Annotated in this window: 51 protein-coding genes and 2 pseudogenes (1 of these 53 only partly in view); 27 read left to right on the top strand and 26 right to left on the bottom strand. The window is 68.3% G+C overall.

Translation table 11 applies throughout. The features are described from left to right. The 4 genes from ASE75_RS09240 to ASE75_RS09225 all read left to right on the top strand — a co-directional run. Nucleotides 1–429, top strand: partial view of a GNAT family N-acetyltransferase gene (locus tag ASE75_RS09240; RefSeq protein WP_055933270.1) — the 3' end only. 663 nt of this gene lie to the left of the window's left edge; 429 of the gene's 1,092 nt are visible here — the last part of the coding sequence; its start codon lies off the left edge, out of view; its stop codon occupies nt 427–429. Nucleotides 430–500: 71 nt separating this feature from the next. After that, nucleotides 501–1,691 (top strand): amino acid aminotransferase, encoded by a 1,191-nt coding sequence (locus tag ASE75_RS09235; RefSeq protein ID WP_055932412.1) that lies wholly within the window; start codon nt 501–503, stop codon nt 1,689–1,691. Nucleotides 1,692–1,812: 121 nt separating this feature from the next. Next, nucleotides 1,813–3,318: a DHA2 family efflux MFS transporter permease subunit gene (locus ASE75_RS09230; protein WP_200922340.1), complete on the top strand. Its 1,506-nt coding sequence runs from the start codon at nt 1,813–1,815 to the stop codon at nt 3,316–3,318. After that, nucleotides 3,315–4,145 carry an exonuclease domain-containing protein gene (locus ASE75_RS09225; RefSeq protein WP_235512605.1) on the top strand — a complete coding sequence of 277 codons (831 nt, stop codon included), beginning with the start codon at nt 3,315–3,317 and terminating at the stop codon, nt 4,143–4,145. Before ASE75_RS09230 ends, ASE75_RS09225 begins: the two co-directional genes overlap by 4 nt. On the opposite strand, the gene ASE75_RS09220 is transcribed toward ASE75_RS09225, so the two are convergent. The 11 genes from ASE75_RS09220 to ASE75_RS09170 form a co-directional block, all read right to left on the bottom strand. After that, nucleotides 4,138–4,467: a hypothetical protein gene (locus tag ASE75_RS09220; RefSeq protein WP_200922339.1), complete on the bottom strand. Its 330-nt coding sequence runs from the start codon at nt 4,465–4,467 to the stop codon at nt 4,138–4,140. The genes ASE75_RS09225 and ASE75_RS09220 overlap by 8 nt on opposite strands. 3 nt (nt 4,468–4,470) lie before the next feature. Beyond that, on the bottom strand, nt 4,471–4,950 hold the full coding sequence (locus ASE75_RS09215) for a hypothetical protein (protein WP_055932403.1): 480 nt from the start codon (nt 4,948–4,950) through the stop codon (nt 4,471–4,473). Between the two features lie 62 nt (nt 4,951–5,012). After that, complete coding sequence (trmB, locus tag ASE75_RS09210) at nt 5,013–5,693, bottom strand: tRNA (guanine(46)-N(7))-methyltransferase TrmB (RefSeq protein WP_055932400.1); 681 nt, start codon at nt 5,691–5,693, stop codon at nt 5,013–5,015. An 88-nt stretch (nt 5,694–5,781) separates the two neighbouring features. Next, the gene (locus tag ASE75_RS09205; protein WP_055932397.1) at nt 5,782–7,029 is read right to left on the bottom strand and encodes a putative DNA modification/repair radical SAM protein; all 1,248 of its coding nucleotides are present in this window, start codon (nt 7,027–7,029) and stop codon (nt 5,782–5,784) included. 117 nt (nt 7,030–7,146) lie between these two features. Beyond that, entirely contained in the window at nt 7,147–7,416 is a 270-nt protein-coding gene (locus ASE75_RS09200; protein ID WP_055932394.1) for a hypothetical protein, read from the bottom strand. 70 nt (nt 7,417–7,486) lie between these two features. Then, nucleotides 7,487–7,672 carry a hypothetical protein gene (locus ASE75_RS09195; RefSeq protein WP_055932391.1) on the bottom strand — a complete coding sequence of 62 codons (186 nt, stop codon included), beginning with the start codon at nt 7,670–7,672 and terminating at the stop codon, nt 7,487–7,489. A 281-nt stretch (nt 7,673–7,953) separates the two neighbouring features. Beyond that, a complete protein-coding gene (locus ASE75_RS09190) occupies nt 7,954–8,556 on the bottom strand; it encodes a hypothetical protein (protein ID WP_156340358.1) in 603 nt (200 codons plus the stop codon). A 273-nt stretch (nt 8,557–8,829) separates the two neighbouring features. After that, the gene (locus tag ASE75_RS09185) at nt 8,830–12,213 is read right to left on the bottom strand and encodes a chromosome segregation SMC family protein (protein WP_055932385.1); all 3,384 of its coding nucleotides are present in this window, start codon (nt 12,211–12,213) and stop codon (nt 8,830–8,832) included. A 51-nt stretch (nt 12,214–12,264) separates the two neighbouring features. Continuing rightward, nucleotides 12,265–12,999, bottom strand: coding sequence for a DsbA family protein (locus ASE75_RS09180; protein WP_055932382.1), 735 nt, complete (start codon nt 12,997–12,999; stop codon nt 12,265–12,267). Between the two features lie 33 nt (nt 13,000–13,032). Then, nucleotides 13,033–13,698 carry a thioredoxin domain-containing protein gene (locus ASE75_RS09175; protein ID WP_055932379.1) on the bottom strand — a complete coding sequence of 222 codons (666 nt, stop codon included), beginning with the start codon at nt 13,696–13,698 and terminating at the stop codon, nt 13,033–13,035. A gap of 163 nt (nt 13,699–13,861) precedes the next feature. Continuing rightward, nucleotides 13,862–14,395, bottom strand: a complete 534-nt coding sequence (locus ASE75_RS09170; protein ID WP_055932378.1) for a DUF721 domain-containing protein — start codon at nt 14,393–14,395, stop codon at nt 13,862–13,864. Nucleotides 14,396–14,409: 14 nt separating this feature from the next. On the opposite strand from ASE75_RS09170, the gene ASE75_RS09165 reads away from it, so the two are divergent. From ASE75_RS09165 to nudC, 3 genes are read left to right on the top strand one after another with little or no spacing between them, the layout of a single operon-like run. Beyond that, nucleotides 14,410–15,453, top strand: coding sequence for an A/G-specific adenine glycosylase (locus ASE75_RS09165; protein ID WP_055932375.1), 1,044 nt, complete (start codon nt 14,410–14,412; stop codon nt 15,451–15,453). After that, nucleotides 15,450–16,796: a serine hydrolase domain-containing protein gene (locus ASE75_RS09160; protein ID WP_055932372.1), complete on the top strand. Its 1,347-nt coding sequence runs from the start codon at nt 15,450–15,452 to the stop codon at nt 16,794–16,796. Before ASE75_RS09165 ends, ASE75_RS09160 begins: the two co-directional genes overlap by 4 nt. Beyond that, nucleotides 16,796–17,668, top strand: a complete 873-nt coding sequence (nudC, locus tag ASE75_RS09155; protein ID WP_443025315.1) for an NAD(+) diphosphatase — start codon at nt 16,796–16,798, stop codon at nt 17,666–17,668. The genes ASE75_RS09160 and nudC overlap by 1 nt, the downstream gene beginning before the upstream one ends. On the opposite strand, the gene ASE75_RS09150 is transcribed toward nudC, so the two are convergent. Then, complete coding sequence (locus ASE75_RS09150) at nt 17,665–18,555, bottom strand: prephenate dehydratase (protein WP_055932369.1); 891 nt, start codon at nt 18,553–18,555, stop codon at nt 17,665–17,667. The genes nudC and ASE75_RS09150 overlap by 4 nt on opposite strands. 131 nt (nt 18,556–18,686) lie before the next feature. On the opposite strand from ASE75_RS09150, the gene ASE75_RS09145 reads away from it, so the two are divergent. After that, on the top strand, nt 18,687–19,376 hold the full coding sequence (locus ASE75_RS09145; RefSeq protein ID WP_055932366.1) for a c-type cytochrome: 690 nt from the start codon (nt 18,687–18,689) through the stop codon (nt 19,374–19,376). 239 nt (nt 19,377–19,615) lie between these two features. Here ASE75_RS09145 and ASE75_RS09140 read toward each other — a convergent pair whose 3' ends face one another. Together ASE75_RS09140 and ASE75_RS09135 are read right to left on the bottom strand one after the other, a co-directional pair. Next, the gene (locus tag ASE75_RS09140) at nt 19,616–20,494 is read right to left on the bottom strand and encodes a TIGR00730 family Rossman fold protein (RefSeq protein ID WP_055932363.1); all 879 of its coding nucleotides are present in this window, start codon (nt 20,492–20,494) and stop codon (nt 19,616–19,618) included. A gap of 43 nt (nt 20,495–20,537) precedes the next feature. Next, a complete protein-coding gene (locus ASE75_RS09135; protein WP_055932360.1) occupies nt 20,538–21,185 on the bottom strand; it encodes an extensin family protein in 648 nt (215 codons plus the stop codon). 187 nt (nt 21,186–21,372) lie between these two features. On the opposite strand from ASE75_RS09135, the gene ASE75_RS09130 reads away from it, so the two are divergent. Together ASE75_RS09130 and serA are read left to right on the top strand one after the other, a co-directional pair. After that, nucleotides 21,373–22,527, top strand: coding sequence for a phosphoserine transaminase (locus ASE75_RS09130; RefSeq protein ID WP_055932357.1), 1,155 nt, complete (start codon nt 21,373–21,375; stop codon nt 22,525–22,527). Between the two features lie 124 nt (nt 22,528–22,651). Then, nucleotides 22,652–24,229, top strand: a complete 1,578-nt coding sequence (gene serA, locus ASE75_RS09125; RefSeq protein WP_055932354.1) for a phosphoglycerate dehydrogenase — start codon at nt 22,652–22,654, stop codon at nt 24,227–24,229. 134 nt (nt 24,230–24,363) lie between these two features. On the opposite strand, the gene ASE75_RS09120 is transcribed toward serA, so the two are convergent. Then, entirely contained in the window at nt 24,364–25,608 is a 1,245-nt protein-coding gene (locus tag ASE75_RS09120; RefSeq protein ID WP_055932351.1) for an N-acetylmuramoyl-L-alanine amidase, read from the bottom strand. Between the two features lie 457 nt (nt 25,609–26,065). Between ASE75_RS09120 and ASE75_RS09115 the strand changes: the two genes are divergently transcribed. Further along, the gene (locus ASE75_RS09115) at nt 26,066–28,852 is read left to right on the top strand and encodes an Rne/Rng family ribonuclease (RefSeq protein WP_235512596.1); all 2,787 of its coding nucleotides are present in this window, start codon (nt 26,066–26,068) and stop codon (nt 28,850–28,852) included. Nucleotides 28,853–29,026: 174 nt separating this feature from the next. On the opposite strand, the gene ASE75_RS09110 is transcribed toward ASE75_RS09115, so the two are convergent. Continuing rightward, nucleotides 29,027–29,794 carry a hypothetical protein gene (locus tag ASE75_RS09110; RefSeq protein ID WP_156340356.1) on the bottom strand — a complete coding sequence of 256 codons (768 nt, stop codon included), beginning with the start codon at nt 29,792–29,794 and terminating at the stop codon, nt 29,027–29,029. A gap of 241 nt (nt 29,795–30,035) precedes the next feature. Between ASE75_RS09110 and ASE75_RS09105 the strand changes: the two genes are divergently transcribed. The 5 genes from ASE75_RS09105 (at nt 30,036) to ASE75_RS09085 (ending at nt 35,223) form a co-directional block, all read left to right on the top strand. After that, nucleotides 30,036–31,379: a M48 family metalloprotease gene (locus ASE75_RS09105; RefSeq protein WP_055933259.1), complete on the top strand. Its 1,344-nt coding sequence runs from the start codon at nt 30,036–30,038 to the stop codon at nt 31,377–31,379. Beyond that, nucleotides 31,376–32,074, top strand: coding sequence for a DsbA family protein (locus tag ASE75_RS09100; protein WP_055932345.1), 699 nt, complete (start codon nt 31,376–31,378; stop codon nt 32,072–32,074). Before ASE75_RS09105 ends, ASE75_RS09100 begins: the two co-directional genes overlap by 4 nt. A 267-nt stretch (nt 32,075–32,341) precedes the next feature. Then, complete coding sequence (locus tag ASE75_RS09095; protein WP_055932343.1) at nt 32,342–33,439, top strand: ATP phosphoribosyltransferase regulatory subunit; 1,098 nt, start codon at nt 32,342–32,344, stop codon at nt 33,437–33,439. A gap of 30 nt (nt 33,440–33,469) precedes the next feature. Beyond that, nucleotides 33,470–34,759: an adenylosuccinate synthase gene (locus tag ASE75_RS09090; RefSeq protein ID WP_055932340.1), complete on the top strand. Its 1,290-nt coding sequence runs from the start codon at nt 33,470–33,472 to the stop codon at nt 34,757–34,759. Nucleotides 34,760–34,860: 101 nt separating this feature from the next. Next, nucleotides 34,861–35,223, top strand: coding sequence for a hypothetical protein (locus tag ASE75_RS09085; RefSeq protein WP_055932335.1), 363 nt, complete (start codon nt 34,861–34,863; stop codon nt 35,221–35,223). Between the two features lie 37 nt (nt 35,224–35,260). Here the strand turns inward: ASE75_RS09085 and aroC are convergent, their stop codons facing one another. The 5 genes from aroC to ASE75_RS09065 form a co-directional block, all read right to left on the bottom strand. Continuing rightward, a complete protein-coding gene (gene aroC, locus ASE75_RS09080) occupies nt 35,261–36,328 on the bottom strand; it encodes a chorismate synthase (RefSeq protein ID WP_055932332.1) in 1,068 nt (355 codons plus the stop codon). Continuing rightward, nucleotides 36,325–36,747 carry an endonuclease domain-containing protein gene (locus tag ASE75_RS15140; RefSeq protein WP_082463892.1) on the bottom strand — a complete coding sequence of 141 codons (423 nt, stop codon included), beginning with the start codon at nt 36,745–36,747 and terminating at the stop codon, nt 36,325–36,327. The genes aroC and ASE75_RS15140 overlap by 4 nt, the downstream gene beginning before the upstream one ends. Before the next feature lie 66 nt (nt 36,748–36,813). Next, entirely contained in the window at nt 36,814–37,617 is an 804-nt protein-coding gene (fabI, locus tag ASE75_RS09075) for an enoyl-ACP reductase FabI (protein WP_156340354.1), read from the bottom strand. A 20-nt stretch (nt 37,618–37,637) separates the two neighbouring features. Beyond that, nucleotides 37,638–38,585, bottom strand: coding sequence for a YihY/virulence factor BrkB family protein (locus ASE75_RS09070; protein ID WP_055932325.1), 948 nt, complete (start codon nt 38,583–38,585; stop codon nt 37,638–37,640). Between the two features lie 6 nt (nt 38,586–38,591). After that, on the bottom strand, nt 38,592–39,533 hold the full coding sequence (locus tag ASE75_RS09065; protein ID WP_055932323.1) for a DnaJ C-terminal domain-containing protein: 942 nt from the start codon (nt 39,531–39,533) through the stop codon (nt 38,592–38,594). A gap of 118 nt (nt 39,534–39,651) precedes the next feature. Here ASE75_RS09065 and ASE75_RS15470 point away from each other — a divergent pair, with 118 nt between their 5' ends. Then, the gene (locus ASE75_RS15470) at nt 39,652–39,813 is read left to right on the top strand and encodes a hypothetical protein (protein WP_156340353.1); all 162 of its coding nucleotides are present in this window, start codon (nt 39,652–39,654) and stop codon (nt 39,811–39,813) included. Nucleotides 39,814–39,816: 3 nt separating this feature from the next. On the opposite strand, the gene ASE75_RS09060 is transcribed toward ASE75_RS15470, so the two are convergent. Both ASE75_RS09060 and sppA read right to left on the bottom strand, forming a co-directional pair. Continuing rightward, nucleotides 39,817–40,737, bottom strand: coding sequence for a transglutaminase family protein (locus ASE75_RS09060; protein ID WP_055932320.1), 921 nt, complete (start codon nt 40,735–40,737; stop codon nt 39,817–39,819). Between the two features lie 235 nt (nt 40,738–40,972). Beyond that, nucleotides 40,973–42,850, bottom strand: coding sequence for a signal peptide peptidase SppA (gene sppA, locus ASE75_RS09055; protein WP_055932318.1), 1,878 nt, complete (start codon nt 42,848–42,850; stop codon nt 40,973–40,975). 216 nt (nt 42,851–43,066) lie between these two features. On the opposite strand from sppA, the gene groES reads away from it, so the two are divergent. The 4 genes from groES to ASE75_RS09035 all read left to right on the top strand — a co-directional run bounded on the left by groES (nt 43,067) and on the right by ASE75_RS09035 (nt 46,534). Beyond that, nucleotides 43,067–43,354 (top strand): co-chaperone GroES, encoded by a 288-nt coding sequence (gene groES, locus ASE75_RS09050; RefSeq protein WP_055932315.1) that lies wholly within the window; start codon nt 43,067–43,069, stop codon nt 43,352–43,354. 87 nt (nt 43,355–43,441) lie between these two features. Beyond that, entirely contained in the window at nt 43,442–45,088 is a 1,647-nt protein-coding gene (groL, locus tag ASE75_RS09045; protein ID WP_055932312.1) for a chaperonin GroEL, read from the top strand. Nucleotides 45,089–45,344: 256 nt separating this feature from the next. Beyond that, a complete protein-coding gene (locus ASE75_RS09040) occupies nt 45,345–45,899 on the top strand; it encodes a Uma2 family endonuclease (protein WP_055932309.1) in 555 nt (184 codons plus the stop codon). 50 nt (nt 45,900–45,949) lie between these two features. After that, nucleotides 45,950–46,534, top strand: a complete 585-nt coding sequence (locus ASE75_RS09035; protein WP_055932306.1) for a glutathione S-transferase N-terminal domain-containing protein — start codon at nt 45,950–45,952, stop codon at nt 46,532–46,534. A 39-nt stretch (nt 46,535–46,573) separates the two neighbouring features. Here the strand turns inward: ASE75_RS09035 and ASE75_RS09030 are convergent, their stop codons facing one another. After that, nucleotides 46,574–47,623: a mannose-1-phosphate guanylyltransferase/mannose-6-phosphate isomerase gene (locus tag ASE75_RS09030; RefSeq protein ID WP_443025313.1), complete on the bottom strand. Its 1,050-nt coding sequence runs from the start codon at nt 47,621–47,623 to the stop codon at nt 46,574–46,576. A 176-nt stretch (nt 47,624–47,799) separates the two neighbouring features. Here ASE75_RS09030 and ASE75_RS09025 point away from each other — a divergent pair, with 176 nt between their 5' ends. The 6 genes from ASE75_RS09025 (at nt 47,800) to fliQ (ending at nt 55,998) form a co-directional block, all read left to right on the top strand. Further along, nucleotides 47,800–49,188 (top strand): TIGR03013 family XrtA/PEP-CTERM system glycosyltransferase, encoded by a 1,389-nt coding sequence (locus ASE75_RS09025; RefSeq protein WP_055932300.1) that lies wholly within the window; start codon nt 47,800–47,802, stop codon nt 49,186–49,188. Between the two features lies 1 nt (nt 49,189). Then, the gene (prsK, locus tag ASE75_RS09020; protein ID WP_055932298.1) at nt 49,190–51,334 is read left to right on the top strand and encodes an XrtA/PEP-CTERM system histidine kinase PrsK; all 2,145 of its coding nucleotides are present in this window, start codon (nt 49,190–49,192) and stop codon (nt 51,332–51,334) included. Further along, nucleotides 51,331–52,692 (top strand): PEP-CTERM-box response regulator transcription factor, encoded by a 1,362-nt coding sequence (gene prsR, locus ASE75_RS09015; protein WP_055932295.1) that lies wholly within the window; start codon nt 51,331–51,333, stop codon nt 52,690–52,692. Before prsK ends, prsR begins: the two co-directional genes overlap by 4 nt. Beyond that, nucleotides 52,685–54,697: a tetratricopeptide repeat protein gene (locus ASE75_RS09010; protein WP_055932292.1), complete on the top strand. Its 2,013-nt coding sequence runs from the start codon at nt 52,685–52,687 to the stop codon at nt 54,695–54,697. Before prsR ends, ASE75_RS09010 begins: the two co-directional genes overlap by 8 nt. Before the next feature lie 33 nt (nt 54,698–54,730). After that, nucleotides 54,731–55,531, top strand: a complete 801-nt coding sequence (locus ASE75_RS09005; protein WP_055932289.1) for an ATP-binding protein — start codon at nt 54,731–54,733, stop codon at nt 55,529–55,531. A 197-nt stretch (nt 55,532–55,728) separates the two neighbouring features. Beyond that, nucleotides 55,729–55,998, top strand: coding sequence for a flagellar biosynthesis protein FliQ (fliQ, locus tag ASE75_RS09000; RefSeq protein WP_055932285.1), 270 nt, complete (start codon nt 55,729–55,731; stop codon nt 55,996–55,998). Nucleotides 55,999–56,069: 71 nt separating this feature from the next. Here the strand turns inward: fliQ and ASE75_RS15135 are convergent. Then, nucleotides 56,070–56,788 (bottom strand): annotated as a pseudogene (locus ASE75_RS15135) (IS5 family transposase). 275 nt (nt 56,789–57,063) lie between these two features. Further along, a pseudogene (locus ASE75_RS15465) lies at nt 57,064–57,153 on the bottom strand (IS5 family transposase); the annotation flags it as partial.

Raw genomic sequence — 57,153 nt, 5'->3', positions numbered from 1 at the left:
CGGACCGACGGGCGCGATGCGAAGTTCACCGACACCGGGCACGGCCGGTTCTGGCGGATGGCGGCGGAGGATCCGGTGCTGGCCGCAATGTTCAACGCCGCAATCCTGCGGGTCGATGGCGCACCGGCGGCGTTTTCGTTCGACATCGACGCGGGCACGACGCGGTACGCGATCGCCAACAGCTATGATCCCGCCTTCGCCAAACATTCGCCGGGCAAACTGCTCTATTACCGCAACCTGACAGCGGGACTCGCGCGCGGAATCGCGGTGGTCGACTGGGGTGCGGGCGACAGCGGTTACAAACAGGTGCTGGGGGCGGTGCAGGGGCCGGCGATGCGCGACTGGCTGTTGCTGCGGCCGGGACTGCCGGCGCTGGCGGGGCGGCTGCTGAGTGGGGTCTGGCGACGGAGTGGCAACGCGGCCCCCTGATGCCCGCCACGCGCGACTTGGGGCCGGTTCGTCGCTATCAGGCCTCTCAGGACAGACCAGAGGACTTCGCCATGCCGTTTCGCTCGCTCATCGCCCAGCCCGCCGACTCGCTGCTGAAACTGATCGGCGCATTCCGCGCCGATCCGCGCAGCGACAAGATCGACCTTGGCGTCGGCGTGTTCCGCGACGATGACGGGCGGACGCCGGTGATGGCGGCGATCAAGGCGGCGGAAGCCCGTCTGCTCGAAACGCAGGACAGCAAGAGCTATCTGGGGCCGGAGGGCGACACCGGCTTCCTCGCCGCGCTGGCGCCGCTGGTGTTCGGCGATGCGGTGCCGGCCGACCGGCTGAGCGGTGTCCAGACGCCGGGCGGGACGGGGGCGTTGCGGCTGGGTGCCGAACTGCTCGCTAAGGCGGGCGTTCGCCGGATCTGGGTCGGCACGCCGAGCTGGGCCAATCACGCGCCGGTCTTTGCCGCCGCCGGGCTGGATGTGCGCGGTCACGCCGCATTCGACATGAATGCGCAGCGGCTGGACCTGGACGCGATGGCGGCGGCGCTGGCGGATGCAGTCGCGGGTGACGCGATCCTGCTGCACGGCTGCTGTCACAATCCGACGGGGATCGACCCGGACGCGGCGGACTGGGCGGCGATCACGACGCTGGTGACGGGGCGCGGGCTGATCCCGTTCGTCGACCTTGCCTATCAGGGGCTTGGCGACGGGATGGAGGCGGATGCGGCCGGCGCGCGGGGCGTGCTGGCGGCGGCACCGTTCGGGCTGCTCGCCTATTCTTGCGACAAGAACTTCGGCCTGTACCGCGAGCGGACGGGCGCGTTCTGGGCGACCACGCCCGACCGCGACGCCTGCGCCATCGTGATGTCCAACATCCTGTCGCTGGCTCGTGCCAACTGGTCGATGCCGCCCGATCATGGTGCGGCGGCGGTGCGGATCGTGCTGGAGGACGCCGGGCTTGCCGCCGACTGGCGCGCCGAACTGGATGCGCTGCGGACCCGGTTGCAGGGGTTGCGCAGCGGTCTTGCCGCGCTGGGCCGCGTCGGCGGGATCGACCTTGCGCCGTTCGCCGCCGGCAAGGGCATGTTCGCCACCCTGCCGCTGTCGCCGGCACAGATCGAATGGCTGCGCGCCGAGCGGGCGATCTACATGGCGGGGTCGGGCCGGATCAACATCGCGGGCTTCGGCCCCGGAGCCATTCCCCGTTTCGGCGCGGCGCTGGCGGCGATGGAACAGGCCAACATACGATAGGGAGAGCGGTGTTGCAGCGCCGCATTTTGCGGCGCAGTAGGGGGGGGCAAGCGGTCGTCTGCGCCGGCCGCGCCCCTATACTGGACGTTCTGCATGAGATTGCCCGTTTGAGAATATCCGCGTGAGATTGCGGCGGCGAGGTCTGGCCTCGATCAACAGCGAGGTGCGCGACGGTATCCTGCCCGCCGCCGATACGATCGCGCAGGTTCCAAAGGATCCCGGCGCGGCCGCACACATGCCGCGCGGCTACCGTGTCACCGCGCTCATCATCGCCTGCGCGTTGTTCATGGAGCAGATGGACGCGACGATCCTCGCCACCGCGCTGCCGACGATGGCGCGCGATTTCGGCGTACCCGCCACCAGCATGAGTTCGGCGCTGACGTCCTACCTGCTGGCGCTGGCGATCTTCATTCCGGCCAGCGGACGGCTGGCCGACCGGTTCGGGTCGCGGACGATCTTTCGCGCCGCCATCCTGATCTTCGTCGGCGGGTCGGCGCTGTGCGGCATCGCACCCAGCCTGCCGTTCATGATGGCCGCGCGCTTCGTGCAAGGTCTTGGCGGGGCGATGATGATCCCGATCGGCCGCCTCGTCCTGCTGCGCAGCGTGGCCAAGGAGGACATGGTGCAGGCGATGTCGTGGCTCATCATGCCCGCGCTGATCGGTCCCATCCTGGGGCCACCGGTGGGCGGTGCGATCGTCACCTATCTCGACTGGCGGTGGATCTTCTATCTCAACCTGCCGATCGGCCTGCTCGGCGTGGTGCTGGTCACCCGCTATATCGGCGACGTGCGGGAGGATCGGCCGGCGCGGTTCGACAAACGCGGCTTCGTGCTGTCCGGCATCGCGCTCGGGTGCCTGCTGTTCGGGTTCGAGATGTCGAGCCGGACCGGCGAACTGCCCCACGCGCTGGGCCTGATCGCGATCGGGCTGGTCGCGGGCGCGCTGTACATCCGCCATGCCGGGCGGCGGTCGGACCCGATCCTCGACCTTACCCTCATGCGCATTGCGACGTTCCGGCTGTCGGTGATTGGCGGGTCGTTGACGCGGATCACGCAGGGCGCGCAGCCGTTCCTGCTGCCGATGATGCTTCAGCTGGGTTTCGGCATGACCGCGGCGGCCAGCGGCGCGATCACCGTGGCCGGCGCGATCGGGTCGCTGGCGATGAAGGGGCTGGCCCCGCGCATCCTGCGCCGGTTCGGGTTTCGCCGCAGCCTGATCGTCGGCGGGCTGGGCGCGAGTGCCGGCTATGCCGTGTGCGGCTTGTTCCGCCCCGACTGGCCGGTGCCGGTGATCTTTGGCGTCCTGATGACGTCGGGCTTCTTCATGTCGTTCCAGTTCTCGGCCTATAACACGATCGCCTATGACGAGATTCCGAGCGAGCGGATGAGTTTGGCGACCAGCTTTTACGCGACGTTCCAGCAATTGATGCTGTCGCTGGGCATCTGCGTCGGCGCGGCGTCCTTGCATATCGGCATGCTGGGGTCGGGCAGCACGCGGCCCGACCTGTCGGCGTTCACGCTGGCGTTTCTGGTGGTGACGGCGGTGTCGGCGACGGCGACGATCTGGAACCGGCGGTTTGCGCCCGATGCCGGCGCGGACCTGAGCGGGCAACGGCGGGCATCGTGAGCGTGGCGCCCGACTTCGTCGTCATCGACGTGGAAACCGCCTGTTCGCGGGTCAGCAGCATCTGCCAGGTCGGCATCGTCGGGTTTCGCGACGGACAGGAGGTGTTCGCCTATGAATCGCTCGTCGATCCGCTTGATACGTTCAATCCGTTCAACACCCGTATCCACGGGATCGAGGCGAATCACGTCGTCGGCCAGCCGACCTTTGCCGATGTCTACGGCGTCATCCACGGCCACCTGACCAACCGCACCACGGTCGCCCATTCGCATTTCGACAAGGGCGCGCTGGCCGCCGCCTGCCGCCTCCACGGCCTGCCGCCGATCGAGACGCGGTGGCTGGACAGTGTGCGGGTGGCGCAGCGGACCTGGCCCGACCTGCCCAGCCACAAGCTGGGCGAACTGGCGAAATATCTCGGGATCGCGCACCGGCATCACGACGCGCTGAGCGACGCGCGGGCCGCCGGCTGGGTCATCGTCCGGGCGATCGCGCACAGCGGCCTGACGCTGGCGGACTGGCTGGCCCCGCTGCGCCCACCCGGCCCCGCGCCCCGTCCCGCTCCGGAGGGGCCGCTGTCGGGGCAGCGGATCGCCATCCTCGGCCAGCCGCGCGATGGACCGCTCGCGCACCGGCTGGCGGCGGCGGGTGGCCGGGTGATGACCGCGATCAGCGCGGGGACGACCATTCTGGTGGTGTCTGGCGGCGATCCGATCGGCCCGGCGGCGCGCAACAGCGCGGCGTTCGTGAAGGCCGACCGTGTGCGCCGGCGGGGCGGGGCGATCCGCATCCTGTCCGAACAGGCGCTGATCGCCGCGTTCGACCTCAGGTGACGGCCCCTAGGCCCGCGAACCACGCCGCGTAGGGCGTGGTGCGGGCCATGTGCCGGTTCAGGTCGGGCGATCCATCGTCCCACCAGACCGGCCCGCGCTCACCCAGCGCGACTTTGGCCCGGTCGACCGCCTGCCGCGCCGTCGCACGGGCGTCGGGATCGTTGGCCTGATTGGCGGCGGCGACCGCGCGACGGGCGTCCATCAGCGCATCGACGGTCGCCTGCCGCACATCGTCCGCAAGCGCCGGGTTCGCCCGCCGCCACAACCGCCCGCGCACGACGATGTAGCGACCGTCCGGCGTCACCGGCGGAGCGGCTGGCATGGCTCAGGCCGGCAGAACGGTCGGCGTCGCGTTCAGCGCCATCGCGGTCTTGTGGCAATCGTCGATATGCGCGTTGCCGACCAGCTTCATCGCGCCGAAGCTGAGCGAGGCGGCCACGGCCGATCCGATGAACGGCACATATTTCGCCGCCGACGCGGTCGCCACCCGCACCCCGATCCGCCGCAGCAACGCGGTCACCAGCCGTTTCGTCACCATCCGGCCGATCAGCGTGTTACCCATGCTCGACGCCATCACCAGCACCTGCTGCGCCATCAGCGGTTCCATCTTCTGCACCTGATCGTGGTCCAGTTCGAACCGCTTGCTGATCTCGGGCAGCAGTGTCGTCAACAGGCCGATGTCGGCGACGATGTCGAGGCCGGGTACCGGCACCACCGCCGCACCCGCCGACATCAGCGATTTTCTGGTTACCATCCGGCGGCATTCGTCGCGGATCCGGTCCAGTTCGGTGGCAGAGGTAATCATGGGGCGCTGTTCCAATGCTCGGTCGATCTACCGCTGCAACGCGCGGCGACGACAATCGGCCATCACACCCGGGTATAGCGGAAATACCAGACCTCATGCCCCTGCCGCCGGGCCTTGCGTTCGTAGCGCGTCTCGGGCCAGTCGTCGGGGCGGGTCAGGAAATCGGCGGCACCCTGTGCCTGCCATACGAAGTCGCGGCGCTGGTTCATCACCATCATCGACCAGCGGCAATAGGTCGGGTCGTCGGTGCCCAGCCGGAACTCCGCCCCCGGTTTCAGCTTGGCGGCGATCGCGTCGAGCGGCCCGTGGTTCAGCATCCGCCGCTTGGCGTGGCGGGCTTTGCGCCACGGATCGGGGTGCAGCAGGTACAGCCGGTCGAGGCTTTCGTCCGGCAAGCGTTCGATCACGGTCAGCGCGTCGCCCATGTACAGCCGGACATTGTCCAACTCGCGCTCGCGGATGTGCGTCAGCGCGCCGACCACGCCGTTCAGGAACGGTTCGCAGCCGATGAAGCCGGTGCCGGGCGCGGCCTGCGCCTGACCCGCCAGATGCTCGCCCGCGCCGAAACCGATTTCCAGCTGCAACGGCCGGTCGTCGCCGAACAACCCTCGCGCAGTCACCGGGCCGTCCTCCGGCACGCTGACTTCGGGCAGCAGCTCCTCGACCAGCGCGGACTGGCCCAGACGCAGCTTGTGGCCCTGACGACGACCGTACAGGCGGCGGATGGTGGCGGGATCGTTCATGGCGGTGGGCCTTAGAGCGTCGGCGCGGGGATTTGAACCGTCATCGTTTCTGCGGGCTTGGTTTCCCCGTGCCGGTGCGGAGGAATTGCTACGCCGCGAACAGTTCCAGCTGCTGCTTCCTGGGCGTCACCATCGTCTTCAGGTCGTCCCGGTCGGTCAGCGCGACCGGTCGCCAGTCGTCGGCGATCAGGAACGGGCGCAGCTTGGCGATCGAGACGGTCAGGCGCGCGACATCCTCCAGCCGCAACCGCCGCCGGCGCCGGCTGGTCAGGATCGCGTTCACCGCCTTCACGCCAAGCCCCGGCACGCGCAGCAGCAGTTCGCGCGGCGCGCGGTTGACGTCGACCGGAAACGACCCGCGAAACTTCAGCGCCCAGGCAAGTTTCGGGTCGATGTCGAGCGGCAGCATGCCGGTCGCGTCGTCGGCCGCCGCGACGACCTCGGCCGGGGAATAGTCGTAGAAGCGCATCAGCCAGTCGGACTGGTACAGCCGGTGTTCGCGCATCAGCGGCGGGCGTTGCAGCGGCAGGACCGCGCTGGCGTCGGGAATCGGGCTGAACGCGGAATAATAGACACGGCGCATCCCGAACCGATCGTACAGCGACGAGGCTTTCCGCACGATGTCGCCATCGGTCGCGGCGTCCGCGCCGACGATCATCTGCGTCGACTGGCCGGCGGGGGCGAAGCGGGGCGCGGACTTGTAATGCTTGCGCGCGTCCTTGTTGTCGGCGAGCGATTCCCTGATCCCGCCCATTGCGCCCTCGATCCGGTCATTGTCCTTTTCGGGCGCGAGCCGCTTCAGCCCGGCGACGGTCGGCAGTTCGACGTTGATCGAGACGCGGTCGGCGTACAGCCCGGCCTGATGGATGAGTTCGGGGTCGGCGTCGGGAATGGTCTTCAGGTGGATGTAGCCGCGGAAATGATGATCCTCGCGCAAGGACCGCGCGACCTCGACCAGCTGCTCCATCGTGTAGTTGGACGAGGCGATGATGCCCGATGAGAGGAACAGCCCCTCGATATAATTGCGTTTGTAGAAGGCGATGGTCAGGTCGACCACCTCCTTGGCGGTAAAGCGCGCGCGGCGGACGTTCGACGACTTGCGGTTGATGCAATAATGACAGTCGAAGATGCAGCTGTTGGTCAGCAGGATCTTGAGCAGACTGATGCAGCGGCCGTCCGGGGCATAGGCGTGGCAGATGCCCATCCCCTCGGTCGACCCCAGCCCCTTGCCGTCGCGGCTGTTGCGTTTGGCGGTGCCCGACGACGCGCAGGACGCATCGTATTTCGCGGCATCCGCCAGAATTTCGAGCTTCTCACGGGTGTCGAGTTGCGCCATCCGTTCGGCTTACGTTCCGCAGATCCCGCTGTCGAGTGATGGAGGTTAGGACCTGGCGCGCGAACACGAAGTGGAGGATGTTGGTGTTCGTGGAGACTGCCACCCGGTCCCCGCCGATCACTGAACCCGGCGATGCTTTCCACCGTACCGCTGGCCGATATAACTGCCGAGTTGCGCCATTTCGGTGGCGGCGGCGGTGGCCGCGCTGCCGCGGCAGGGCAGCGGATCATGGTCGTGGTTCGCGGCGCGGGCCTGCACCGTGGCGCAAAGCTGTTCGATGTCGGCGCGGCTGAGCAGGTTCTTCTCGCGCAACAGGCACAACAGACTTTGCAGGATCACGAGGTTCTTGTCCTCAGGTCCATGGTCTGCGGGTTCGAAGATGCTCATCGACTCTCTCCTGCCATTCTTGTTTTCAGGAGAGGCTATGCCTTTGCGCGGCAAACGCAAGAGGTCTGTTTCAACCCAGCAAAGCAACCAGATAGCGGATCGCGTCGACCATCCCGCCAAGGCTGACCGGCATCAGCAGCAAGAGGAATGCATAGCAGAGCAGCACGCGCGCGATGGCTCGTTCCTTCGGGTGACGCGGGCGGGGCGGCGGCTGCGGATCCTCGCGCGGCCAGATATGGGTTTCGTCGAGGAACATGGGCGACGTCCTTTGCGGTCGACGCATATGTAGGACGGGGGGCGATAAATCCAATGGCGGGCTGATGCTGGACATCGGTATTGCTCGACGGCCGATTTCGCCCAATCTCAGCCGTTCAGGCGATCTGTCGTCGATTCCAAAAGCGGCCGTTTATTTACGCGACCGCAAAGTCTGAGACTGGGACCTACCGGCCGTTCAAGCCGACCGCAGCCAACGACTGCTGTTGGCAGGAGCGGTCGTAAACGGTTTGTCGGAGTACGCTTCCTTGTCCCGATGCGCCTTCAGTCCAGCATTCGAATATGGCCCATCGAACTGTAACGGTCGATCGCGAACCCTAATTCGTCTTTCAACTCGACGATTGCGCTGTATGCGGCAGTCGCCTCATCGTTCATCGAGATGTCGCCCTTCTGCTTTGGGTGCCGTATTTTCATCAGTATGTCGTTGCGGCGTTTCAGCTGCTCACCTATCTTCATAACCAGGCTCTGCACGTCTTCGCCGAAGAACACCTTCGCTTTATTCTCGACCTTCCAGAGCGCGTAGAGTGCTTCGGGCTTATGGTCGCCATATGGATCGCCCAGGAAAGTAATTTCGTCCTCGCGTGCTTTGATCGCGGCGAACAGTTCCTCCTTAAGTGCAGTTCGGTCTTTTAGAAGGTTCATCGCTTGGGTCTGACGATTAATCTCTACCTGCCCACGAGCTATCTCTATTTGCTGCTCGGTCATTAAGCGCGACAATTCGGCAATCATTTCCGAGCTTTCTCGACTCAGTCGTCCAATGTAGGTTGTTACGAACCAGCCAATTGTCGTTAAAATAATTCCGCCTAATAGCGTTATGGAAGTGCCAACTACGGCAGCTTGAACGGGCGCTTGGGAAAAATCTACCATGCGCGGGATTATATATCGGCGCTGAGTTATTGAGAAGCAGGCTTACTTGCGGGTTGATGAGGGCGGCTTAAGGAACCCAGATAGTAGTGCTTTCAGCAAGAGCAGCGCTCTGGCGTCGGACTGCAACGACTGGCTTTGGTTGCAAGTTGCCTCGCCGACGCCCCTCAAGAAACGGCAGCTTTCGCGCCTGCCGTCCCCGAAAGCGGACGGGCAGGAAACCACCATAATCCGACGAATCTCGCGCGACGCAGAACTTACCCAGGCCGGCAGTCGCTACTCCGCCAGCAACCCCTCCGCCGCCCGAAGATCCACCGACACCAGCCGGCTCACCCCCCGTTCGATCATCGTCACGCCGAACAGGCGGTGCATGCGGCTCATCGTCACGGCGTTGTGCGTGACGACCAGATAGCGGGTGGCGGTGTCGCGGGCCATGCGGTCGAGCAGGTCGCAGAAGCGTTCGATATTGGCGTCGTCCAGCGGCGCGTCGACCTCGTCCAGCACGCAGATCGGTGCGGGGTTGGTCAGGAACAGGCCGAAGATCAGCGCGACCGCGGTCAGCGCCTGCTCGCCGCCCGACAACAGGGTCAGCGATTGCAGACGCTTGCCCGGCGGCTGGACCATGATCTCCAGCCCGGCCTCCAGCGGATCGTCCGAATCGATCAGCGCCAGATGTGCCTGTCCGCCGTCGAACAGGGTGGTGAACAGGGTCCGGAAATGCCCGTCGACCGCCTCGAACGCCGCCAGCAGCCGCTGACGCCCTTCGCGGTTCAGCGTGCCGATCGACCCGCGCAGGCGGTTGACGGCATGGCCCAGTTCGGTGCGCTCGGCGATATTGGCGGCGGCCACCCCCTCCAGCTCGGCGAGTTCGCGCGCGGCGATCAGGTTGACCGGGCCGATCCGCTCGCGCTCCAGCGTCAGGCGTTCGTGCGCGGCCGACTCGCCCTGCGGGCTGTCGATGGCGTCGGCGTCGAAGCCGAGCCTCTCGGGCAGGACCGGGGCGGGGCACTCGAAGCGTTCGCCCGATAGCCTACCCATCTCGACCCGGCGCAATTCCTGATTTTCGTGGCGGGCGGTGGCCCCGGCGCGGGTTTCGCGCGCGGCGGCGAGGGCTTCGGCGGCATTGGCTTGCGCGGTGGTGGCGGCCCGGACGGCGGCGTCGGCGGCGATTTCCTGGGCCGCGAGCGTATCGGCGGCGGTGCGGGCGACGCCGTGCGCGCTGTGGGTGATGGCGATCTCGGCATCCAGCGCGGCCGGACGATCGGCGATGGCGGCGGTTTCGCGCGCGACCTCGGCGGCGCGGGCGTCCATGTCGGCGATGCGGCGCGCGGCGTCCCCGGCGCGCGCGCGCCAGCTGCGCGCCTCCGCCCCGACGGCGGCGAGCCGTTCGCGGTCGGCGGCGGCGGCACGGTCGAGCGCGGTCCGATGGTCGCGCGCGGCGGTGACGGCGGCGCGGGCGCGGTCGGCCTCGTGTGCCAGCGTGGCAACGCGGGCGGCGGCGGCGCTGCCATCGGGCAGGGCGGCGCGGGTGGCGGCCGCGCGGTCGCGCTCGGCGGTCGCCTCGGCCACGTCGCCGGCGATGCGCGCGGCGCGGGCGTCGAGGTCGGCACGCTGCCCCGCCAGCCGCTCGATCTGCGCCAGCGCGCGATCCTCGGCCTGAATCGCTGCACGGATCGCCTGATCGGCGCGGGTCAGCGCGGCGCGCGCGTCGGTGGCGGTCCGGCGCGCGGCGGCGATGGCGGTGTCGATCCGCGCGCGCGCCGCCTCGGCCGTGACCAGCGCGGCGGCGGCGGCGGGGCGGGCGTCGGACAACTGCCGCAAGCGGTTCAGCCGTTCCAGCCGCTGCGCGGTGGCCGCCCCGGTATCGCGGCTGGTGAAGCCGTCCCATCGGCGCAGATACCCGTCGCGCGTGACGATCCGCTGGCCGGTCGCCAGCGGCCGTGAATCGTCTGTTTCAACGACGAAACATTGCGAGAGCCGGCGGGCGAGGGCAGGCGGGGCGACGGTGTGGGTCGTGAGGGGCACCGCGCCGGCGGGCGGTGGCGGGTCGCCGGGCTGGGTGGCCGCGCCGGTCCAGGCACCTGGCGCGGTTTCCAGATCGTCGCCAAGCGCGGCGGCCAGTGCGCGCTCGAAGGCGGGGGCGACGCTGACGCTGTCCAGCAGCCGCGCCTTGCCGGTCGCCTGCGTGGCGCGGCGCAGCGCGGCGATGTCGCTGTCGATCGCGGCAAGGTCTGCGCGGGCGGTGGCGCGGGTGGTTTCGGCCGCATCGCGGTCGGCCTGCCCGTTGCGTTCGGTGCGCTCGGCGGTGGCCAGTGTCTCGCGGGCCGTGGTGGCGGCGTCCGTCGCGGTGTCACGGTCGGCCAGCGCCTGCGTCCGCGCGGCATCCAGCGGGGCGGGCGCGCCAAGGCTGGCCAGCGCGGCGGCGACCTGCGCGGCGTCGCGGGTGGCGCGGTCGTGGCGGGCGTGGGCGGCGGCCAGCGCGGCGGTGGCGACGCGGGTTTCGGCGGCCTCGCTGGCCTGTGCCGCCAGCGCCTGCGCCAAGGCGACTTCCGCATCGCGCGCGGTGCGCTCGGCCGCCGCCAACGCGGCGTCGGCGGCGGGGATGGCGGCGGCGGTGTCGGCGGCGCGGGCGTTCAGTGTCGTCGTTTCGGTCGCCAGCTTTGCCAGCGCATCGACCGCGTCGGCGGCCAGACTGCCCTCCCGCGCGCGTTCGGCGACGATCCGCGCGGCGGCGGCGGACAGGTCGGCGACGCGCGCCGCGGCCGACGCACGCCGGGCGCGCAGCGTGTCGAGCGCATGGGCGGCGTCGTTCGCCCGCTCGCGCGCGGCCTGTGCCGCGCCCCGGGTCCGCGCGAGGGCGGCGGTCGCGTCGAGCAGCGCCTTGGCCCGGTCGCGTTCGGCGGCGGTGGCGGTGGTCACGGCCGCGTCGGCGACGGCGGCCTCGCGTTTCGCGGCGTCGGCGGCGGTCGCGGCCTCGCGCCAGCGGGCGAAGATCATGCGACCCTCGGCGACGCGGATCCGGTCGGACAGCTCTCGATAGCGGTCGGCGGCGCGCGCCTGTCGCCGCAGGCCGGCGGCGCGCGCGTCCTGATCGGCGATGACCTCGTCCAGCCGGGCCAGATTGCCTTCCGTCGCGCGCAACCGGTTCTCGGCATCGCGGCGGCGGACGTGGAGGCCGGAAATGCCGGCCGCTTCCTCCAGCATCGCGCGGCGATCGGCCGGTCTGGCGGCGATGACCGCGCTGATCCGGCCCTGGCTGACCAAAGCGGGGGAGTGCGCGCCGGTCGCGGCGTCGGCGAATAACAGCCCGACGTCGCGCGCGCGCACGTCCCGCCCGTCGATCCGGTAGGCGGAGCCGGCGCCGCGTTCGATCCGGCGGACGACTTCGGTCTCCTGCCCGTCCACTTCGGCGAGGATCGAGACTTCGGCGAAGGCGCGCGGCGGGCGGGTCGCGGTGCCGGCGAAGATCACGTCGTCCATGCCGGCGCCGCGCAGCGACTTCGCGCTGTTCTCGCCCATCGTCCAGCGCAGGGCTTCGAGCAGATTCGACTTGCCGCAGCCGTTCGGCCCGACGACGCCGGTCAGGCCGGGCGCGATCACCAGATCGGCGGGTTCGACGAAGCTCTTGAACCCGGCGATGCGGAGGCGTTTGATCTGCATGGTCACGCTTTCGTCATCCCCGCTTCGAGCGGGGATGACGGGAGAGGCGGTTTACGCCCCGGCGGCCTTCAGCGCCTTTTCGACGTCGGCCCAGGTGACCGTGTTGGTCAGCGTGTTGCCGTTCAGGATAAACGTCGGCGTGCCGGTGACCGTGCCGGCCTTCATCGTGTCCTCGGTGATCTTGGCGATCGCCTCCAGCTTGGCGTTGTCGTTCAGGCAGGCGCGGACCTTCGCTTCCGGAAGGCCGCGCTGCTTGGCGAAGTCGATCAGGCCCATCTGCTCGGCCAGCGTCGTCATCACCTTGGTCGGGGGGGCGTTGGTCAGGCTGGCCTGCACGGCGGGCGAGATCTTCTGGATCCGGTCGAGATAGTCGTTCTGGATCATGTACATCTGTTCCAGCATCGGGAAGAACGGCTCCGCGCCGCCGCACTGGCCGACCAGCGCCGCCGCCAGATCGCCCGCGCCGTGGACCAGGAAGTCGCGGAACTCGAAGCTGACCTTGCCGGTCGCGACATAGTTGGCGAGCAGCGGGGCATAGGCTTCGCGTCCGAACGCGCCGCAGGTGGGGCAGGTGCGCGCGCCATATTCGACCAGCTTGATCGGTGCGTCCGGGTTGCCGACGCGGAAGCCCTGATCGGTCTGCACGACGGTTTCGGTCCATGGCTTGCTGGCCGGCGCAGCGACGGCCGCGACCGGGGCGGCCGCCGTGCCGTTGCCGCCGTCACCACCCTGCGAACAGGCGGCCAGGGCGAGGGGCAGGACGGCGAGGATATAGCGCAGCTTCATGGACGTGCTCCGAGGGAAAGGCAGGTAAGGGGTTTAGCGCGCGCCGGCGGTGCGCAACAGGGGTTGCAGCGTTGCCCAGTCATGCGCGGGCGTGACGCGGCCGTTGATGTAGAAGGTCGGCGTGCCGGTGACCTCTGGCGGGATCGACGAGGATGCGTCGACCAGCGCGTCGACCGCGGCCTGATCGACAAAGCACGCGTCGATCGCCTTCGGGGTCAATCCGTTCGCCGTTCCGATCGCGGTCAGCCCGGCCCCGTCGGCATAGGCGCGCAGCTGGGCCAGCATCGGATAGAGCGCGATCCGCTCCTGATTGGCCTGTTCAAACGCTGCGCCGCGCGCGAGCCACTGGTCCTGTGCGGTGAAGATCGCCAGCGACCGCACCGGATAACGGTTCACGTCGCCGCAGCGTGCGACAATGGCGGCGGCAAGGTCCAGTCGGTCGCGGACAAGGTTGCGGACTTCGAGACTGGTCGATCCGCGCGCGATCATCTGCGCTTTCAGGATGGGCGCGGATTGCACCGCGAAATGGCCGCAATGCGGGCAGGTGAAGCTGGAATATTCGATCACCTTCACGCGGGCGGCGGAGTTGCCGGTCAGATACGCGCCGGTTGCGGTGCGGGTCGTGGTCTTCGACCAGTCGCGCGCCGGGGTGGCGGCGGTCAGCGCGACGAGGGCGGTGAGGGCGAAAATCAGGCGCATGGTTGGGGGCGGGGTCCTTGCAGGATTACCTTGGGAAAAAGCGTGTTCTCCCGCGCAGGCGGGAGTCCAGGGCCACGAGCACCGCAGCCTGTTGTCCTGTTTGGCCCTAGGCTCCCGCCTGCGCGGGAGGACAGGAAGGAGGCCGTAGCGGTCATCCCCATCATCACGAAACGCGCGGCGGTCCGCTGGAGGCGGCGACGCCGGCGGCCAGCGCCTCCAGCACGGCCTTCAGCTCGGGGTCGGCGATCGACTTCAGCGTGTGGCCCATGTCGACCGGCACGACCTTCAGCGAGGGTGGCGCGCGGCGCAGGGGCGGCTTGGCGACCTCGCCCTGGTGGATCACCACGCGGGCGACCGCGCTGTAGCCGAAGAAGCGGTTCACCCGCTCGATGATCTCGGGAATGATGTGCTGCATCATCGGCGCGAACGCCCCGCGCACGACGAGGGTCAGCGTGCCGCCTTCTTTCTTGCCCATCGGAAAGCGGATCGATTCGGGCTGGCTGGCGGCGGCATAGCGTTCGCCGACGATGTCGGGCCAGCGGCTGACGACCGAGGACTGGATGAAGCCGAACCGGCGGAACGCCGCGCGGCCGACATCGGGCAGCAGTTCGCTGACCTGCCGCGACCGGTTGGCGCGCTGGGGTTCGTCTTTCGGTGGTCTGGGGGCGCCGATGCGCTTGCTCATGGGCGAACCCATGCCATAGCGCGGGCATGGACGCCAAGCGCTTCTCGCATGCTCATGCCTTGCTGCACTGGTACGACCAGCATCGCCGCACCCTGCCGTGGCGCAGCGCACCGGGCGAGACGCCGGATCCGTACCGCGTCTGGCTGTCGGAGGTTATGCTGCAACAGACGACGGTGGCGGCGGTCACTCCGCGATTCGCGGCGTGGGTCGCGCGCTGGCCGAGCTTTGCCGATCTGGCGCGGGCCGAGGATGCCGACGTGATGGCGGCGTGGGCGGGGCTTGGCTATTACGCCCGCGCGCGCAATCTGGTCGCCTGCGCCAAGGTGGTGATGGCCGAGCATGGCGGCGCGTTTCCCCGGACCGAGGCGACCTTGCGGACATTGCCGGGGCTGGGGGCCTATACCGCCGCTGCCGTCGCCGCGATCGCGTTCGGCGAGCGCGCGGTGGTGGTCGACGCCAATGTCGAGCGCGTCGTCGCGCGGCTAGTCGCGATTTCCGTGCCGCTGCCCGCCGCGCGAAAAGCGATCCGCGCTGCCGCCGACACGATCACGCCGGATGTGCGGGCCGGCGACTTCGCGCAGGCCATGATGGACCTGGGGTCGAGCCTGTGTACCGTCCGCGCGCCGAAATGCCTGCTGTGCCCGTTGCGTGAGGGGTGCGAAGGCTTTGCCGGCGGCGCGCCGGAGACGTTGCCGGTCAAGGCGAAGAAGGCGGCCAAGCCACAGCGGTTCGGCACGATCTTCTGGTTGCAGCGCGGCGACGACGTCCTGCTGGTGACGCGGCCCGACACGGGATTGCTCGGCGGGATGCGGGCGCTTCCGACCGGCGTATGGGGTGACGCGCCGCCGGGGCTTGCGGACGCGCCGGCGCAAGCGGACTGGCGACTGCTGGACGCGACCGTTGCCCACGGCTTCACCCATTTCGATCTGCAACTCGGTCTTGCGATTGCAACGATCGACGCGCATCACCCGCGGATCGACGGCCAGTGGTGGCCGGTCGCAGACCTGCACAACGCGGGCTTGCCGACCGTCTTCGCCAAGGCGGCCAGCAAGATACGGAGCCTGTCATGAAGCGCCTGATCGCCACCACCTGCCTGATCGCTGTCTCCGCCGCCGCCTGGGGGCAGGCGCAGCGCAAGCCCGCCGTCGCAACACCGGCCATGATCGAACCGATGACCGCGCGTCCGCAGGCGCGGCTCCTGCCGACCACGCAGGCGTTGTTCGATGCCTACGTTCGCGACGGCAAGATGCCGGGCATCGTGGGAGCGTTCGGCGTCGGCGACCGGCCGACGATGTTCGTTTCCGCCGGGCGGATCGCGGACGATGCGCTGGCCGCGCCCGCCGGTCCCGATTCGCTCTGGCGGGTGTATTCGATGACCAAGCCGATCACCGGCATGGCGGCGATGATCCTGGTCGAGGAGGGCAAATTGCGCCTCGACCAGCCGATCAGCGATTTCTTTCCGGGCTTCAGGACGATGACGGTCGCGTCGTCGCCCGAGACGAGCCTGGCGGGCGTGCCGGCCAAGGCACCGATCACCGTCCGCAACCTGCTGACGCATACCGCGGGCCTCAGCTACAACATCAACGCCAAGGGCGCGATGTTGAAGGAATATGAGCGGCTTGGCCTGCTGCCCGCCGCCGTCAACAGCCAGATGGAGGCGCAGATGCGCGCCGTCCGTCCAAGCACGCTGGCCGAGTTTGCCGAACGCGTCGCCAAGGCTCCGCTCATCGCCGAGCCGGGGACGAAGTGGAGCTATTCGATCGGCCTCGACGTGATGGGCGCGGTGATCGAGAAGGCGAGCGGCATGCCGTTCGACACCTTCGTCCAGACGCGGATCTTCGCGCCGCTCAAGATGACGTCGAGCTACTGGACGGTGCCGGCCAGCGCGGCCAACCGGCTGGCCACCAACTATGCATTCGTCGGCGAAACCCTGACCCCGGTCGATCCCGGCGCGACCTCGGTCTGGTTGCAGAAGCCGAGCTTCCCGTATGGCGGTGCGGGGCTGGTCATGTCGGCGCGCGATTACGACCGGTTCCTGCACATGTTGCAGAATTACGGGTCGCTCGACGGGGTGACGATCATGAAGCCGGAAACGGCGCGTCTGGCGATGTCGAACCTGCTGCCGAACGGCGTGACCTTCGGCGGCGTCGCGGCAGGCACCGGCGGCACCAATGCGGCGGTGCCGATGGGCTTCGGGGCCGGCGGGTCGGTCTATCTGGCGGACAAGCCGAACGGTCCGGGCAAGGGCACCTATGGCTGGGGCGGCGCTGCCGGCACCATCGCCTTCGTCGATCCGGGCCGCCAGACGCGCGGCACGATCATGGTCAATTACTTCCCGGCCGAGAAATGGCCGACCCGCGCCGAAATCCCCGCCGCGCTGGCGCAGGATGTCGCGCGGATGCGGGCGCGGTGATGGCACCCGGCTTTACCGGCGGGATGCTCGACCGGGCCGATGCGATGCGCCACGATCCGGACGGGCTGGCGGCGGCGATGGGCGACTGGCGGTCGCGGCTGCTGGTGCTGGATGGCTATACGCCGACGGTCGATGGTGACGGGCGACTGATGTGGACCACGCTTGCCGATTTGCCCGACGGCGCGGAACTGGTCCTGCTGGGGCTGGAGGGGACGCGCGCGCATTTCGCAGCGCTGCTGCCCGGCATGGTTGAGGGATCGGTGCTGCCGATGCGCTCGCCGGCGCTGATGGCGGTGCTGGCGTCGCTGCGTGAGGGCGAGGCGGCGACCTATGCGGCGGCGCGCAGCGTGCTCGACTGGCATGCGCGGCATGGCTTCTGTGCGAAGTGCGGCCACGAAACCACGCTGTTCCGCGCCGGCTGGGGCCGCAAATGCGGGTCTTGCGCGACCGAACATTTCCCGCGCACCGATCCGGTTGTCATCATGATCGCCGAGCATGACGGCCGCGCGCTGCTGGGGCGTCAGCCAAGCTGGCCGGCGGGTCGCTATTCGGCGCTGGCCGGATTTCTGGAACCGGGCGAGTCGATCGAAGAGGCGGTCGCGCGCGAGATCCACGAGGAGGCCGGGGTGCGGGTGTCCGACGTGCGCTATGTCGCCAGCCAGCCCTGGCCGTTCCCGTCGCAACTGATGATCGCCTGTATCGGCACCGCCGAGGACGACGCGCTGACGATCGACACGCACGAGCTGGAGGACGCGATCTGGGTATCGCGCGACGTCGTGCGGCAGGTGCTGGCGGGTGGCGAGGGGCCGTTCATCGCGCCGCCGCCCTATGCGATCGCGCATACCCTGCTGGAGACGTGGGCGGCGGGTTAACCCCGCGCCCGCGCCTGCGTGTAGGTGCCCAGCAGGCGCACCCATTTCGAGTGGAACCCCAGTTCCTCGACCGCGCGGTCGAACCCGATGTCGCCGGGCTTGCCTTCGACATCGGCGTAGAATTCGGTCGCGGCAAAGGTGCCGCCGCGCTGATAGCTTTCCAGCTTGGTCATGTTGACGCCGTTAGTCGCAAAGCCGCCCATCGCCTTGTACAGCGCGGCGGGCACGTTCTTCACCTCGAAGATCAGCGTCGTCATCCATGGCCCCGGTCCCACCGCCGGCTTGCCGCCGCGCGCCAGCGTGACGAAGCGGGTCATGTTGTGGTCGGCATCCGCGATATCGGTTGCGAGCAACTCCAGCCCATAGATCGCCGCCGCGCCGGGGGGCGCGAGCGCGGCGATGGCCGGGTCGCCGATCTCGGCCACCCGCGCCGCCGCGCCGGCGGTGTCGGGATAGGCCACCGCCTGGATGCCGTGCGCGCGCAGCCAGTGGCGGCACTGACCTAGCGCCTGCGGGTGGCTCATCGCCTGGCGCACGTCGTCGCGCGTGCCGGTGCCCATCAGCGCATGGCGGATGGGCAGGAAATGTTCGCCGGTGATGACCAGCCCCGATTCGGGCAGCAGGAAATGCATGTCGGCGACGCGGCCGTGCAGCGAGTTTTCGATCGGGATGGTCGCGCAGTCGGCACGGCCCTGCTTCACCGCGTCGATCGCGTCGGCGAAGTCGAAGCACGGCAGCGGCAGGCCGTCGGGGAACGCCTCGGTCGCCGCGACATGGCTGTTGGCCCCCGGCGCGCCCTGAAACGCGACGGTGCGTTCGGGCGCGGCGGCGGCGGCCATGGTCATGGCGGCGACGATGGGTCGGGCGGGTGCGGCGAAATCGGTCATGGCCGCGAGGCGTTACGAACCGGCGCGGGCATGAGCAAGTGGGGAGCACGTGGGCAAGCAAGCGCGGCTTGCGATGGGGGCCTCGCGAATCTATGACTGGCGAAATAATTTACGACGGGGCGGATGGCGGCATGGACAATCGGACCAACACGATCGCGGGCTGGGTGCTGGCGGGCTGCGGCGCGGCGCTGGGGCTGGCGATCGTCGGCGGGATGGCGTTTCACGGCGAACGGCCCGAAAAGATGGGCTACCCGATCGAGGGCGTCGAGGAGGCCGGCGGTGACGGCGCGGCCCCGGCCGTGGCGATCGCCAGCCTGCTGCCGACCGCCGATGCCGCCAAGGGGGCGGAGGTCTTCAAGAAATGCGCCGCCTGCCACACCATCACGCAGGGCGGGGCCAACGGCGTCGGCCCGAACCTGTACGCGACGATGGGTGAGGGCATCGCGCAGGGGAAGGGCGGCTTCGCCTTCTCCGAGGCGCTGAAGGCGGTCGGCGGCACCTGGGACTTCGACAAGATGAATGCGTGGCTGACGTCCCCGCGCAAGTTCGCCAACGGCACGAAGATGACGTTTGCCGGCCTGTCCAGCGCCGAGGATCGCGCCAACGTGATCCTGTACCTGAACCAGCAGGGATCGAACCTGCCGCTGCCGGCGGCACCCGCCGCCGGGGCGGAGGCAAAGCCCGCCGACCCCGCCGCCGCCAAGGTGGAGGGCGACGTGCGCAGCGAAACCGGCGACATCGCCAACACCGGTACGCCGGCATCGGGTGCGCCCTCGGTCGATCCGGCGGCCGCGATCGAAGGGGCGAAGGCGGGGAAGTAAGCGGATTGGATGTCGCTCCAGCGCTTCGTTCCAGGAAGAGCGCTTGGTGCCCGTTATCGCGTACCCGTCGTTCCCCGGCGGAGGCCGGGGGCCAGCCGGGTCAGCGTTGTGATATAGATTGCTGTCCGTCACCCAACTCGGCCCCGGCCTCCGCCGGGGAACGGGTGATTTTAAACGACGGGCGATATGGGTCGAGCGGCCCCGAATTGACCGCTCGGCAATCTTCAATGGCCCCGGGCCTACATCTTCTCCGGCTCGCCGTTCCTGGCGTAGAACGCCTGCACCACGTCCCACGCCTCCTGCGCGGTCTCGACGAAGGTGAAGATCCCGAGATCCTTCTCGCTGACCACGCCTTCCTCGACCAGAGCCTCGAAATTGACGACCCGGTTCCAGAAGGCGCGACCGAACAGCAGGACCGGAATCGGCTGGATCTTGCCCGTCTGGATCAGCGTCAGCAGTTCGAACAGCTCGTCGAACGTACCGAACCCGCCCGGGAACGCCGCCAGCGCGCGGGCGTGGAGCAGGAAGTGCATCTTGCGCAGCGCGAAATAGTGGAACTGCATCGACAGCGCCGGCGTGACATAGGGGTTCGGGGCCTGCTCGTGCGGCAGGACGATGTTCAGGCCGATCGATTCCGCGCCGACATCCGCCGCGCCGCGATTGGCCGCCTCCATGATCGACGGGCCGCCGCCCGAACACACGACGTAATGGCGCATCCCCTGCGCGTCCGGCGGACACTGCGACACCATCTGCGCCAGTTCGCGCGCGACGTCGTAATATTTCGATTTGTCGACCAGGCTCTGTGCGATGCGGCGGGCCTTGTCGTCGGTTGCCATGTCCAGCATCGCCTTCGCCTTGGCCGGCTCGGGGATGCGGGCCGAGCCGTACATCACGAAGGTGGAGGCGATGTTCGCCTCGGCCAGCAGCAGTTCGGGCTTCAGCAATTCCAGCTGGAAGCGAACCGGGCGCAGATCCTCGCGCAGCAGGAAGTCCATGTCCTGGAAGGCGAGGCGGTAGGCCGGGTTCTCGGTCTGCGGCGTCGAAATGGCGGTGCGGGCGCTTTCGGCGTCCTGTTTGGCGCGCGGGAAAACGCGCGTCTGCTTGCTCGTGTCAGTCATCGGCCGCGTTTATCGGAAAGGCCCGGGCGTCGCAATCGGCGCGCTATCGGCAGAAGCGCGCGCCATCGTCCTCCAGATGCAGGTGGTTGCGGTGCGCCGCGTTATAATCCGGGCTGAGCACCGTGCCGAAGCGCTTGCAGGCGGACGCGCGGATCGTCTGGAGGAAGCCGCGGACCTGCGGATCGGGCGAGGCCCAGTCGCGCAGGATGCTGATCCGCCGCCCGTCCTTCAGTACGAACCCGCCGACGTCGACCGCATTGGCGATGGCGTGGCCCGACCGCCGCCCGGCGGCCCGCGTCGACCCGACGACGTTGCGGCACGCGTAACTCCCCATCCCCTCGACCCGCGCCAGTTCGGATCCGAGCATCTGGTACGCGGCGGGTGCGACCGCGTTGCGCGCCCAGCCGACGAACGCGCGCGCCTCGCCGCAGCGGACCGCGGTGATGTTGGTCACCGGCACGCCGATATCGACCAGCTGCACCGCGCCGGCGATGCCGCAGCCCGGCCCCGTCTCCCGGTCGGGCAATACCTGAAACGACACGCCCAGCTTCGACAGGTCGGCTAGGCACTGGTTGGTGACGCGGGCCGGCGGTTTCGACAGGTCTGGCCGCGCCTGCACGACCGGGCGTTCGGCACGACCGCAGGCGGTGAGGGCAAGGGCGGCGAGCAGGAGGATTTGGTGGCGCACCACGCCTTCATCGCGGGTCGCGGCGCGTTTGTCAGCCCGAACGCGACGAGCGGTCGGTCGCAATCGGGCCGGTATACGGATCGAACGGACCGGCGACGGGTTCGGGTTGACTTGGGGGCGCGCATCGTTAGGGCGGTCGACGGGCCACGCGGTCCCAACGCCGCGCGCGCTCTCTGTGAGGAGAGATACATTGACGGATTCTGTTACCGCACCCGCATCGGTTGCGCCTGCCAAGCCTGCCACCAAACCGGCACGGCCGTTTTTCTCGTCCGGCCCCTGCGCGAAGCCGCCGGGCTGGGATGCCAGCAAACTCGATACCCAGTCGCTCGGCCGGTCGCATCGGTCGAAGATCGGCAAGACGCGCCTGCAATATTGCATCGACCTGATGCGCGAGATGCTGAAGCTGCCCGACACGCACCGTATCGGCATCGTCCCCGGATCCGACACCGGCGCGTATGAAATGGCGATGTGGACGATGCTGGGCGCGCGCGGCGTGACGGCGATGGCATGGGAGAGCTTCGGCGAGGGCTGGGTCACCGACGCGGTCAAGCAGTTGAAGATCGACCCCGTCGTCGTGCGCGCCGATTATGGCCAGCTGCCCGACCTGCAGGCGGTCGACTGGTCGACCGATGTGCTGTTCACCTGGAACGGCACCACCAGCGGCGTGCGCGTGCCGAACGCGGACTGGATCCCCGAGACCCGCGAGGGCCTGTCCTTCACCGACGCGACCAGCGGCGTGTTCGCCTATGACATCGACTGGGCGAAGATCGATGTCGCGACGTTCAGCTGGCAGAAGGTGCTGGGCGGCGAGGGCGCGCACGGCGTGCTGATCCTGGGGCCGCGCGCGGTCGAGCGGCTCGAAAGCTATACGCCCGCCTGGCCGCTGCCGAAGGTCTTCCGTTTGGTGTCCAAGGGCAAGCTGGCTGAGGGCGTATTCAAGGGCGAGACGATCAACACGCCGTCGATGCTGGCGGTCGAGGATGCGATCCTGAGCCTGGAATGGGCCAAGTCGCTGGGTGAGGGTGGCCTGATCGCCCGGTCCGACGCCAATGCCGCCGCGCTCGATGCGATCGTGGCCGAACGCGACTGGCTCGGCCATCTCGCGGTCGATCCGGCGACCCGGTCAAAGACCAGCGTCTGCCTGACCGTCGAGGGTGCCGACGAGGCGCTTATCAAGGCGATGGCGTCGCTGCTGGAGAAGGAAGGCGCGGCGTTCGACGTCGCCGGCTACCGTGACGCGCCGGCTGGCCTGCGCATCTGGTGCGGCGCGACCGTCGACACCGCCGATATCGTGGCGCTCGGGCCGTGGCTCGACTGGGCCTACGCGACCGCGAAGGCGGCCTGACCTTCCTGTTCCCCGGCGAAGGCCGGGGTCCGGTTTCGGGGCACTCGTGACGACGCGAGACGCCCTATCACCCCTTCCTTTCCAACTGGACCCCGGCCTTCGCCGGGGAACGGAGTATTGACCAATGCCCAAGGTACTGATTTCCGACAAGATGGACCCCAAGGCCGCGCAGATCTTCCGCGAGCGTGGCGTCGAGGTCGACGAGATCACCGGCAAGACGCCGGCCGAACTGATGGCGATCATCGGCGAGTATGACGGTCTGGCGATCCGCAGCTCGACCAAGGTGACGAAGGAAATTCTCGAACACGCGACCAATCTGAAGGTCGTCGGCCGCGCCGGGATCGGCGTCGACAATGTCGACATCCCCAGCGCATCGGCCAAGGGCGTGGTCGTGATGAACACGCCGTTCGGCAATTCGATCACCACCGCCGAACACGCCATCGCGCTGATGTTCGCGCTCGCCCGCCAGCTGCCCGAGGCCGATGCGTCGACCCAGGCCGGCAAGTGGGAGAAGAACCGCTTCATGGGCGTCGAACTGACGTCCAAGACACTGGGGCTGATCGGCGCGGGCAATATCGGTTCGATCGTCGCCGACCGCGCGCGCGGGCTGAAGATGAAGGTCGTCGCGTTCGACCCGTTCCTGACGCCCGAGCGCGCGGTGGAACTGGGCATCGAGAAGGTGACGCTGGACGAACTGCTGGCGCGCGCCGACTTCATCACGCTGCACACGCCGCTGACCGATTCGACGCGCAACATCCTGTCGGCCGAAAATCTGGCCAAGACGAAGAAGGGCGTGCGGATCATCAACTGCGCGCGTGGCGGGCTGGTCGATGAGGTCGCGCTGAAGGCGGGACTCGATTCCGGCCATATCGGCGGTGCGGCGCTCGACGTGTTCGTCGAGGAGCCGGCCAAGACGTCGCCGCTGTTCGGCACGCCGAACTTCGTGTCGACCCCGCATCTGGGCGCGTCGACCACCGAGGCGCAGGTCAACGTCGCGATCCAGGTCGCCGAGCAGATGGCCGATTTCCTCGTCAACGGCGGCGTCACCAACGCGCTGAACATGCCGAGCCTGTCGGCCGAGGAAGCGCCGAAGCTGAAGCCCTATATGGCGTTGGCGGAGAAGCTCGGTTCGCTGGTCGGCCAGCTGACGCATGGCGCGATCGGCCGGATCTCGATCCATACGGAGGGTGCCGCCGCCGAGCTGAACCAGAAGCCGCTGGTCAGCGCGGTGCTGGCCGGGTTCCTGCGGACCCAGACCGACACGGTCAACATGGTCAACGCCCCCGTCCTGGCGCGCGAGCGCGGCATGGAAGTGCGCGAAGTGCGGACCGAGCGCGAGGGCGACTACCACACGCTGCTGCGCGTGTCGGTGAAGACCGATGCCGGCGAGCGGTCGGTCGCGGGCACGCTGTTCGGCGATGCCGCACCGCGTGTGGTCGAACTGTTCGGGATCAAGGTCGAGGCCGATCTTGACGGTCCGATGCTGTACGTCGTCAACGAGGACGCGCCGGGCTTCATCGGTCGCCTCGGCACCACGCTTGGCGAGGCGGGCGTCAACATCGGCACCTTCCACCTCGGTCGCCGCTCGGCTGGCGGCGAGGCGGTGCTGCTGCTGTCGGTCGACGAGACGGTGACCCAGGCACTGCTCGACAAGGTCCGCGCGCTGCCCGGCGTGAAGACCGCGATGGGCCTGACGTTCTGACCGGGGTGGCCCCGCCGGTGTGATGCCGGCGGGGCCATTCTGAGCCTCAATCCGTCATTGCGAGCGTGGCGAAGCAACCCAGTGATGCCCGCTACGTCGTGGATTGCTTCGCTTCGCTCGCAATGACGGGGGCGTTACCGCGACGCCATCCGCCGCGCGAAATGGACTTCGACGGCGCGGCGGACGGTTTCGGCGATGCGTTCGCGACCCTCGCGGCTGTCGAGGAACGCCTCGTCGGTCGGGTTCGAGATATAGCCGGTTTCCAGCAGCACCGACGGCATGTCGGGGGCCTTCAGCACCATCAGCGATGCCATCCGGTGGAAGACCGCCTTGGTCGGGATCAGCGGTTTCGCCTCGCGCCCCAGCACGCGGGCGAAACTGGCCGAGACGTTCATCGTCTCGCGCTGGGTCAGGTCGATCAGGATCGACGAGACGTCCGACGTCGTGTCGGCCAGATTGACGCCGGCGATGATGTCCGCCTTGTTCTCGCGCGCGGCCAGCCGGGCCGCCTGCTTGTCCGACGCGATTTCGGACAGGGTGTAGACCGAGGCCCCGGTCGCCTCGCCCGTGCTGACGCTGTCGCAGTGGATCGAGATGAACAGGTCGCCGTGCAGCCGGCGGGCGATGCCATAGCGTTCGCTGAGCACCAGATAGCGGTCGTCGTCGCGGGTCAGCGCCACCCGCACCCGCCCGCTGGCGAGCAGGGTGTCGCGGATCTGCCTGGCGATCTTCAGCGTGACGTCCTTTTCGCGCAGGCCCGTCGCCGGGCTGATCGCGCCGGGATCGACCCCGCCGTGCCCGGCGTCGATGACCACCAGCGGCCGGCTGTCGTCACCGCGGATACGGGGCAGGGCGGCGGCCTTGCGTGCCGGCGGTACGGGGATCGACACCTTGTACTTCGCGCGTACCGGCTCGCTGCCCCAGACCGATGGCAGGAAGCTCAACGGGCCGGCGATGCTGGCGGCGGCGAATTTGCGCGTATCGACGTTGCGCAGGGTCAGGGTCAGCGTGCGTCCCGACGGGTCGAAATCGCCCTTGGCGACGATCGCCGGGCTGGCGAGGTCGAACACGATGCGCGTGCCATTGTCGCCGCGCCGCCCCTGGCGCACCGCCACGACCGGGCCGGAAACGACCGCGTTCGTGCCGGGTGTGGCCCCGGTGACGTCGACCGCGATCCGGCGCGGCCCGTCGAGCACGAACGAGGCGGCGGTTTCGACCGACTCGTCGAACCGGATGACGATCCGGTCGTCCTCGATCGCGACTCGTTCGACCGTGGCCGCCCGCGCCGGACTGGCCAGCCAGCCGGCAAACATCGCAAGCAGGAACAACATCGGCCGGTCATGCCGCGCCGACCCGCGGCCGGTCCAGCAAAAAGCCATGGTGGCAAACCCCTTTACTATCTGTGGCCGGTGTACGGGGTGGGGCAACAATGGCGCGTTGCGTCATGCGGTTAACACGCCGTTCGGCACGATTCTGCCGGCCGGAGCGGCAAGGTTCTGCCAGTTGCTTGGAACCTTTCGCGATGCTACCTATCCATGCGCAGCCGTGTATGCGCCGTTCCGACGGTGCCGACGGCCTACCGGCCGGTCCGTTCTGGCACCGGCCAATTCCAGGTTGACGCTCGCATGCCGCATATCTCCTGTCCGCCCGACCGACCGGCCTGTGCCGGCGGAGTCGTGGGCGTGGCGGAGCCGCGGGGCGATGCGCCCCGATGTGGGCAGCGAGCAGAGGCAATGTCCGAAACCCATCGCGCAGCCGACCCGACCGGGCGGCGCGCCTTTTATCATCGCGCGCGACGATTGCCGACAGGCCCGGCGCGCGCGTGGAGACCAACACATGACCATGCGTATGCTGATCGACGCACGCCACCGGGAGGAGACCCGGGTCGCCGTCGTCAAGGGTAACCGGATCGAAGAATTCGATTTCGAATCCGCCGAGCGCAAGCAGCTCAAGGGCAACATCTACCTCGCCAAGGTGACGCGGGTCGAACCGTCGTTGCAGGCGGCGTTCGTCGATTACGGCGGCAATCGCCACGGCTTCCTCGCGTTCAGCGAAATTCACCCCGATTACTACCAGATTCCCAAGGAGGACCGCGAGGCCCTGTTGCGGGAAGAGGCCGAGCATGCCGCCGAGGAAGCGGCCCTGCGCGCCGAGCATGACGATGATGACGACGCCGACGACCTCGACGACGAGCGCTTCGATGACGAGGATCACGACGGCGAGCATGAGGGTGAAACCGAGGGTGCCGAGGGCGACGACGCCCCGCGTCCGCGCGCGGCGAAGTCGAACGGCAATGACGATCAGGTCGAGGCGCTGCGCCAGCGCCGCATGAACCTGCGCCGTCGCTACAAGATCCAGGACGTGATCCATCGCCGCCAGGTGCTGCTGGTCCAGATCGTCAAGGAGGAGCGCGGCAACAAGGGCGCGGCGCTGACGACCTATCTGTCGCTGGCCGGCCGCTATTGCGTGCTGATGCCCAATACCAGCCATGGCGGCGGGATCAGCCGCAAGATCAGCAATGCGGGCGACCGCAAGCGGCTGAAGTCGATCATGGCCGACATGCAGCTGCCGCCGTCGATGGGCTGCATCGTGCGCACCGCAGGACTCCAGCGCACCAAGGTCGAGATCAAGCGCGATTTCGACTATCTGGCCCGCCTGTGGGACGGCATCCGCGAGAACACGCTGAAGTCGGCCGCGCCCGCGCTCGTCTACGGCGACAGCGACATGATCAAGCGGGCGATCCGCGACATCTACAACAAGGATATCGACGAGATCATCGTCGAGGGTGTCGAGGGCTATCAGCAGGCGCGCGAATACATGAAGCTGCTGATGCCGACGCACGCGCGCCGGGTGAAGCATTATTCGGATGCGGTTCCGCTGTTCCAGCGCAGCCATGTCGAGGATCAGCTGGCGGCGATGTACAACCCCGTCGTCCAGCTGAAGTCGGGTGGTTATCTGGTCATCAACCCGACCGAGGCGCTGGTGTCGATCGACATCAATTCCGGCCGGTCGACGCGCGAGCACAATATCGAGCAGACCGCGACCGCGACCAACCTTGAGGCCGCGCAGGAAATCGCGCGCCAGCTGCGCCTGCGCGACATGGCCGGCCTCGTCGTCATCGACTTCATCGACATGGACAACGGGTCCAACGTCCGGAAGGTCGAGAAGGCGATGAAGGAGGCGCTGAAGAACGATCGCGCGCGTATCCAGGTCGGCCGCATCTCGTCGTTCGGGCTGATGGAAATGAGCCGCCAGCGCCTGCGTACCGGCGTGCTGGAGGCATCGACCCGCCAGTGTCCGCATTGCGAGGGTACGGGTCTGGTCCGTACCGCGTCGTCGGCCGGCCTGTCCGCGCTGCGCCTGATCGAGGACGAGGCCGCACGCGGTCGCGGCACCTATCTGACGCTGCGCGCCAGCCAGGAGGCGGCGACCTATGTGCTGAACCGCAAGCGCGCCGACATCGCCGAGATCGAGGAGCGTTACGGCGTGCAGGTCGAGATCCTGCCCGATCGCGAGGAGGAGGGCGCGCGCATGTCGGTCGAGGCCGCCGGCCCGCCGCCCGCGCATCCGCCGCGCTTCGACCCCGTGATCCTGGAGGTCGAGGATGACCTGGAGGAGATCGAGGAGGAGTTCGAGCCGGAGGTCGAGGAAGCCGAGGAAGTCGAGGAGCGCGCGCCCCGTGCGCCGCGCCGCGAGGAGGAAGGTGGCGACGAGAGCGCGGAAGGCCGCAAGCGTCGTCGCCGTCGTCGTGGACGCCGCAACCGCCGCGAGGATGGCCAGCCGGAAACGCAGGACGGTGTCGAGGGCGACGAGACGGTCGATGGCGAGTTGGTCGATTCCGAACCACTCGACGCTGACGCGCTCGACGCCGAAATCGAGGCCGACGGCGATGTCGTCGCCGACGATCGTCCAGCGGCCGAGGGTGGCGAAGGGCGTCGTCGTCGCGGGCGTCGCGGTCGCCGTGGCGGTCGCCGCGGTGAGGGTGGTGCCGACACGGCGCAGGCCGAAACGTCGTCCGACGACGGGGATGCGCCGGTTGCCGAGGTCGACGCCGACGTTTCGGTCGCCGACGCGGTCGAGCCGGTCGAGGCACCGGTTGCCGATGTGCCCAAGACGCGTCGTCGTCCCCGCGCGCGCGCCAAGGCACCCGAGGCGCGTGAGCCGGAGGGTCGCGAGATCGCCGAACCGGCGATGATCGTCGACGCCAGCGATGTCGGTGCCCCCGCCGATCCGGTGGTGACCGACGACGTGCCGGCCAAGCCGAAGTCGAGCCGCCGCAAGAAGGCGACGCCGGTCACCGACGAGATCGTCCAGCCCGAGGCTCCGGCCGCGGACGAGACGGTTGCGGAGGAGGTCAAGCCGAAGCGGACGCGCCGCAAGAAGGCCGAAGCCGAGGTCGTCGAGGCTCCGGCCAAGCCCGCCCGTGCGCCCCGCGCCAAGGCCAAGCCCGCCGCCGCCGATCCGGTCGGGGCCGATCCGGTCGAGGCCGAGCCAGCGGCGGAAACGCCGGCTACGCAAGCGCCCGTCGTCGAGGACACGGCCGCCGACGACCGTGTCGGCGCGCAGGACGACACCGACGGCAGCCCCCGTCGCGGCTGGTGGCAGCGTACCTTCGGGGCCTGAGACCAACCCACCCCCCGGCTTGTCGTGCCGGGGGGTGGGTATGCTTATTTCTGCAGCCCGTCATTGCGAGCGCAGGCGAAGCAATTCAGGCCGTCACGGCATCTGGCCCCGGATTGTTTCGCCTGCGTTCGCAATGACGCGTCTTTGACACCCTCCGCGATCGACGCGCGTGCGCTACCGCGTCGGCGACAGCGTGTATCGCATGGCGATCCGCGTCGCTGTATCGCCGCGCATCGTGACCAGCATCGTCCAATAGGCCGGGCGCGGTCCGGCGGTGCCGACCAGGATCTCCACCGGGCAGGGCGCGGTGCAGCCGTTCACCCGGACACTGCCGATGGCATCGGTCCGAAGCGCGGCGAGCACTGCGCGCGCGCCGCCACGACAGGCCCCGCTGCCGGTCGGATCGGCACAGGCCGTCACGGGCAGGCGTCCACCGGCTTCCGCCGCACGGCGCGTCGCGGCCAGCGCGCGGACGGCGGCGAGGCCGGGCGCTTGCGAACCGGCGACCGGAAAATACCCGCGCGTATCGGCAAGACAGGCCGCGCCGTCGTCCAGCCGGAACAGCGCGGTCCGCGTGACGTCGCGCGCACGGTACCGCTGCCCGCCCGCCCGCGTGTCGGTGGCATATTCAAACGGGGCAAAGGCGATCCGGAACGTATCGGCGTGGCAGAAGCCGGAGGGGCCGGGCGCGGGTCTGGCATCGAGCAGCACCGCCTCCAGCCGCCGTGTCGCGCCGTCCCCGCCCGCCGGCAAGACCTGCGCGCGGACGATCGGCGGATGGTCGGCCGGCAACAGCGCGTCGGCCAGCGTCGCCGGGCTTGCCGCCGCGACCTCGGCTGCGGTGAAAACCGGCCGTTCCGGCATGTCTTTCGCGCGGGTGCCAGCCTGTATCCCCGCCGGAATTACCGCCTGAGCCAGCGCCAGTGCGAACGTCACTACCATGGCCGAATGCTCCGTCATCGCCATCCACCGGCTGTCCCGATGCTGGCGTGCGATGGGATCCTATCACCATGGCGGTCGATTTTCACCGTCGGTTCAGGCTCGCGGGGCCATAGGGCGGATGCGCGGCTCCAGCGACGGCATCAACAGGGGGCGGGCCTTCACCGTGATGCTGCACCCGCCCGACCGTGGCCGGTACGGCGATGCGTTGACGCAAGGCCCCTGGAAGGACGATAGCAGATCCATGAAGCGACTGGTCGCGGCGTTCGCGCTTTCCATAATGGCCCTTGCCCAGCCCGCCGCCGCGCAGTCGATCCTGCGCGACGCGGAAACCGAGGCGATGTTCGCGCAGATGTCGACGCCGCTGGTCAAGGCCGCCGGCCTGTCGCCGCGCGACGTGCGCGTCGTCCTCATCAACGACGATTCGATCAACGCCTTCGTCGCGGGCGGGCAGACCGTCTATGTCCATTCGGGCCTGATCCGCGAAGCCACGACCGCCAATCAGGTGCAGGGCGTGATCGCACACGAACTGGGGCATATCGCCGATGGCCATGTCGTGCTGGCCGATGCGGGCACGAAGCCCGCGCTGGGTGTCACCCTGCTCAGCATGGTGCTGGGCCTGGCGGCGATCGCGGCGGGCAGCGGCGAGGCGGGGGCGGGCATCATGGCGGCGGGCCAGCAGGTCGGCATGAACAAGTATCTGTCGTTCACGCGGACGCAGGAATCGAGCGCGGATGCCGCCGGCGCGCGCTACCTGAACACCGCCGGGATCAGCGGGCGCGGCATGCTGGAGTTCTTCAAGCGGTTGCAGGGGCAGGAATATCGCTACGGCTATACCAATGTCGATCCGTTCGCGCAGACCCACCCGCTGTCGGGCACGCGTATCGCCAACCTGACCGATACGTTGCAGGCCGCGCCCGCGTGGAGCGCGAAGCCCGATGCCGCGCTGGAGGAACGGTTCCGCCGGGTGAAGGCCAAACTGCTCGGCTATACCGCGACGCCGGACGAAACGCTGCGCGCGTTCCCGGTCACCGACCAGTCGATCTATGCCCATTACGCCCGCGCCTATGCCTATCACAAGGCGGGGTATCCGGACAAAGCCGATGCCGAGGCGGACGCACTGGTGGAGGCCGATCCGGCCGATCCCTATTTCCTGGAGATCAAGGGCCAGATCCTGCTGGAAGCGGGCAAGCCGGCCGAGGCGGTGGCTCCCTTGCGCGCCGCGACGCAAGGGTCCGACGCCAATCCGCTGGTCGCCACCACGTTCGGCCACGCGCTGATCGCCACCGACGACGCGGGGCGCTATCCGGAGGCGGTCAAGGTGCTGCGCGCAGCGGTGGGGCGCGATGACGACAATCCGTTCGCGTGGTATCAGCTCGGCACCGTCTACGAACGTCTGGGTGACGCCCCGCGCGCCGCGCTCGCCACCGCCGAACGCGCCAGCATGACCGGCGACACCCGCACCGCCATCGCCAGCGCGCGCTATGCGCTGGCCAATCTCGCCCCCAACAGCACGGACTGGATCCGCGCACAGGACATCAGCATGACCGCGCAGAACGACCTGGACGACAAGAAGAAGCGCCGGTGAACCGTCTCGCATTGCCGGGGATCGCGTTGGCCGGGGCGCTGGTCGGTGGCATCGTGGTCTGGGGTGGGACCCGCGCCAGCGATACCGTGCGGATCGAGGGGATCGTCCACGACTATATCCTCGACCACCCCGAGATCCTGCCGCAGGCGATCCAGAAACTGCAGGAGCGCGAATCCGGCAAGGCGGTGGCGGCGGTCGGGCCGGACATCACCAAACCCTATGGCAGCGCGGTGGCGGGCAACCCGCAGGGCGACGTGACGCTGGTCGAGTATTTCGATTACAACTGCGGCTATTGCCGTGCCAGCCTGCCGCTGATCGACCAGCTGATCGCACGCGACCCCAAGCTGAAGGTCGTGTTCCGCGACCTGCCGATCCTGGCCCCCAGCAGCGCGGACGCCGCGCGCGCCAGCCTGATCGCGGCGCAGCAGGGCAAGTTCGCGGGCTTCCACAAGGCGCTCTACGCCGCCGGCCCGGTCAGCGACGCGACGATCGCCGCCACCGCTGCCGCGACCGGCGTCGATCTGGCGCGCGGCGATGTGAAGGCGGCGGATGCCGAAATCGCGCGCAACATGGCCGACATGCGCGCGCTGGGCATCACCGGCACGCCAAGCTGGGTCGTGGGCAACCGCATGCTGACCGGCGCGCTGCCGATCGCGGAGATCGAGAAGGCGATCGCGGCGGCGCGGGGGGCTTAAGGGGAAGCGACACTCGCAACTTCTGTCAGCCACCCCGGCGAAGGCCGGGGTCCAAATGGACCGGCGATGGCGTGACGCAATGTCCGTCGACCCTATTGGACCCCGGCCTTCGCCGGGGTGGTTCCGTCTTTCCTCCCGCCCGCGCGCGGGGGAACGGGCGTGGTTCGCCGGCATCCCGTTTGTCCCGGGCAAGCAGGTGAACCTTGACGCCACCCTCCGCACCGACCACTCCCGCCCGCGCACCCACCGAGTGAGACGAGACGCGCCATGACTGCCCTGCTGCCCGAAGGTTTCCGCGACCGCCTGCCCCCGTTCGCCGACGCGGCCGCGCGGGTCGAGGCGCGCGTGCTGGAGACGGCGGCGCTGTTCGGCTATGAGCGCGCCGACCCGCCGCTGGCCGAATATGCCGAGGCGCTGGGCACCCGGCTGAAGACCGGGGCATTGCGCGACGCGGTGCGCTTCGTCGATCCGGTCAGCCAGGCGACGCTGGCGATCCGACCCGACCTGACCGCGCAGGTCGCGCGCATCGCCGCGACACGGATGGGTCATCACCCGCGCCCGGTGCGGCTGAGCTATGCCGGCACCGTCCTGAAACTGCGCGCATCCGAACTGGCCCCCGCGCGTGAATGGCGACAGATCGGGTGCGAACTGATCGGTCTCGATTCGGTCTCGGCCGCGTGTGAGGTGGTCGGTGTCGCGGTCGATTCGCTGAGCGCGGCGGGGGCGGCGGGCGTGTCGATCGACTTCACGCTGCCCGATCTGGTCGACGCGCTGGCGGCCGGGCCGTTGCCGGTCGCGGCCGACGCGATCGCGCTCCTGCGCGACCGGCTGGATGCCAAGGACGCCGGCGGTGTCGCGGCGATCGCGCCGGACTATCTGCCGCTGATCGAGGCGGCGGGGCCGTTCGCGGTCGCGCTCGACCGGCTGCGCGCGTTCGACCGCTGGGGCGTGCTGGCCAGTAGGATCGACGGGCTGGCGACGATCGCCGCCGCGCTGGGCGACGCTTGCGCGCTGACGCTCGACCCGACCGAGCGGCACGGGTTCGAATATCAGTCCTGGCTTGGCTTCTCGCTGTTCGCCGACGGCCTGTCGCGCGAGGTCGGGCGTGGCGGCACCTATACCATCGTCCACGAAGGCGGGGCGGAAGAGGCGGCGACCGGCTTCTCGCTCGACGCCGACGCGCTGGCCCCGCGCGCGACGGTCGAGCGGCGTCGGCTGTTCCTGCCGCTTGGCACGGATCCGGCCGAAGCGGCGCGCTTGCGCGGTCAGGGCTGGGTCACGGTGGCGGCGCTGGCGGAAGGGGATACGCCCGAAGCACAGCTTTGCACGCATCTTATGGTAGCAGGCAGCCCGCGCGCGCTGTAGGCGCTGCTGCGTAACAAGGGAGACACGGGTTTGGCCAACGTAGCAGTCATCGGCGCACAGTGGGGCGACGAGGGCAAGGGCAAGATCGTCGACTGGCTCGCCGAGCGCGCCGACATGGTCGTGCGGTTCCAGGGCGGGCACAATGCCGGCCACACTCTGGTCGTCGGCGACAAGACGTACAAGCTGTCGCTGCTGCCGTCGGGGCTGGTGCGCGGCACGCCGTCGGTCATCGGCAATGGCGTGGTCCTCGACCCCTGGGCGCTGAAGGCGGAGATTGCGCGGCTGGGCGAGCAGGGCGTGGTCGCGACGCCCGACGTGCTGCGGATCGCCGATACCTGCCCGTTGATCCTGCCGTTCCACCGCGATCTCGACGCGCTGCGCGAGGATGCGAGCGGGGCGGGCAAGATCGGTACGACCCGGCGCGGCATCGGTCCGGCGTACGAGGACAAGGTCGGCCGGCGCGCGATCCGCGTGTGCGACCTCGCGCATCTCGACGATCTGGGGCCACAGCTCGACCGGCTGACCGCGCATCACGACGCACTGCGCGCCGGCTTCGGCGAGCCGCCGATCGACCGTGACCGCCTGATCGCCGACCTGCGCGAAATCGCCGATTTCGTCCTGCCCTTCGCGAAGCCTGTTTGGCGCGACCTGAACGCCGCCCGTGCGGCGGGCAAGCGCATCCTGTTCGAGGGCGCGCAGGGCGTGTTGCTCGACATCGACCACGGCACCTATCCGTTCGTCACCTCGTCCAACACAGTCGCGGGCGCGGCGGCGTCGGGGTCGGGGATTGGCCCGTCGGGCGTCGGCTTCGTGCTGGGGATCGCCAAGGCATACACCACGCGCGTTGGCTCCGGCCCGTTCCCGACCGAGCTGGATACGCCGGTCGGCGAGCAGCTTGGCATCCGCGGGCATGAATTCGGCACCGTGACGGGTCGCAAGCGGCGCTGCGGCTGGTTCGACGCGGTGCTGGTACGCCAGTCGGCGGCGGTCGGCGGCATCACGGGCATCGCGCTGACCAAGATCGACGTGCTCGACGGGTTCGAGAGCGTCAGCATCTGCACCGGCTATACCTTGCGCGGCGAGACGCTTGATTATTTCCCCGCCCATGCCGCCGATCAGGCGCTGGTCGAGCCGGTGTACGAGACGATGGAGGGCTGGTCCGAATCGACCGCCGGCGCGCGCAGCTGGGCCGATTTGCCGGCGCAGGCGATCAAGTATATCCGCCGGATCGAGGAGCTTATCCGCTGCCCGGTGACGCTGGTGTCGACCAGCCCGGAGCGGGATGACACGATTCTGGTGCGGGATCCGTTCGCGGACTGACCGCGCCGTTCATGACGCAGACGAAAAAGCCCGGGTAGTCTGACGACCACCCGGGCTTTCTTTCATGCGACGCGCAAACGCTGGTTCAGCGCGGTGTCATCGTGCCGGTCGTCGTCGACGGCGTCATGGGCGTGGTCGGGGCCATCGGGGTAGAACCCGGCGTCTCTGTCGTCATGGTCGAACCCGGTGCCGGCGGCATGGTCGGCATCGTGCTGCCCGGACGCTTGCCCTTCCTGGACTTCGTCGTCGGGCTTGGCATGGTCTGGTCCATCGTACCCATGGTGTCGGTGCTGGTCGTGGGCATGCCGGGCTGGGTCGGCATGGTCTGGCCCGGCATCGTCGGCTGGGTCGTGCTGCCGGGAGTACCCGGCGTCATCGTCTGGGCGGTCAAGGTAGTCGGGATCAGCAGGGCCGATGCGGCCAAGATATTGAGGATCTTCATGATTTCTCTCCTGCGTTCGTGACGGAAGGACGCAGGAGAGCGGGTATTGGTTCCACCGGTCAGCCGCACTGGCCCCGGTGAAGCAACGCCTGATCGGCAATCACCAGCGCGACCATCGCCTCCACGACGGGTACGCCGCGGATGCCGACGCACGGATCGTGGCGGCCCTTGGTCGCGATCTCGGTCGCTTCGCCGCTCGGGGAAATGGTCGGGACGGGGGTCAGGATCGAACTGGTCGGCTTGAACGCCACGCGGCAGCGGATCGGCTGGCCGGTGGCGATTCCCCCGGCGATCCCGCCGGCATGGTTGGCCAGAAACTGCGGACCATCGGCACCGGGCCGCATCGGATCGGCATTGTCCTCTCCCGACAGCGCGGCCGCGGCAAAGCCGTCGCCGATCTCGAACCCCTTGACCGCGTTGATGCTCATGCAGGCGCTGGCCAGTTCGCTGTCCATCTTGGCATAGAGCGGCGCACCCCAGCCGGCGGGGACGCCGACCGCCTCGCACGCCACGACCGCGCCAAGCGACGATCCGGCCTTGCGTGCGCGGTCGACCAGCGCCTCCCAGCGGAGCGCGGCGGCGGCGTCGGGGCAGAAGAAGGGATTGGCGTCGATCTGCGCATCGTCGAAGTTCGCCGGGTCGACGCAATCGCCACCGATCGCCTCGACCCAGGCGCGGACGCGGACCTGCGGGATTATCAGCCGCGCGACGGCACCGGCCGCGACCCGCGCCGCCGTCTCGCGTGCCGACGATCGGCCGCCGCCGCGATAGTCGCGAAACCCGTATTTGGCGTCATAGGCATAGTCGGCGTGACCGGGGCGATACGCCTTGGCGACGTCGGAATAGTCCTTGGACCGCTGGTCGACATTCTCGATCATCAGGCTGATCGGCGTGCCGGTGGTGCGGCCGTCGAAGACGCCCGACAGGATGCGGACCTGATCCGGCTCGCGCCGCTGCGTCGTGAAGCGCGAGGTGCCGGGACGGCGCTTGTCGAGCCAGGGCTGGATATCGGCTTCGGTAAGCGCAATGCCCGGCGGGCACCCGTCGACGACCGCGCCCAGCGCCGGCCCGTGGCTCTCGCCCCAGGTGGTGAAGCGGAACAGGCGGCCGAATTTGTTGAAGCTCATGGTTTCCTCTCCCCATGGGGGAGGGGAAGGGGCCCGCCCGGTCTTGCCGGGTGGGAAGGTGAGGGGGTGAGTGCTGCGCGGATGGTTTGCGCCACGCCGTCCACATTCGTCATCACATCGGCATTGCTGAAACGCAGCACGCGATACCCTTCCTGTTCGAGAAAAGCGGTTCGGCGGGCGTCACGGGCTTCGCTGCCCACATGCGTGTCACCGTCGACTTCGACGACCAATCGTGCCGACTGGCATACGAAGTCCCCGTAATAGGATCCCAGTCGTTGCTGGCGGCGGAACTTGCGGCCGTCAAGTGCGCTGCCGCGAAGGAACGACCAGAGTCTGGTTTCGGCAGGGGTGGCATTTCGCCGCAATTCGCGGGCCTGGTCGATCGTGCCGTCGCGCGGCGTATATCGCGATGCTGCCATGGCCCCTCACCCTCCCATGCTGCGCATGGGCCCCTCCCTCTCCCCCTTGGGGGGAGAGGGGTTTGCTTACACCAGCGCGATATCCGGCGCGTCCTCCGCCTTCATGCCGATCACGTTATACCCTGCGTCGACATGGTGGGTTTCACCGGTCACGCCGCTCGACAGGTCGCTGAGCAAGTACAGGCCTGCCCCGCCGACGTCCTCGATCGTCACGTTGCGCTTCAGCGGGCTATTCAGTTCGTTCCACTTCAGGATCAGGCGGAAGTCACCGATCCCGCTGGCGGCCAGCGTCTTGATGGGGCCTGCCGAAATCGCGTTGACGCGGATGTTGTCGCGGCCAAGGTCGACCGCCAGATATTGCACGCTCGTCTCCAGCGCGGCCTTGGCGACACCCATGACGTTGTAATGCGGAATGACCTTTTCCGCGCCGTAATAGCTCAGCGTCAGCAGGCTGCCGCCGTCTGGCATCATCTTCGCCGCACGCTGCGCGACCGCGACGAACGAATAGACCGAGATGTTCATGGTGGTCAGGAAATTGTCGAGGCTGGTGTCGACATATTTGCCGCGCAGTTCGTTCTTGTCGGAAAAGCCGATCGCATGGACCACGAAATCGATCGTCGGCCAGTCCTGTGCCAGCGTGTCGAACGCCGCGTCCAGCGCACCCATGTCCGATACGTCGCATTCGACCAGCCGGGCGACGCCAAGCTGTTCGGCCAGCGGGCGGACGCGCTTTTCCAGCGCCTCGCCCTGATAGGAGAAGGCCAGTTCCGCGCCGGCTTCGCTCAGTTTCTTCGCGATACCCCATGCAAGCGACCGGTCATTGGCCAACCCCATGATAAGTCCGCGCTTGCCCGCCATCAAACCGTTCACGCGTATCCGACCCTTCTCTCTTACTCAGTCGTTCTCTCTAGCGCGGGTTCGGGCGGTTCCGCCAGTGCCGCGTTCAGATGTGCGCCGAATACCATGCCCAGACCGACCAGGAAAAAGAACAGCAGCGCAATGATGACGCCGGCCAGACTGCCATAGGTCAGGTCGTAGCCGCCAAGCTGTGACAGCGCGACCGGCAACAGCGCGGTGATCGACACCCACCATGCGGTGGTGAACAGCGCGCCGGGCCATTTCGGGCAACCCGAGTTGCGATATTTGGCCGGCGTCACCGAATAGAACAGCATGTACAGTGCGCCGAACATGATCGCGCCGGGAATGATCCGCGACAGCCCGATCCATCCCGCCACGTCCTGCGCGAAGGGCAGGAGCGAGTAGATGAACTGTTCGGCGGCGGTCAGGATGCCCTGGACCAGGAACGACAGCATCGCGAGCACGACCGATGCGATGATGACCAGCACCGACCCCAGCCGATACCGCCAGAAGGGCAGGCTGAACGTCACGCCGTACGCGCGGCGGAAGATGTCGCGGATCGTCTCGATGAAGCTGCCGACGGTCCACAGGCCGATCAACCCGCCCAGCCACAGCAGCGACCCCGTGCGTGCGGCCAGCACGTCGGCGATCGGCTTGCGCAACAGGTCGCTGACATCGGGGGGCAGCACCGACAGGAACGAGGCGACGGCGCGCTGGGTCTCGTCGCTCTGACCGATCAGCGACGTGATCGCGGCGGCGACGATGAAGAACGGGAATACCGTCATCAGCGCCAGATAGGCCAGGTTGCCGGCGTGGATGAATCCGTCGTTGAACACGCCGATGCCGGCGCGCTTCATCACCTCGAACGCATAGCTGCCGGGGCGGACCTTGGCGATCTGACGGTTCAGGCGCGTGCGGGCGCCACCATGATGGGCGCGATCTTCGGGGGTGAGGCCGGTAACGACGGGCGCGGTGGTCATGGGGCCTTAGACGCCCAGTGCGGCGCGCGGGTTCCCGTCGGCGGGCGTCCAGTCGGCGACGAACGCCTCCAGCGCCGCATCGCCGGCGGCAACGTCGATCATCAGCGTGACGAGCTGGTCACCGCGCCCGCCGCCCTTCCGGTGGAATCCCTTGCCCTTCAGGCGCAGCGTCTTGCCCGACGTCGTGCCCTTCGGCACCGTCAGCATTACCGCATTCTCGACCGTCGGCACCTTCACCGGCCCGCCCAGCACCGCTTCCTTCAAGGTGATCGGCAGGTCGAGGCGGACGTCGTCGCCGTCGCGCGTGAAGAAACGGTGGCCCTGCACCTCGATGGTCAGGATCGCGTCGCCGGCACCACCGGGACCAGCCTCGCCCTTGCCGGCCAGTTTCATCTGGGTGCCGCTTTCGACGCCGGCGGGCAGCTTGATGTCGATCGCCTTGCCGTCGCCCAGCGTCACCCGCTGCGGTGCCAGCGTCGCGGCCTCGATAAAGGGCACCTGCAACTTGTAGGCGAGGTTTGCGCCTTTGGGGCTGGGACGCCGGCCGAACCCGCCGGTGAAGCCGCCGCCGGGGCCACCGGCACGACCGCCGCCGCCGAACAGCCCCTCGAAGATGTCGCCCATGTCGGCCTCGCCGCCGCCGAACTCGAACCCCTGGCTGCGGAAACCGCCGCCCGGCCCACCGGGACGCGGGGACCCGCCGCCAAAGCCGAACGGCGCGGCCGGATTGCCGTCGCCGTCGATCTCGCCCCGGTCGAAACGCGCGCGCTTGTCCTTGTCGCTCAGCAGGTCATAGGCGTTGGTGACGGTGCTGAACCGCTCGGTCGCCTTCGGATTGTCCTTATTGCGGTCGGGATGCAGCTCCTTGGCGAGCTTGCGATACGCCTTCTTGATGTCGGCTTCGCTGGCGTCGCGCGCCAGCCCCAAGGTCTTGTAAGGATCGGCCATGATTGCCCCGGTAAAATCGTGTTCGGCCGCTATTTGGGGCCATTATATCCGCAGCGCAATGAACGACGCCGCCGTGGCCGCGTTATAGTCGGATGACACACATCTGAAAGGCGCGACGATGGCAGACAGGCAACCGATGCAGGCCCCCGGCAAGGACGGCCATGCGGGCGAACCCGACGGCGTGGGCGACGAGTCCCCGGCCGGCGGCAAGGGCAGGGGGCAGAGCGGCGGGGGAGCCTATCCGAACCCGCATACCGGCAAGGACGATCCGGCCGACTGAGCCTCAGGCCGCGGCGATCGGCTGGAAATCGGGGGCGGGCAGGGGGTCGGACTGCGGGGCGACGTCGACGCTGACGTCCATCTGCTGCGCGCCGGACCCCAGGACCACGCCATCGACCGGCGCGATCTCGGCATAGTCGCGGCCGATCGCCATGACGATGTGGTCGCCCGCCATCCAGATGCCGTTGGTCGGATCCAGCCCGACCCAGCCGATGGCCGGGCCGCACCACAGCAGCACCCAGGCATGGGTCGCATCCGCGCCGACCAGCCGCTCCTCGCCGGGCGGCGGAATGGTGCGGATATAGCCCGAGGCATAAGCGGCGGGCAGGCCGGCGGCGCGCAGGCCCGTAATCATGATCTGCGCGAAATCCTGGCACACGCCGCGTCGTTTCAGGAATGCCTCGTGCGGGGTGGTGTCGACCAGCGTGGCGTCGGCGTCGAACTCGAATTCGTCCTGGATCCGGCGGGCCAGCGCGATACCGGCCTCCAGCGCGCCCCGGTCGGGATCGAGGTCGGGCGCGCACCAGTCGGCGATCTGCCGGTCGAGCGGGATGAGCGGCGAGGGAAACAGATACCCCGCAGGACCTGCCGCCGACAGGTCGCGGCTGGCCCGCGCCATCGCCGCGACCTGCGCCAGCGTCGGGTCGTCGGGCGACGGAATCGGGATCAGCCGGTCGACGACGACGCGGGCCGCGCTCTCGATCGTCAGGCTGCGGACGGGGGTGTCGACGATCAGGCGGGTGACGTGGGCCAGGCCCGCCTCCGCATGGGCCGGGCTGGTCCGCCCGGCTGGTTCGACCGTCAGTTTATACCGCTCCAGTCGCTGCCCCGGCCAGTCGATCGGTTGCAGCCGCAGGTTGCAGCGCGCGAACTTCACGCTGGCCCCATAGTCGAACCGGGTGACGTGGCGGATTTCGTAGATCATGGTCGCGGGCCGCCTGTGTGTTCGGGATTCACGCTAGGCGATGCGGGTGGGGCCGACAAGCCGGGCAGTCGCGGCGTCAACCCCGCTGTTCCCCCGCGAAGGCGGGGGTCCAGTGTTATGGCGCTACAACGCTGCTGGTACTGCCTGGGTCTGGATCCCCGCCTGCGCAAGGAAACGGCGGAGCGGAGGCGAGGGCCGTGTTGGTAGGAGGCGGGTTGCGGTGCCGCCCCCTCTGTTACAACCCGATTCGCGTCAGCAGCAGATCGAGCAGCTTGGTGTCGCTGGCGTCGCCCTGCGCCGGACCCATGCCGCCACATTCGAGGCAGCGGGCCTGGATCGAGCCGGCGCGGGCGAGACGGCGGACGTCGCCCAGTGCCTGTGCGGCCAGCGCGCGGCGGTCGGCGGCGATGCGGGCGAAGGCGTCGCCGGCGGGCGCCGCCGTGTCGTCGTCATCGCGGTTCAGCGCCTGCGTCAGTTCGGCGGCCCAGCCGGGTTTCTTCTCCAGATATTCGGCGTGAACGTCGGCGGGCTTCAGCTTGGCGCGGCGCGCGGCCTCGTCGATCGCGTCCTTCAGCGTGCCGAACCGGTCGACCAGACCGATCTGGCGCGCGGTGCCACCGTCCCAGACCCGCCCTTGCGCAATCGAATCGACGCGCTCGACGGTCATCTTGCGCGAGGTGGCGACACGGGTCAGGAACTGGCGATAGCCGTTCTCGATCGTGCTTTGCAGGATCGCGTCGATCGTCGGGTTGGTGCCGCTGGTGACGTCGGGCTGGCCGGACAGGGGGGTGGTCTGCACGCCGTCGGTGGTGATGCCGATCTTGGCCAGCGTGTTCTCGAACGTCGGGATCAGGCCGAAGATGCCGATCGAACCGGTGATGGTCGAGGGTTCGGCGAAGATCACGTCGGCCGGGGTCGACACCCAGTAGCCACCCGAGGCGGCAAGCCCGCCCATCGATACGACGACCGGCAGCCCCTTGGCCTTGGCCGCCAGGATCGCGGTGCGGATCCGTTCGGACGCCAGCACCGACCCGCCGGGGGAATCGACACGGACGACCAGCGCCTTCAGGTTCTTGGTGGCGAGGCCCGTGTACATCGCCTTGGCGATGGTATCGCCGTGCGCGCTGCCGGGACCGCCCTCGCCATCAAGGATCTCGCCGGCGATGGTCAGCACGCCGATCGCGTCGCCGGCGGTGGCCAGCGGGTTGGCGGCGATCCAGCTGTCATAGCTGATGGTGGTGAAGTTGCCGGCGGGCTTCTTCGCGTCGCTGCCGACGATCTTGGCCACGCGCTCGCCGAACGCCACGCGGTCGCCCAGCGTGTCGACGATGCCGGCTTTCAGATTGGCCTGCGCGATGTCGCCGTTGGCGGCCAGCACGACCTTGTCGGGCGCGCTGAGGAACGGCGCGATCTGCGCCTTGGGCCGCGCCTTTGCGACCGATTCCTGCCACTGACCGTACAGCGCGCCAAGCAGCGCCTGGCTGGCCGCGCGCGCCTCCGGGCTCTGGTCGGTGCGGGTATAGGGTTCGACGAACGACTTGTACTTGCCGACGCGGTAGACGTGCGCGTTGACGCCGAGCTTGTCGATCAGGCCCTTGTAATACAGCTGTTTTCCGCCCGGACCGGTGAACAGCGTGCCGCCCATCGGGTTCATCCAGATCTCGGTCGCGTTGGCGGCGAGGCGGTAGTCGGCGTCGGTATAGGCGGTGGCATAGGCGAGCACCGGCTTCTTCGCGGCACGGACGCGGGCGAGCGCGTCGGCGACCTCCTGCAACGCGGCCGGATAGCCGCCGGCAAAGCCGTCCAGATCGAGGACGACGGCCTTTACGCGGGCGTCATCCTTCGCCAGGTCGATCGCGCGGACCACGTCGCGCAGCCGGTACTGGCGCGGCATGTCCTGACCCGACAGCATCGCGAAGGGCGCGGACTCCTCGGGCTGTTCGACGATCGAGCCTTTCAACGCGAGCAGCAGCGCGCCGTCCTTGATGCTGACCGCACCCGGCCGCGCGTTCAGCGCAGCGAAGATCAACCCGAAGAACAGCAGCATCGCGATCAGGACCAGCGCGTCCTTGATGCCGACCAGCAGTTTCCATGCGCCCCGTACCAGCTTCACCCTGTCGCTCCTGCTGTATGCCTGCCGAAGCATCAGCGCTAGACGACCGGAACCCTCCCGTAAATGGGCTGTCCTATCCGGCCAACACGGATGGAACTTTTTTCGCGCATGGCTGCATTGACGTCGCCGGGGGGCATCCACATATGAGGGCTGCTGGCACTCCCGAACGGTGAGTGCCAAAAAATTGTAACACTCCCTATCGAAGGATAGAGCGCCATGACCTTTCGCCCATTGCACGACCGTGTGCTCGTAAAGCGCGTCGAAGCCGAAGAGAAGACCGCCGGCGGCATCATCATCCCCGACACGGCCAAGGAAAAGCCGCAGGAGGGTGAAGTCGTCGCCGTCGGCACCGGTGCCCGCGCCGAGAACGGCACGATCACGCCGATGGACGTCAAGGCCGGCGACAAGATCCTGTTCGGCAAGTGGTCGGGCACCGAGGTCAAGGTCGACGGCGAAGACCTGCTCATCATGAAGGAATCGGACATTCTCGGGATCGTCGGCTGAGCCTGACCGGGGTCGCTTCGGCAGACCCCGACCCGAACGTCACGAACCTCAACTTCCTCAACTTCACTTCTGAAAGGGTAGCCCATCATGGCATCCAAGGACGTAAAATTCGGTCGCGACGCGCGTGAGCGCATCCTCCGCGGCGTCGACATCCTGGCCGACGCGGTCAAGGTCACGCTGGGGCCGAAGGGCCGCAACGTCGTCATCGACAAGAGCTATGGCGCACCGCGCATCACCAAGGACGGCGTCACCGTTGCCAAGGAAATCGAACTGAAGGACAAGTTCGAGAACATGGGCGCGCAGATGGTGCGCGAAGTGGCGTCGAAGACCAACGACATCGCCGGCGACGGCACGACCACCGCGACCGTGCTCGCCCAGGCGATCGTCCGCGAGGGCATGAAGTCGGTCGCGGCCGGCATGAACCCGATGGACCTGAAGCGCGGTATCGACCTCGCTGTCATCAAGGTCGTCGAGGACATCAAGTCGCGCTCCAAGCCCGTTTCGGGTTCGGCCGAAGTCGCGCAGGTCGGGATCATCTCGGCCAATGGCGACCGTGAAGTTGGCGAGAAGATCGCCGAAGCCATGGAAAAGGTCGGCAAGGAAGGCGTCATCACCGTCGAGGAGGCCAAGGGTCTCGATTTCGAGCTGGACGTCGTCGAGGGCATGCAGTTCGACCGCGGCTACCTGTCGCCGTACTTCATCACCAACCCGGAGAAGATGGCGGTCGAGCTGACCGATCCGTACATTCTGATTCACGAGAAGAAGCTTAGCAACCTGCAGGCGATGCTCCCGATCCTGGAAGCCGTCGTCCAGTCGGGTCGCCCGCTGCTCATCATCGCCGAGGACATCGAGGGTGAGGCGCTCGCCACGCTCGTCGTCAACAAGCTGCGCGGTGGCCTGAAGGTCGCAGCGGTCAAGGCACCCGGTTTCGGCGATCGTCGCAAGGCGATGCTGGAAGACATCGCGATCCTGACCAAGGGCGAGATGATCTCGGAAGACCTGGGCATCAAGCTGGAGACGGTCACGCTCGGCATGCTCGGCACCGCCAAGCGCGTCACGATCGACAAGGACAACACCATCATCGTCGATGGTGCCGGCGATCACGACGCGATCAAGGGCCGCACCGATGCGATCCGTGGTCAGATCGAGAACACCACCAGCGACTATGACAAGGAAAAGCTCCAGGAGCGTCTTGCCAAGCTCGCCGGCGGCGTTGCGGTCATCAAGGTCGGTGGCGCTTCGGAAGTCGAAGTGAAGGAGCGCAAGGACCGCGTCGACGACGCGCTGCACGCAACCCGCGCAGCCGTCGAAGAGGGCATCGTCCCCGGTGGCGGTACGGCCCTGCTGTACGCAACGAAGGCCCTGAACGGCCTGACCGGTGCGAACGAGGATCAGACCCGCGGCATCGACATCGTCCGCAAGTCGCTGACCGCGCTGGTTCGCCAGATCGCGCAGAATGCCGGCCATGACGGTGCGGTCGTCTCGGGAAAGCTGCTCGACCAGGACGACACCTCGTTCGGCTTCAACGCATCGACCGACGTGTACGAGAACCTCGTCACGGCCGGCGTGATCGACCCGACCAAGGTCGTCCGCACCGCGCTGCAGAACGCGGCTTCGGTCGCCGGCCTGCTCATCACGACGGAAGCGGCCGTGTCCGAGCTGCCGGAAGACAAGCCTGCCATGCCGATGGGCGGCGGCGGCGGCATGGGCGGCATGGGCGGCATGGACTTCTGATTTCGGTCGGGGGAGCCAAGCTCCCCCGACAAGAAATCAGAACGGCCGGGGCACCCACGAAAGTAATACTTTCGTGGGATCCGTGGCCAGCCGGAGGCCATGCCTCCGGTCTCGTCCGACGAAAGCCGGCGGCTTCGCCGTCGGCCCGTCCCCCCGGACCGTTCCATACCGACGACCGACCACGCTTGCGGAAACGGGCCGGAGGGGAAACCCTCCGGCCCTTTTCTTGTGTCCCGTTCAGGCGTATTCTGCAGACATGGCGACAGTTGCACGAAGCGAGCGTCTGACGGCGGAAGGGTTCCTGCAGATCGACTTCGGTCCGGACCTGAAGGCCGAACTGGACAACGGTACCATCCGTATGATGGCGGGTGGAACGCGCGCTCACGCCCGTGTTCAGTCGAACCTCATCATCGCGATTGGCAACGCCCTGCGCGGATCAGGCTGCCGGCCGTATGGCTCCGACATGGCGGTGCGCACCCACGACTATTCGGTGCGATTCCCCGACGTGACGATCGACTGCGCCGCGGCGGGTGATCGTCCCGACGACCGGACCCTGTCCAATCCACGCGTCGTCATCGAAGTGCTGTCACCGTCGACCCGCACGCACGACCTGACCGTCAAGAAGGACGAGTATCGCGGTATCGCCACCGTCGACACCATCGCGTTCATCGACGTCGAGCAGGAAAGCATCGCGGTGCACCAGCGGATCCCGGGCGGCTGGACCGAAACGCTGTTGTCCGACGCGATCGACCTGGCTCTGCCCGCGCTCGGCCTGACGGTTCCACGCGACGAGATTTTTGCAGGCGACTGATGGACGCGCCATGCGTTGGCACAGGCGAACCCAAAGACGAGGATCACTCAATGCGTCTCTATTATTCCCCCGGTGCGTGCAGCCTTGCCGATCACATCGCGCTGCACGAGGCCGGCCTCAATTTCGAGCATGTGAAGGTCGACCTGAAGGCGAAGACCACCGAGCATGGCGAGGATTTCGCCGCGATCAATCCCAAGGGCTATGTCCCGGCGCTGACGCTCGACAGTGGCGAGTTGCTGAGCGAGAATATCGCGATCCTCGACTGGATCGCGCACCAGGCCCCGTCGCTGAAGCCCCAGGGGCCGCTGGGCCATACCCATCTGCTGGAGGCGCTGGCGTTCATCTCGACCGAGATCCACAAGGGTTTCGCACCGTTCTTCAAGGGCGCGACCGATGAGGTGAAGGCGACCGCCAAGGCGACGATCGAACAGCGGTTCGGCTATATCGTCGGCACGATGAAGGGTGATTACCTGTTCGGTGCCGATGTCAGCGCGGCTGACTGCTATCTGTTCGTCATGACATTGTGGGCTGGAAAGATGGGTGTCGACCTGCCGCCCGAACTGGCGGCGTTCCGCGACCGGATGATGGCGCGCGACGCGGTGAAGACCGCGATGACCCATGAAGGGTTGATCTGAATTGTATCGGCCGGGGGAGGTGATCCCCCGGCCGGACCGTCAGCCCTTCATCGCCTCGATCAGTTTCTTGACCTCCTGGCTGCGGCCGCGCGGCAGGATGAGGATGTCATTGCCGCTAGCGACGACGATCAGATCCTCGACGCCGACCAGCGCGATCTTGATGCCATCGCTGCGCACGAGACAATTCTTCGTCTCGATCGCAAGGACGTTGTCGCCGCCATGCGCGTTGCCGTCATCGTCACGGTCGCTGATGGCATGCAGCGCGTCCCAGCTGCCAAGATCGCTCCAGCCCATCGACACGGGGACGACCGCGACCCGGTCCGCCTTTTCCATGACGGCATAGTCGATCGAGTCGGACGGCGATGCGCCAAACGCCTCCGCATCCGGGAAGATTCGAATGCCCTGTCGCTTTGCCGCCGCCATGGCCTCCTGCGCGGCGACCAGCATTTCCGGGGCATGCGCCGCCAGCGCGCCAAGATAGATATCGGCGCGGAACAGGAAGATGCCGCCGTTCCAGACATGGTCGCCCGATGCGAGCATTTCCTCGGCACGGCTGCGCGGCGGCTTTTCGACGAAACGGGCGACGCGGTGGACGCCGGGTTCGATGGTGTCGCCGACCTGGATCCAGCCATAGCCCACTTCGGGTGCATCCGGGCTGATGCCGAAAGTGACCAGCCATCCCTGCCGCACCAGTGGCAGGGCCGCCTGGATCGCGGCGTGGAAGGCATCGACATCGGCGATGACGTGATCGGACGGCATGACCAGCAGCGGATCAGACCCGCCACCGGCGGCGATCGCGGCCAGCGCGATGGCCGGCGCGGTGTTGCGGCCGGTCGGCTCTAGGATCAGCGACTGCGGCGTGACGGCCCGGTCGGCAAGCTGTGCCTCGACCATGTCGGCATGGCGGGCGTTGGCGACGACGATGGGGTCGGCGAAGGCCGGGCCGGCGGCGCGCTGGGCGGTCAGCTGCAACATCGTGTCCTGTGCGGTCAGGGCCAGCATCTGCTTCGGCATTTCCGGGCGGGACATCGGCCACAGTCGCGTACCGGATCCGCCAGACAGAATGACGGGAATAATCGTCTTGCTCACGTGTACTCGCTCTCCCCGGGCCATGCCCCTGCACTGTCATAGGATGCCCTGCGGCAAAAGGGCATCCCCGACCTAATACCGCCTAACGCACGTCTTCAGCGTTTGTTTGCCATTTCCTGCGACATAAATGTGTTGTCGGTATAGTTTACACGTATCTGTCGGGATCGCGTCACGCAATGATAAGGCTGTTCAAGCACTACGTACCGCATGTCGTGCTGCTGCTCGGCCTGGTCGACATGCTGTTGCTGCTGACGTCGGCGGAGATCGGCTGGGTGGTCCGCGCGCGTCAGATCGACATCGCCCCCGGGCCGATGATCGACCGGATCCCGCAATTGCTGGTGTTCACCCTGTCGTTGCAGATCGCGCTGATCGCGGTCGGGGCCTATGGCGCGGCATCGTTCCTGTCGCTGCGGTTCGCGGCGGCGCGGCTGGCGGTCGCGATTTCGCTGGGCGTGATCTTTCAGTCGGTGATCTTCTTCCTGACCCCGTCGCTGACGTTCTGGCGGTCGAACCTGCTGTATTCGATGCTGGTCGCCACCGTGCTGCTGGTCGGCATCCGGGCGATGCTGGGGCGGACGCTGGGCGGCGACCGGTTCAAGCACCGGATCATCGTGCTGGGCGCGGGCAGCCGGGCAGCGCGGATCGCGGCGCTGGGGGCAAAGCCGGGCGCCAATTTCGTCATCGCCGGGTTCGTCGACATGGGCGAGCCCGATACGGTGATCGCCGATTCGGTGCCGCGTGCAGCCATTCCGAACCTTGCCGCACATGTCGTCGACAACGGCGCGACCGAACTGGTGCTGGCGTTGCAGGAGCGGCGCAACGCGCTGCCGGTCAAGGATCTGCTGCGGGTCAAGACCACCGGCGTGCTCGTCAGCGAGATTTCCGGTTTTCTGGAGCGCGAGACGGGGCGGATCGACCTGCAGAGCGTCAATCCGTCGTGGCTGATCTTTTCCGACGGATTTTCGTCCGGCCGACTGTTGTCGAGCGCGTTCAAGCGGGCGTTCGACATTGCCGCCAGCCTGATCCTGCTGATCCTGACCCTGCCCGTGATGATCGTCGCGGCCATTGCCATCAAGATCGAATCGAAGGGGCCGGCGCTGTATCGCCAGCGTCGGGTCGGCCTTTATAATCAGGGGTTCGACATCCTGAAGCTGCGCTCGATGCGGCAGGATGCCGAGGTTGCGGGCACCGCCGTCTGGGCGGCCGAGAACGACCCCCGGATCACGCGGATCGGCCGCTTCATCCGCAAGGTACGGATCGACGAACTGCCGCAGACCTGGACCGTGCTGAAGGGCGAAATGAGCTTCGTCGGCCCGCGGCCCGAACGGCCGCAATTCGTCGAGAGCCTGGAACAGCATCTGCCGTTCTACGCCGAACGGCACATGGTGAAGCCGGGGATCACCGGCTGGGCACAGATCAACTATCCGTACGGCGCGTCGGTCGAGGATTCGCGGCACAAGCTGGAATACGACCTGTATTACGCCAAGAATTATTCGCCGTTCCTCGACCTGCTGATCCTGTTGCAGACGATCCGTGTCGTGCTGTGGTCGGACGGCGCGCGCTGACATGGGCGTGTTACTGCCCGTTCTGACGCTGTGGACCTATTCGCTGGCGGCGCTGCTGTTCGGGGCGCTGGCCTTCTCGCGGTTGCGTGGCGATGCGACCGGGGTGACGGCGACGGTGCTGGTCGTGGCGCTGGGCGCGACCGCCTTGTGGGCGCTGGCGATCGCGGGGATCGGGGCCACCGATGTCGCCACGCGGATTGCGGAGGCGTTGCGGAACCTGGCGCTGCTGGCGCTTTGCGCGACCTGCTGGCGACGGGCGCGCGGCGTCATGCCCGGTGCGACGCTGGGTACGCCGCTAGGTGCGACTCTGGGGCTGATCTATGGCGTCGCCGCGCTGCTGGTACTCATCGCGCTCGGGTTGTCGCTGGTCCAGAGCGGAACGCCCGCGCCGGCGATGCGACAGGTGCTGATGGATGGCCGGCAGGCGGTGGCGATGCTGATCGCGGTGACCGCGCTGGTGCTGGTCCGCGACCTGCACGCGGCGGGACGGATGGCGGATGGCGGGATGGCGACGCGATCGGTCGTGGCGGTCCTGACGATCCTGTGGGGCAGCGATCTGGTCTGCTACGCGCTGGTCTATGCCACCGATGGCTGGGGGCCGGTCGTGGTCCTGATGCGGGGCTGGGCGGCGATCGTCGCGGCGGCCGCCTTCGCGATCGCCAGCGGCAAGCGCGGCGACCATGCCCTGCTGGTATCGCGCGGCATCACGCTGCGGCTGCTGGCCGGGCTGGCACTGGCCGCGTTCGCCGCCATCGTGGTGGCGGCGACCAGCATCGTCGCGGTGGTCGGCGGATCGCAGGTGCGGCTGATCCAGACCGGCATCGTGTTCGGCGCGACCGCCAGCCTGATGACGTTGGTGTCGACGCCGTGGCTGCGCGCGTGGACGCGGGTGACGATCGAGAAGCATCTGTTTCGCATGCGCTATGATTATCGCACCGAATGGCAGCGGTTCACCGACACGCTGGGTCGCCCGGACAAGGGCGCGGCCCCGCTGGAGACGCGGATCATCACCGCGATCGCCGACCTGACCGGCTCGCCGGCCGGCATGCTGCTGGTGGTGGATACCGACGGGCTGGAGGCGGTGGCCGACTGGGCCTGGGATGATGGGGCCGGGGATTATGGCCCCAGGGATGATGGCGCGCGCGATGACGGGGTACGGCCATCCGGCGGTGATGATGCGGCGCTGGTCCGCCATCTGGCCGGCACCGGCCGGATCATCGAGCTGGACCGGCTGCGCTCGGGGGCCGGTGATGACGTGTCGGGGGACGCGGCCGCCGTGCCGGCCTGGATGCTGGACGACCGGCGGATCTGGGCGATCGTGCCGCTGCTGCACGTCGGGGCGCTGGTCGGTGCGATCCTGCTCGCGCGACCGCCGTTCCAGCGGACGCTGGACTGGGAGGATTTCGACCTGCTGCGGCTCGCCGGGCGGCAGGCGGCGAGTTATCTGGCCGAGGACCGCGCCCATGCCGCGCTGGCCGATGCACGCCGCTTCGACGAGTTCAACCGCCGCTTCGCGTTCATCCTGCACGACATCAAGAATCTGGTCAGCCAGTTGAGCCTGGTCGCGCGCAACGCCGAACGCCACGCCGACAACCCGGATTTCCGCGCCGACATGATCGCAACCCTGAAGGATTCGTCCGACCGCATGAACGCCCTGCTGGCCCGCCTGTCGCAACATGGCCCCGCCCGGACCGAGGCGGTGCAGCCGGTCGACATCGCCCGGCTGATCGAACAGGTCGCGGCCGGACGACGGGCGCTGCATCCGATCGCGACGAGCGTCGATGACCTCCCTCTGGTGCTGGCCGATCCGGCGCGGCTGGAACAGGCGATCGGCCATCTGGTGCAGAACGCGGTGGAGGCCAGCACGGCGGGTAGCCCGGTGCGGGTGACGGCCACGCGCGCCGGCGATCATGTCGCGATCGAGGTGGTCGATCGCGGTTGCGGCATGACGGCGACGTTCGTGCGCGACGAGCTGTTCCGCCCGTTCGCCTCGTCCAAGCCGAGCGGCTTCGGGATAGGGGCCTATGAGGCGCGGCAACTGGTACAGGCGATGGGTGGCAGCATGAGCGTGACCAGCCGCGAGGGCGAGGGCACCTGCTTTCGTATCCTGTTGCCGCTGGCCGACGCGATGGAGCGGGCGGCATGAGCGCGGGTGCCGACCTGCCGGTCCTGCTGATCGTCGAGGACGATGCCGGGCTGCAACGCCAGCTGCGCTGGGCCTATGAGGGCTATACCGTCGTCGTGGCGGGCGACCGGGCGTCGGCGATCGACGCGGTGCGCGCGCATGAGCCGGCGGTGGTGACGCTGGATCTTGGCCTGCCGCCCGACCCCGACGGCACGACCGAGGGATTCGCGACGCTGGCGCAGATCCTGGCGCTGAAGCCCGATACCAAGGTCATCGTGGCGTCGGGCCACGACGCGCGCGAAAGCGCGTTGCAGGCGATCGACGACGGCGCGTGGGATTTCTATGCCAAGCCGATCGACATCGACGCGCTGGGCCTGATCGTGGCGCGCGCGTTCCATGTCCACGCGCTGGAGGCCGAGAACCGGCGGCTGGCGAGCCGGCCCGGTGCCGGTGGTTTCGGCGGGCTGGTGTTCGCCTCGCCGGAAATGGCGAAGGTGACGCGGATGCTGGAGCGGGTCGCGCCGGCCGACGTGTCGGTGATGCTGCTGGGCGCGAGCGGGACCGGCAAGGAACTGCTGGCGCGCGGCCTGCACGATGCCAGCCCGCGCAGGCACGGCAATTTCGTCGCGATCAACTGCGCGGCGATCCCCGAAACCCTGCTGGAAAGCGAATTGTTCGGGCATGAAAAGGGCGCGTTCACCGGCGCGGTGAAGACGACCGAGGGCAAGATCGAGCAGGCGGCGGGCGGTACGCTGTTCCTGGACGAGGTCGGCGACATTCCGCTGCCGCTGCAGGTCAAGCTGTTGCGGTTCCTGCAGGAGCGGGTGATCGAGCGGCTGGGCGGACGCAAGGCGATTCCGGTCGACACGCGAATCGTCTGCGCGACGCATCAGGATGTCGATGCGATGGTCGCGGCCGGCAGTTTCCGCGAGGACCTGTATTACCGGCTGGCCGAAATCGTCGTGAAGATCCCGGCGCTGGGCGCGCGCGCCGGGGATGCGGCACTGCTCGCGCGTCATTTCGTCACCCGCCATGCCAAGGCGCTGGGGACGGGCGTGACCGGCCTTGCCCCCGATGCGCGCGCGGCGGTGGAGGGGTACGGCTGGCCGGGTAATGTCCGCGAACTGGAAAACCGGGTGAAGCGCGCGGTCATCATGGCCGAGGGCAAGCTGGTGACCGCCGCCGACCTGGATCTGGACGGGGTCGGTGACGACGGCCCCATGCTGAACCTGCGCCGTGCGCGCGAGGTGGCGGACCGCGCGGCGATCGGCCGTGCGATGGCGCAGGCGGAGGGCAATATCTCCGGTGCCGCCCGGCTGCTGGGGATCAGTCGGCCGACTTTGTACGACCTGTTGAAGAGTTACGACCTGCATGGCTGACGCAACCGCCCGCTACCCATTGTTGCATCGTCGGCGGCGGCGGTCCCGGCTGCGCCTGCCGCGGATCGGCAACCGCGTCCGGCTGATCGCGGCGATGGTGCTGGTCCTGATGCTGGTGCTGGGCGGGATAGTGCTGGCGCAGCGGCGCGCGCCGGTCGACCCGGTACGGCTGCTGGCCGATGCGCGCACGACGCTGGCGGCGGGCAACTACAGTGCGGCGCGCAGCAACGCACAAGCCGCGCTGGCGGCCGATCCGTCGCTCTCGGCGGCGCAGGTGGTGCTGGCGCGCGCCTATCTGGAACTGGACGACGGGCTGGCGGCGGAGGCGGCATTGGCGCGGGCGGTGGACACCGGCGCGGCCCCGGCCCGGCTGCACGCGCTGCGCGCGCAGGCGCGGCTTTTGCAGGGGGATGCCGCCGGCGCACGGGCCGAGGCGGCGCTGGCCCCGCCGGCCGACCGCGCCGACGCGCAGCGGATCGCCGCGCGCGCGCTGGCGGTCGAGGGGCGGCCGGTGGAGGCGCAGGACGCGTTGCTCGCGGTTCTGGCGACGGATCCAAACAATGTGAGGGGGTGGACCGATCTTGGTCGGTTGCGGCTGACGCTGGGCGACGTGGCCGGCGCGGATGTCGCGGCGGCGCGCGCGGTGGCGGCGGATGCGCGGATGCCGGCGGCGCTCGTGCTGCGCGGCGAGATCGTCCGGCGGCGGTACGGGCTGGTCGCCGCGCTGCCGTGGTTCGCGGCGGCGCGGGCGCGCGATGCCTTTTATTATCCCGCGCTGATCGCGGCGGCGGAAACCCTGGGCGATGCGGGGCGCAACGCGGACATGCTGGCGGCGACCCGCGCGGCGCTGGCGGTACGGCCGGGCGATCCGCGCGCGTTGTACCTGCAGGCGGTGATGGCGGCGCGGGCCGGGCAGCGCGATCTGGCGCGGGCGATGCTGGACCATGGCGGCGACCGGGCCGGCGTTCCGGGCGCGGTGTGGCTGGGTGCGCTGCTGGACTATCAGGCGGGCCGCTATGAGCGCGCCAATGCGGGCCTGCGGGCGCTGGTCGCGGCCCAGCCGATGAACGTCGCGGTCCGGCGGATGCTGGCGGCGTCGCTGGCGCGGTCGGGCGATGCGCGGGCTGCACTGGATATGTTGCGGCCGATCATGGTGCGTGCGGACGCCGACGGCTATGCCCTGCGGCTCGCGGGGCGCAGCGCGGAAATGACGGGCGACCGGACGGCGGCGGCGCGGCTGATCGACCGGGTGGCCTTCGGCGTCAATGGCGCGGCCACGCCGTTTGCGACCGAGGACGGTATCGGCGCGCTGGCGGCGGCGAAGGCGGGCGTGCCCGGCGACCCGGCCTATGCCGTCGGGCTGATCCGCGGACTGGTCGGGGCCGGCGACCGGGCCGGGGCGCTCGCGCAGGCGCAGGGACTGGCACGCGCGACACCAGGGGCGGCGGCGGCGCATCTGGCGGTGGGTGACGTGCTGGTCGCGGGTGGCCGTTATGGCGAGGCGGCGGCGGCCTATGCCCGTGCGGCCGACCTGTCGTTCGACGAGCCGACGATGCTGCGGCTGGTCGAGGCGCTGGGCCGGGCGAACCGCCCCGCCGATGCGGCGACCACGCTGGCGCTGTACCTGTCGCAGAACCCGCAGACCCTGACCGCGCGGGCGCTGCTGGGTCATTGGCAGGTCGCGGCCGGGCAGTGGGATGCCGCGATCGAGACGCTGGAGGGGGTGCGTGCGCGCATCGGCAATCGTGACGTGGCCCTGCTGGTCGACCTGGCGCGCGCCTATGCCGGGGATGGCGACGGGGCGGTCGCGCGGATCTATGGCGCGGCGGCCTATGCGCTGGCCCCGATGACGCCGGCGGTGGTCGATGCCTATGGCTGGGCGGCGCATGTCGATGGCGATGCGGCGGCGGCCCGGGTGCTGCTGGACAAGGCGCGGACGCTGGCTCCGGGTGATCGCGCCATCGCCGCGCATCTGGCGGCCCTGAGAGCGGCGGTGGGGGCGTGACCCGGCCTGCCGCGATCGGCTAGGAGCCTCCCCATGGACCCGCTGGATCGTATCGCCGCCGCGCTCGAACGCCTGTCGCCACCGCCGGCACCACCGGTCGATCCGCGCACGCACCCGGCCTATGTCTGGCGCGACGGCGCGCTGCACCCGGCGCGTGGCTTTGCCCCCCTGCCGCTCGACCGGCTGATCGGGATCGACGCGCAGAAGGCCGCGCTGGTCGAGAACCTCCGGCGGCTGGCGGCCGGCCATGCCGCGCAGGACGTCCTGCTTTGGGGCGCGCGCGGCACCGGCAAATCGGCGCTGGTGAAGGCGGCGGTCGGCGCGGTGCAGGATGCGGGCGGCGACATCGCACTGGTGGCGGTCGCCGATCTGGCAAGCCTGCCCGCGCTGTTCGCGACGCTGGAGCCGGTGGCGCGCGCGTTCGCGGTGTTCATCGACGATCTGGGCTTCGACGCGGCGGGCGACGGGCGGGCATTACGGTCGATGCTGGACGGCGGGGCGGAGGCGCGGCCCGATCACGTCCGCCTGATCGTGACGGCCAACCGCCGCCACCTGATCCCGCGCGACATCGCCGAGCAGGACAGCGCGATCAACCCGCGCGATTCGATCGACGACCAGCTCGCGCTGGCCGACCGGTTCGGCCTGAGCCTTGGGTTCCATGCGCTCGATCAGGCGGGGTATCTGGCGATCGTCGCCGCCTATGCCGGGGCGCAAGGACTGACCTTCGATCCTGACGACGCGGTACAATGGGCGACCCGGCGCGGCAGCCGGTCGGGCCGGGTCGCATGGCAATACGCGATCGAACTGGCCGGGCGGGCGGGACTGCGCGGGTAGGGCCGGGCCTGCCGACGGCAACGACGACACGCGCGCACCGTCCGGCACAACCGTCTGCACGATCCGGTCACGACGATCACCCAACAACATCCATAATGGACACGCCTGTCGGTTATGTGAGTGGACAAGTTCGGTAAGGAAAGCCGGACCGTCCATGGCGCGATGCCGGACGCTGTCGCTGGGGGCAGGGGGCCGACATGGAAGCCGATCACGCGCTGAACCTGATGAACGACATGCTGTGGACCTGCCTGATGATCGCTGGCCCCCTTCTTGGCGCGACGCTGGTCGTGGGGGTGTGCATCAGCGTGTTTCAGGTCGCGACCCAGCTTCAGGAAATGACGCTGAGCTATGTTCCCAAGATCCTCGTCGCCGCGATGCTGCTGATCGTGCTGGGCCCCTGGATGATGGCGCGGATCACGGATTTCGCGCGCAGCCTGTATCTGGCTATCCCCATGATGGCGAACTGACGATGGCGGTCGATGCGCAGGTTTTCACCTACCGGATCCTGGCAACCCTGCTCGTTAGAGCCGATCGACATTCAGCGCAGCCAGATCATGGCGGCGGCGAGATGGACGAATCCGGTGAAGTGTGCGGTTCGACGATCATAGCAAGTGGCGAAGCGGCGGAAATGCTTCAGGCGGCCGAAGCATCGTTCGATCTGGTTACGATGCTTGTAGGCACCGACATCGTGCGGGATGGCGACTTTGCGGTTGCGCCTGGACGGGATCACCGCCTCAGCCTTCATGGCGGCGATCCGGGCACGCAAGTCGTTGCCGTCATACGCCTTGTCAGCCAGAACAGCCTTTGCCCACTGGCCTTCGAGCAGCGCAGGAGCAGAGGCGATGTCGCTGGCCTGCCCCGGCGTGATGCGAAATAGTAAAGGGCGGCCGAACGTATCGGCGAGCATGTGAATCTTGGTCGTCAGTCCGCCTCGGGAACGCCCCAGCGCCTGATCCTTGGCCCCCCTTTTCCGGTTGCTGCCTGCTGGTGGGCGCGAACGATGGTGCTGTCGATCATCAGATACTGGTTGTCCCGGTCGGCCGTCAGCACCTCGAACACCCGCTCCCAGACGCCGGCATGGCACCAGCGGCTGAAGCGCTGATGCACCGTCTTCCACTTGCCGTAACGCTCAGGCAGGTCACACAAGTGTGTGCCAGAGCGCAGCACCCACAGACATCCGTTCACGAACAAGCGGTTGTCGGTTCCAGAGCGCCCCGGATCAGCCGCCTTGCCCGGCAGCAGCGATGCGATCGGCAACCATTGCGCATCGCTCAATTCGTACCGCTTGACCGCCAACCCGCTTCGCGTCTCTACACGGATGCCTATGAATCAGCGTTCAGCCCATTTGGGAATCCTGAGTGTCGATCCGGCCTAGAAGATCGGGATGAGAAAGTCAGTTAGGCGGGGTGATATCCGATGCGATACAAGCCCGCTATATTTGTCTTCAAGTGAGAAAGATGCAGAAAGACTGGAAAGCGTTGATCGCGATGATCGCTTACTGGAAGCAGGTCGCTAGGGTCACGACTCATTGATCAGAGCCAGAAGATGACGGTGGCGGCGAGCGCGATAGCGGAAAAGAAGACGGTCGGGCATCGATCGTAGCGGGTAGCGACGCGGCGCCA

The organism is Sphingomonas sp. Leaf17 (assembly GCF_001421505.1).
Lineage (GTDB): Bacteria > Pseudomonadota > Alphaproteobacteria > Sphingomonadales > Sphingomonadaceae > Sphingomonas.
The sequence above is the reverse complement of the archived record's forward strand: the minus strand, read 5'-3'. Positions and strand labels throughout refer to the sequence as shown.

Excerpts from the sequence above, each read along its gene's own strand:
- groES (WP_055932315.1), top strand. The coding sequence starts at position 43,067 with ATGACCTTTCGCCCATTGCACGACCGTGTGCTCGTAAAGCGCGTCGAA.
- prsK (WP_055932298.1), top strand. The coding sequence starts at position 49,190 with ATGGGCGTGTTACTGCCCGTTCTGACGCTGTGGACCTATTCGCTGGCG.
- ASE75_RS15470 (WP_156340353.1), top strand. The coding sequence starts at position 39,652 with ATGGCAGACAGGCAACCGATGCAGGCCCCCGGCAAGGACGGCCATGCG.
- ASE75_RS09065 (WP_055932323.1), bottom strand. The coding sequence starts at position 39,533 with ATGGCCGATCCTTACAAGACCTTGGGGCTGGCGCGCGACGCCAGCGAA.
- ASE75_RS09200 (WP_055932394.1), bottom strand. The coding sequence starts at position 7,416 with ATGAGCATCTTCGAACCCGCAGACCATGGACCTGAGGACAAGAACCTC.
- ASE75_RS09175 (WP_055932379.1), bottom strand. The coding sequence starts at position 13,698 with ATGCGCCTGATTTTCGCCCTCACCGCCCTCGTCGCGCTGACCGCCGCC.
- ASE75_RS09180 (WP_055932382.1), bottom strand. The coding sequence starts at position 12,999 with ATGAAGCTGCGCTATATCCTCGCCGTCCTGCCCCTCGCCCTGGCCGCC.
- ASE75_RS09005 (WP_055932289.1), top strand. The coding sequence starts at position 54,731 with ATGGACCCGCTGGATCGTATCGCCGCCGCGCTCGAACGCCTGTCGCCA.
- ASE75_RS09185 (WP_055932385.1), bottom strand. The coding sequence starts at position 12,213 with ATGCAGATCAAACGCCTCCGCATCGCCGGGTTCAAGAGCTTCGTCGAA.
- serA (WP_055932354.1), top strand. The coding sequence starts at position 22,652 with ATGCCCAAGGTACTGATTTCCGACAAGATGGACCCCAAGGCCGCGCAG.
- ASE75_RS09110 (WP_156340356.1), bottom strand. The coding sequence starts at position 29,794 with ATGGTAGTGACGTTCGCACTGGCGCTGGCTCAGGCGGTAATTCCGGCG.
- fliQ (WP_055932285.1), top strand. The coding sequence starts at position 55,729 with ATGGAAGCCGATCACGCGCTGAACCTGATGAACGACATGCTGTGGACC.
- trmB (WP_055932400.1), bottom strand. The coding sequence starts at position 5,693 with ATGAACGATCCCGCCACCATCCGCCGCCTGTACGGTCGTCGTCAGGGC.
- ASE75_RS09060 (WP_055932320.1), bottom strand. The coding sequence starts at position 40,737 with ATGATCTACGAAATCCGCCACGTCACCCGGTTCGACTATGGGGCCAGC.
- ASE75_RS09190 (WP_156340358.1), bottom strand. The coding sequence starts at position 8,556 with ATGGTAGATTTTTCCCAAGCGCCCGTTCAAGCTGCCGTAGTTGGCACT.
- ASE75_RS09215 (WP_055932403.1), bottom strand. The coding sequence starts at position 4,950 with ATGATTACCTCTGCCACCGAACTGGACCGGATCCGCGACGAATGCCGC.
- ASE75_RS09120 (WP_055932351.1), bottom strand. The coding sequence starts at position 25,608 with ATGGCTTTTTGCTGGACCGGCCGCGGGTCGGCGCGGCATGACCGGCCG.
- ASE75_RS09105 (WP_055933259.1), top strand. The coding sequence starts at position 30,036 with ATGAAGCGACTGGTCGCGGCGTTCGCGCTTTCCATAATGGCCCTTGCC.
- ASE75_RS09220 (WP_200922339.1), bottom strand. The coding sequence starts at position 4,467 with ATGCCAGCCGCTCCGCCGGTGACGCCGGACGGTCGCTACATCGTCGTG.
- ASE75_RS09145 (WP_055932366.1), top strand. The coding sequence starts at position 18,687 with ATGGACAATCGGACCAACACGATCGCGGGCTGGGTGCTGGCGGGCTGC.
- ASE75_RS09040 (WP_055932309.1), top strand. The coding sequence starts at position 45,345 with ATGGCGACAGTTGCACGAAGCGAGCGTCTGACGGCGGAAGGGTTCCTG.
- aroC (WP_055932332.1), bottom strand. The coding sequence starts at position 36,328 with ATGAGCTTCAACAAATTCGGCCGCCTGTTCCGCTTCACCACCTGGGGC.
- ASE75_RS09195 (WP_055932391.1), bottom strand. The coding sequence starts at position 7,672 with ATGTTCCTCGACGAAACCCATATCTGGCCGCGCGAGGATCCGCAGCCG.
- ASE75_RS09165 (WP_055932375.1), top strand. The coding sequence starts at position 14,410 with ATGGACGCCAAGCGCTTCTCGCATGCTCATGCCTTGCTGCACTGGTAC.
- ASE75_RS09150 (WP_055932369.1), bottom strand. The coding sequence starts at position 18,555 with ATGACCGATTTCGCCGCACCCGCCCGACCCATCGTCGCCGCCATGACC.
- ASE75_RS09070 (WP_055932325.1), bottom strand. The coding sequence starts at position 38,585 with ATGACCACCGCGCCCGTCGTTACCGGCCTCACCCCCGAAGATCGCGCC.
- ASE75_RS09095 (WP_055932343.1), top strand. The coding sequence starts at position 32,342 with ATGACTGCCCTGCTGCCCGAAGGTTTCCGCGACCGCCTGCCCCCGTTC.
- ASE75_RS09140 (WP_055932363.1), bottom strand. The coding sequence starts at position 20,494 with ATGACTGACACGAGCAAGCAGACGCGCGTTTTCCCGCGCGCCAAACAG.
- groL (WP_055932312.1), top strand. The coding sequence starts at position 43,442 with ATGGCATCCAAGGACGTAAAATTCGGTCGCGACGCGCGTGAGCGCATC.
- nudC (WP_443025315.1), top strand. The coding sequence starts at position 16,796 with ATGGCACCCGGCTTTACCGGCGGGATGCTCGACCGGGCCGATGCGATG.
- ASE75_RS09115 (WP_235512596.1), top strand. The coding sequence starts at position 26,066 with ATGACCATGCGTATGCTGATCGACGCACGCCACCGGGAGGAGACCCGG.
- ASE75_RS09035 (WP_055932306.1), top strand. The coding sequence starts at position 45,950 with ATGCGTCTCTATTATTCCCCCGGTGCGTGCAGCCTTGCCGATCACATC.
- ASE75_RS09160 (WP_055932372.1), top strand. The coding sequence starts at position 15,450 with ATGAAGCGCCTGATCGCCACCACCTGCCTGATCGCTGTCTCCGCCGCC.
- ASE75_RS09170 (WP_055932378.1), bottom strand. The coding sequence starts at position 14,395 with ATGGGTTCGCCCATGAGCAAGCGCATCGGCGCCCCCAGACCACCGAAA.
- ASE75_RS09205 (WP_055932397.1), bottom strand. The coding sequence starts at position 7,029 with ATGGCGCAACTCGACACCCGTGAGAAGCTCGAAATTCTGGCGGATGCC.
- ASE75_RS09025 (WP_055932300.1), top strand. The coding sequence starts at position 47,800 with ATGATAAGGCTGTTCAAGCACTACGTACCGCATGTCGTGCTGCTGCTC.
- ASE75_RS09010 (WP_055932292.1), top strand. The coding sequence starts at position 52,685 with ATGGCTGACGCAACCGCCCGCTACCCATTGTTGCATCGTCGGCGGCGG.
- prsR (WP_055932295.1), top strand. The coding sequence starts at position 51,331 with ATGAGCGCGGGTGCCGACCTGCCGGTCCTGCTGATCGTCGAGGACGAT.
- ASE75_RS09235 (WP_055932412.1), top strand. The coding sequence starts at position 501 with ATGCCGTTTCGCTCGCTCATCGCCCAGCCCGCCGACTCGCTGCTGAAA.
- ASE75_RS15140 (WP_082463892.1), bottom strand. The coding sequence starts at position 36,747 with ATGGCAGCATCGCGATATACGCCGCGCGACGGCACGATCGACCAGGCC.